Genomic DNA, 55,697 nt, shown 5'->3' on the forward strand with positions numbered 1-55,697 from the left:
AGCTGAAGTACAGCCAAGCCAGCATTGAGGACCTGAACACCAGCGCTGGGCGCGGCCTGGAGCGCAAGGCGGTGATGAGTCTGGCGCTGGGCAACTGGATTGCCAGCGGCCACAGCGTGTTGATCACTGGCGCCACCGGAGTGGGCAAGTCCTGGCTGGCATGCGCGCTGGCGCAATACGCCTGCCGTCGGGGCCATTCTGCGTTCTACCAGCGCGTGCCACGGCTGGGTGAAGAGCTGCGCATTCGCCACGGCAACGGCACGTTTGGCAAGTGGTTGCTGCAACTGGCCAAGACAGATGTGCTGCTCTTGGACGATTGGGGTATGGCGGGCATCGACAGCCAGACCCGTGCCGACCTGCTGGAAATCATTGATGACCGGGCAGCCAACAAGGCCACCATCATTACCAGCCAATTGCCCATCGACCATTGGCATGCATGGATCGGAGACGCCACCATCGCCGACGCCATGCTGGACCGACTGATGCAGCGCCATCACCGTTTCACCCTGACGGGCGACTCTCTGCGCTGAGCCTTCCCAATCAGGCAATCAAGAAGCCAAATTCAGAGCCATCGTGAACAGCCGCCTACAATTTGCATGCGCAATCTCGCACGCTGCGGCACCGTTCACGATCGACCGGAATCAGTGTTCACGATCTCCGGAATACGCATTCAGGGGGCGATCATTGCGAATGGGGCGCGGGAATATGGAAGAGTTCTAGTGACATTTTTTATGAATCTGAACGCATTGAAAGAGCCCGCAAATCGATGACCGCAAGTGGAACTGGGGTTGACATCCATCGACAACTCCAAAAATACCTGTCATTCTCCCAATAGCTGTCTATTTGTGGAGGAAAAAATGCTCGAAAACTTCGTCGCGGCTATTCATTCGAGGAACAAGATACGCCTTACCTTTTACTCAAAAGACGACGGCGGTCAAATTATCAGGACTTGTGCGCCCATGGACTACGGCCCAAGCCGTCGCGCGGCAAATAAGGACGATCGATTTCATCTGTGGGACTACGACTCGGACACGAAGAGTCACACCCTGAGCCTCCTCCCGGATCAAATTCATAGCATCGACGTTCTGTCTGAACACTTTGATCCGGCGGGGTTCGTCACGTGGGATACAAGCAGCTCACCATGGTTCGTCTCAAGGGATTGGGGTCCCTATTCTTGAATCGGAGTGCGCATCGCACTCGACCATCCTTGACGGGCCGTCACTTCCAAGCGCCACATGCAGCGCGTCCGTACTCATTCCGCATCAGAGGAATCTAGATCATTTAGCTCGGCAAACTTCGCTGTCATAGTAGGGTTGCCGCGCGTGAGTCGCTTTATGGTCAGGTCCTCAGCCTTATCGTTGGCGAGCCGGAGATTGTTGGCCGACTTGTGGAGTGCTTCCTTCGTTTTTTCTAGATCTTTGATCGCCTCATCGATCCGCTTGATGGCCTCGACGAAGCCTTCAGAGGCTAGCCGCCAGTTCCGGCCGAAAGTAGTTTTGAAATCATCGATCTGTTTTTCGAAGTTTGTGATGTCGAGATTTTGCGTCTTCACCAGCGCGAGTTCGGTCTTGTATTTCAACGAATTCTGCGCGGCGTTGCGCAGTAGCGTGATGATAGGAATGAAGAACTGGGGTCGGACCACGTACATCTTGGGGTGGCGATAAGAAACATCGACGATCCCGGTGTTATAGAGCTCGCTGTCGGGTTCCAGCAGTGACACAAGCACTGCGTATTCACAGCCCTTCTCGACACGATCCTTGTCGAGCTCCCTAAGAAAATCCTCGTTCTTTTTCTTGGTCGCGGTTTCGTCGCTCTCGTTTTTCATTTCGAACATGATCGACACCACCTCTGTGCCAACCTCGTCCAATTCACGGAAGACAAAGTCTCCCTTGCTTCCGTGGCGTGCATCGTTGTCCTTCTCGAAGTACGCGCGCGGAAATGCCGTGGCCCTGATGCGGTTGAACTCAGTCTCGCAGTGCTGCTCCAGAGTTTCGCCAACCATCTTTGTTGACATACGCGCCTTCAAGTCCCGCAGGCGCTCGATCATGTCATCGCGATCCTTGATCTGAGTCTCGAAGCGCTCCTTGAGGGACGTCTCGGAAAGTTGCTTCTCAAGTAACGTACGCTCCAAACCATTTCTTAGCTCGTCGCGCTCCTTCTCGATCTGGCCAACTGCTTGGACAACTGCGAGGTTCTGTGCAAATTCTTTTGTAGCAAGCCTTGCATTGAGCTCCTGAATTTCCTTGTCCTTTGCGGCCGTGGCATCGTGTAGTTCGTTTAGGAGCTTTGCTTCGGCAAGTTGCATTGCAGTTTGCTTGTCATGTCTGGCTTGCTTCAGTTCATTTGCAAGCGTGTCTCGCTCCTTTTCAACTGCGCTAAGTGCTTCGGCTACAGCAAGCCGTTGTGCTACCTCACCGGCATCGAGTCTCGCCTTCAGTGCTTCAATTTCGGCGTCTTTGGTTGCAGTGAGCTTCTGCGTTTCACCGACCATCTTTGCCTGTGCCAGTTCGACGGCATTCAACTTTTCCTGTTCTGCTAAGTCGAGTCGTTCGTGCAACTGCTTTTCGAACTCGTGATCGCGAACCTGCTTCAGTATGTCCGCGTACCCAGCTTCGTCAACCTTAAAAGCCTTCTTGCAGTGCGGGCAGACAATTTCATGCATGACGACTCCTCCATTCGTGAAAATTGATGACCCCATACCCCTTGGTTCAACTGATCTTGAATCGAGGATCGTTGCTAACCCCGTTTGCAGCCGCCCACTTTTGAATGCTTTCCATAAGTACATCCATGTATTCGGCTCCTTCTTTCAAGACTCCTGCATCGAATGGCTCGTGCTGCGTTGATCGCATAAGTTCGTCGAGGAGAGCATGAACTCTTTCCCGTAGTTCAGATTCTGATGTCACGCGCATGTATGCGTTCAGGGGTTTGTCTTTTGACTCTTCGTCTCCTCCCAGAAAGCGCTCGAAGTCCGGAATGCTGACTCGATGCCGCGCTTCAAGGCCTCGGCTTCTTGCAGTCCTCACAGCATCCCTGATTTTGCCGTTTTCAGTCCACATGCCATTCTTTGCGTTCTTCTTTGTGAAGGGGGGATCGCAGTCATGTACTACCCCGAAGTCAATCTTGAAATGAGTCAAAACTTTGATCAGAGGAAGAAGAATCGCCTTGCCGCGCGCTCTCACCACAGTCACGCGATCAAGAAGCTCATCTTCCTTTTCGACGATAGCTGCGATAAATGCTGCATGTTCAGTGTCTCCTTCGACGAGGATCGGATATGAACCGAAAAACACTTCTGCAAAGCTGGGATCGATGTGCTGAAGTGCCTGCAGTCTTGCCTTGTCATCCCCTTCAAACTTGATGTCGTCTGATCGATACGTGCGAGGCGCGATTGAGTCGGCCATGTCTTCTGATTTCCGTTCCAGCCGGATGATGGTTGTGTGGTCCTCAAAGGGATTTATGAAATACGGTGAGTGCGTGGTCATGATGACCTGCCAGTCCGGGCTTTCTGCCAACTTGTACAAGTGGCGCTGCGCGGCCCGCGCAGCCATGGGATGCAGTGCGTTTTCCGGCTCGTCAATGAGCAGAAGATAGCCAGGTAGTGCCGGATCGTCTGTGCTGGCCGGAATCGCACCTCCCTCGTCGTGCGCTAAGAGCTTTGCTTTTGCCACACCGATCTCTGCTTCAATTGCGTCTACCTCATCCGTCGTTAGAGCTTTTCCCTTCTTTGGCTTCTTCTGTTTCTCAAGATCAGCTATTTCCACGCCTAGGCGCCTCCGATACTCTTCGCGTATCTCTTTGTCTCTTGTCAACTCGTTGTGGACTTGCAGCATCGCCCAGAACAATGCGCGCCGTGCTCCGGTCCCTTGCTGGCCCAGGGAAGAGTCTGTTTTCCCGTCTTTGATTTTCAGACCTGACCCCGATCTCACTAGGTCCGCTATGTTGGGTACTAGAGGTGCAGCACCGAATTCAAGCTTGACATCCAGCTTGGGGAACACCTTCTGAAATCCGCTCGTGACTTTGGCGGACACCGTATTGAAGTGGTCCGTGTGATTCCCGCTCAGCAACTCAATTTCGGCCGATACGCTGTTTATGGACTTGAAGAGCGGCGACCCGGCGTCTCCACGCGCTTTCTCCAAAGTTGCGAGCAGGGGCGCCAACGCCAAAGTGAGTAGATTTCCCTCGGTCTTGCCAATGTCTTCGAGTGAACCAATTCGAAGTGGACGCGGAAGGCGCGAGCTAAATACAGCGTCCGCACCCCCGGCCTTGTCGTCTGCCCATTGCCCGACCCCATCGGGTCCGGCCTTGGGATCCCACGTTTCGCGAACTTTTATGAAATCCGGAGCAGCCCATTGCCAGCGGCTTTTGACTATGAGCAGGCCATCACGCGGGTGCTTCCACCGTGCGTCTACATTGCCGATTCCTTCAGGAATATGAACTTCCAGTTCGATCTCAGAAGGGTGCTCGTCTGCCGCATGTTGATGACGATCCCTAGTGCGCTCGAATGCGGCAGAGCCCCGAGCTAGTTCATACGCGCGCAAGATGGTCGACTTGCCGGAATTGTTCCGTCCCACCAAACATACGATGTTGTCTAGCTCGATCGCAAGCCCATCATTTCCGATGCAACCGACGTTACGCACACTCAAGCGTACAAGCTTTGATCTATTGGCATCTGCCATTTTTTTACTCCCTTGATCGTTGGTATTGGATCTTTTCGGTCGAGAGTGTCAACCGAGTTGCCCGTGACTTTCTTGCTAGTACACATCAGTTGAGGGTGTCCGATCAATCACGCTTACCCTCGTGGTGCAGTGATCTGTGAATGCGGAACGAGGAAGAATAGCTTCTGGCCTGGATGTGCATCGCGGTGTGCTGGTGCATGGCCGCATTCTGTCAACCAGGTGACATTTGACTGGGTGGAAAGATAGCTGGCGCTTCTGGTCATCGCTCTGCTCGCTCGCCTATACTGCTTCCGTCGTACAAAATCAGTGCGATCGGGATCGGCGTCCCGAGTACTTTCTTTCAGCGAGATGGCTGCACCACATTCGTGTTGCGGCCATCTCCTTGTCCGTGCCATGCTTTTTTTGGTGGCCCGGGTGGGGAGCCGTGAGGCTCGCCGGTCTTGAAAGAAAGTCCCGGTACGCCGACCCGCTCGGGCCACCGCCACCCCTCACAAAGGGCTTGGCGGTGGCAGTCACAGTGAGCAGTCAGGACAGGGAGAACTCATGCAAGCCCACCCCCAACACCAACCCAATCCGTTCGCACCACGCCCCCGCCTAGCCGTGCTGATCGACGCCGAGAACGCGCGCGCTGCGCAGGCCACTCAGCTCATGGCGCTGGTGGCGCGGTTCGGCAAGGCCACGGCGCGGCGGGCATATGGCGACTGGACCACCACGCAACTGGCGCCGTGGAAGAAGCTGTTGCACACGCTTTCCATCCGGCCTTGCCAGCAGTTCCACTTCACCAGGGGCAAGAACGCGACGGACTCGGCGCTCATCATGGATGCGATGGAGTTGCTGCATGCGCGCAGCGTGGAAGGTTTCTGCATCGTGTCTTCGGACAGCGATTACACGGGGCTGGCTGCGCGCATCCAGGAAACGGGGTTGGCGGTGTACGGCTTTGGCCAGCGCGCAGCGGCGGCGTCTTTCGTGGCGGCGTGTGATGAGTTCGTGTTTCTGGATGATGAAGCGTCTTTGAGTGCGGCTTCTGGCGCGGCGGCGCCGAATCCTTGAACAAGGGGGCGTGCCGGGGGGAGGTTCAGACCAGCACGCGCGCAAAGGTCCCGGCCGCCACGAATCACTTCCACTCGATCTGCGCCCAGTACTGCACCGCATATCCCCTGTCGATGCCCACCGGCGTGGTGACCAGCTTGAACGGCGCCCCCCTGGGAATCACACCGAGGCTGGGACGGGCACGGAAGTAGTCATCGTCGTCGGAGGGCAGGCCGTCGCGCACCACCATGTTGCCCAGCGTGGTGTAGGTGGTACCCAGGGGAAGTTTGTCGGGTGGCAGCTTGACGGGTGTGTTGTTGTCGCCGGTGCCGATCATGGTCTTGCCCCAGGTGCCTTTGAAGTCGCCGATCCAGATGTAGCCTTTGCGCGGGTCCGTGGCATTCGGCGCGACTTCTCGCGACACATTGGCCAAGGCGGCAGTCTGATTCGACACGGACTGGGTGGCAGCAAATGCTTCCTTTTGCACCTGGTCAGGGTTCGCTTGCGCAACGGGAGTCGCCTTCTTGAGCGCTTCAATCTCAACCCGAACGCCGTTGAGCTTGCCGGCGAGGTCGGTAATCTGGTTGCTCGCCAGTTCGGCGAATTCGATCCCTCCCGGCCCGACTTTGGCGATCTGGCCAAACTGGAGGCCGAGCATGGGTTTGGCGATCACGAGGGCGAGTAAAAGCGAGAAGATCGTGATCGGATATTTCAGCAGCTCGACCCACGGCCCGGCCTTCTTTTCTTCACTCATGGCGTGCGCTCCCCGGCTTCAGTAGTCCAGCCACTCGATGGGCTGCACCGGTGGCTGGCCGCTGATGCGAAGAATGGTGTCTGTGATCACGTCGATGTTGTTGTCGAACGAACCGTGGGTGGCCTGCTCGGTCTTGCCCAGTTTGTTGACGCGGATGTAGGGCGTGGGAACGGGGTGGTGGTTGGCCACAGGAAATGCGGTGTGCCAGTGCTTGAGCGAAGGGAGCTGGCCCGGTGCCCATTGGTCCTTGTTGAAGTAAGCGGGATCGTGCGCCCGCTCCATGCCCAGCAGGGGCATCTTGCGCACGTCGTCGAGCGCGCGGCTCACCAGGTAGAGCAGGGACTTTCCGTACAGCGTGACGGGGCCGGCCTTGGCCAGGTCGTCGTCTTTCTCTTGCCGGTCGGTCAGGTAGTGCAGGTGAATGTGTTCGGGCTTGATGACGGCGGAGCCGATGGAGAGGTATTTTTCGATCGCGAACGCGACGGTGCAGGCGGGGGCGTACAGCGAGCAACTGGCGGCGGTGACCTGGTTGGCAACGAGTTTTTCCACCAGGTGCCCCAGCACGATGGAGCCCGCCGAATGGCCCACCAGGTGCAGCTTCAACGACTTGCCCAGTTCGGTCTGAAGCCTGGCCTGAAGCTTGGCCAGCGCCAGGGCCAGCAGGTCGTTGCCGCGCCCCTTCAGGGTGGCGCGGCGCGCGTTCTGCCTCATCTCGGTCCACAGCCCCTTGAAGGCCGTGCTCGCGATCGCCTCGACGCTGCGGTCTCGCGCATCGCCCAGCTTTTCAAGGATGCCGCGCGCCCTTTCGTCATCCACGCCGAACGCCTGCCGCAGCTTGTCTTCCAGGATGTCACGCAGCGTTTCCAGTGGGCCGGTGCGCCAGGTGAGGAACAGCGGGTAGATGCCGTTGGCTTCGAAGTAGGGCGCCAGCACCCGGATGCGATCGATCGAGTCGGCCTCCTTGTTCAGCCCGCCGTGCACATACACCATGAAGTGCGCTTGCGCCTGACCTTGGGATTTGAAGAAGGGCAGGGCGCGGTTGACCTGCGTTTGAACGAATGCTTCCACGTCTCCGTCGATGCCGGCGGTGAAATCGGTCAGCACCACGTGGCCGTTGTTGCCCGTCACCAGCGTGTGTTCATAGGCCCTGGCGGTAGACCAGGGTTGATACGGCTTGTGGTCGTACTCGCGGTCGATCGGCCACGGGTCGTCCAGCGGGTTGTCCGGGCTCTTGCCCTGGCGCCCCGCGTAGCCCAGCGATCGACCGCTGCGCTGCGGCCAGCGCTGGGCGGCAATCCGCTCGACAGAAGCCTCCTGGCATTGCGCGACGCCCAGGGCCAGTGCCCAGGCGTCGGTGCCGTACTTCACCCAGTCGCTGTAGGGCATGACTGCAAAGCCGGCCGCACCCCAGCGATTGCCCCAGGAGTTCTGCACGATGAAACCGCGATCGTTGTAGCCCACGAGTGCGAAGGCGTGGCCACCCAGATCGCCCGCCTTCCGTTCTGGAATGGAGGGCAACTGATCTTCTTCGTGTGATTTGGGCGGGGTCTTCGAGTGGGGCACGCGCTCCCAGCCGTTGTGCACCTGCGCACTGACGTAGATGGCGCCGATCTCGCCAATCGCCGCCTGCATGTCGACCACCGAGTTCTTGTTGATGCGGTAATAAACCCCCAGCGGCCGGCGCAGCGCATCGACATCCCAATCGGTTTCAGCGCGAGCGCCAGCGCCGCTCTCGGGCCAGTAGACCTCTTCGCAGACGCCGTGCTTGTGAAAGCCCTTGAGCGCGCCGCGGCACGAAGAGCCTTCATAGCTTTCACCCTCCCATTCGTCGTATCGGCGGGCGAGCTCGTAGAACATGTGGGGGCTGACGCGCACCGCGTCGTTGCTGCCGGGTTGCTCCAGCTCGCGCAGCCACAGGAGGTAGTTCACCACGGCCGCGAGCCCGAAGCCGGTGCAGGACCCTTCGCGACCCTGGTCGAGCACGAGTTTGGCCTTGACATACGACGGTACCGCCTCCGACAGGTGCTTGGCGGTGGGGAACACCGCTGCCAGTGAGCGCAGTGGCGGTTTGTAGATCAGATCCCTGAAGTCGAGTCTGTCGGGGCGGGCATCAAAACGGTGATTCTGTCGAAGCCTGGTTTTCGATTTTGGTTTCGGCTTCGGCTTGACGGCCTTTTTGGCCGGCGCTTTTGAGGTGCTGGCGGTCTCCTCCTGCATCGGCGCAGTCTGAGCTTTGGAGGCGGGCAATTTGTCCATGGTCATCGACCTTTCAAAGGCTGCCGTCATCGAACTGGCCGTAGGCCAGGTTCTCCTTGCGCATCGTGCCGGCATCGGGAAGCGGTGCCTTCAGCAATGCGGGTATGTCCAGCACGCCGCTTCCGTATTTGTCGGTGATGCTGTCGGGCCAGTTGCCTTTCCTGGCCGTCTTCCTCGCCAGATACTTGAAGGCTTTCGGGATCTGCCAGAGCCCGGGTGCGCTGTACTTCTGCTTCAGCTTGTCCAGGCCATGCCAGGCCAGCCAGAGTGCGGCGGCGCCCGAGCAGCAGGCGGTGGCGTAGGAAGTACCGTCGCCCGTTTTCGGGGCGATTTGTGTTGCGGTCTGTCCAGGTGGGAGTTTCTCGGCCTGAACCCGCCTGATCTCGTCCGCAGGGCCGCAAAGATCCACATAGATGCCGGTCGCCGCACTGCTCCACGGCTTCAGGCCCGGCCCCACGCCACCCATGGTGATGCAGCGGTTGAAGCGCCCGGGGTAAATGACTTCTCCCCACACCTGCCCGGCAGCACACACCACGATCAGGCCGGCGTCGTATGCATCGTCCAGCGCTGCCGCCAGCGCCCTGGAAGGGCGCAACGCACCCAGCGAGATGTTGACCACATGGCAACCCGAAGCGATGGCCGCCCGGATGGCATCGCGAATGTGATCCTGCACATGGTCCACGATCACGGAATCGGTGACGCGGTAGGGAATGATCTGCGCGCCCGGCGCCACGCCGTAGAACGGCCCACCCTGCGCGTCGGGCCGGAAGCCCGCAATGGCAGCGCTGATGCGGGTACCGTGACCAGGGAACCCAGGCAGGAACGGATCTCGCGGGCCATCCTGATCGTGGTCGCCCTGCCAGAAATCCCGGCCCTGGTCGGGGTGCACATACGGGCTGTGGCCACTGTCCCAACCCAGCGCCGCATGCTCCGTGTAGCCGGTGTCGATGTGCGCAATCCGCACACCGGCCCACGGCAGATCGGAAGCGAAACTCGGCTTCCCGGAAAACATGCGCCAGGCCTCGGCGGCCCCCACGCTCCGTTGATCGATGTGCCAGTCGTACGGCCCGGCGAATGCCGCCTGGATGACCGCACCACCCTGGTACTTGACCTGTGGTTCAGGGTGTGGAATCGAGATTTTGGGCGGCGAAATGAGCTCGCCTTCGTGCAGGATCGCCCCACGCGTCTCCAGCGCGATGTAGGCTTTCAGAGCCAGCGTGTTGACCGAAAGGGCGCCCCAATCCTCCAGCAGCGTTTTCCATTGGTCAGTGCTCAGATGGCCCTGCTTCTCACGCACGGCCTGTTCGGCAGCGTGGGGCACCACGAACACGTTCTCCGATGGACCGGTGGTGAGCGCCGAGAGCTCACCTTCTGGCGCGAGTGCGGCTTGCAGCTTCTTCAGAAACTGCTTTTGCGCCGTGACGCTGGCCGGCAGTTGAACCGTGGTGATGTCCTTGAGCTGAAGATCCTGTACTTCTTGCGTCATGGATGGCTCCACTGTCTGTTCGTCGGAAGATCAATATTTCAGCATTTCCCGACGCACAAGAGAATCCCACGAATTGAGGATGCCCGCTCTTCACCTGCCCCTCGCCCTGGGTGGTCGCACGCTTGGGCTGCGCGGAGGGGGCCGATAGTCGGTGGGTTGAGTCTGAGGGCGTTGAGAAGCCCCTGCATCAGGACCACCCCGGTGCGGACGCAGGATTTGCATTAAGGCCTCGTGGTCCAGTGGAGCCGTTTGTTCGACAACCTTGGCCTCCTTTTGAGCCTCCCCGCTGGCTGCCCTACCTGGTGTCAAACCGCGTCTTTCGGCAGCCTGAAGTTCCTCCAGGACTGCACGTGAATCGCTTGACATTTCAAACGCAAAGGCGCGCTTCACTTCGGGCCGGGCGACGCCGGTCAGGGCCTGGGTGAGAAGACTCTTCAGAACCGCATTCAGCCAAGTCCTGGCCGCCTCTTTCACCAAATCCTTCGACAACTTCTCCACTTGTTCTGCGGCCTCTGCTTCGAGTTCCAGATCGACCGCACCAGCAGCCTTGTCCAACAGGTGGGTCACGATCCTGCCCTGCGCATCCAGGGGAGAAACGGGCGTGCTGTACCGTGCTTTCCATTGCTGCAACAAGATGGCGAAACGGTTGGGCTGGCGTTGCTGAGTCTCGCGCAGCACCGGCTCCAATACTTCCTCTGCATGAAGCACCGCAGCAGATGGCTTGTCGGGGGTGGACCCGGAGTTCACAGCGTCCGCGCGCGCCTGAGTCGCGGGGGCAGCGTTTTGCTCGGTGCGGAAGCGCTGTTCGGCCATCTGTGCACGCAGGACCTCGGCTTCCGCCTGCGCGGCGCGCCTTTCGCCCGCACTGGCTGCGCCAGGCAGCAGCGGTGTGTGGGCAATCTCACGCAAGAAAGCGCGTGCCAGCAAGCGTGTGGCGGCTTCTACGTCATCTTCGTCCGGTGCCTCGTATTCGTTGACAGGCTCGTCAACGCGCGACAAGGCGATGTCGAGCCTTTGCTGCGCTTGTGCTTCAAGCAATGCCACGCGCAGATTGTTGACCGTTGGCAGCAGACTGTTGGCCAGCGGTACAGCAGCCCAGCCCGTCAGAGAAACGAACAACAGAGCGGTAGCGATCCGTCCTACCGGTTTGCGCACCAGGCCAAGGTCTTCGCTGAGCTTCTTGCTGGACAGCACGCGCAACACGCGGTCCATGGTGCTTTTCGGCTGGCTGGCTTCCGCCGCGGTGGGTGTGCCGGCGGCATCGGGAAAGTCGATCTGCTTGCGAGCCATCTCCATGGCCAACTGGTGGGTCGCACGGTTCAAGGCTCCGTGAGCACGCTGCAGGCGCATCGTGTCGCGCTCGGCGGCGCTGTCTTGTGTCTGTATGGTCTGCATGGCAGCGTCCAGCTGCGCAAGAATGGTTCGCAGATCCCTGTCTTGTCGAGCGGCTTCCAGGATCGATGGATCTGTGCGCAAGGCCTTGGACACGGCCTTCGCCTTTTGAATCCAGACTTCGCTCACTCGCTCGTGGGCGCGTCGCGCCGCGAACCACAGCACGATCGCCGCAGCAACCAGGCCCAGCACCCCCAGCGCTCGGCCGTAGTTGCCCGAAAAGGCCTTCGCAAACTGGTAGACCTCACCACTGGCTGCGATGGCAGCCTTCACGCCAAGACTGCTCAGCAGGTTCGCACCCAGCACCAGGAGCGTTGTTGCTGCGATGGCGAAAATGCCCACCGCTGAAAAGTCGCGCAGCTTTTCCACGACGACCAGCACGCCAGCGCGAGCTGCCTTGAGCTTGAGGTCGCCTGCCTTCCAGCGGTCCTTCACCAGGGGAACAAGCCACAGCTGCAGGATGGCCCATACGATGCCCAGACAGGTCAACAGAGCAATCGGATGCATGTGCTACTCCTCTGCGGATGCCTGAACCGACCAAGCGGCATGGGGAAAACTGACTGTACGCAGATGTGTCTTGCCCGGCATCCCACCTTTGTGGGAAACGCCTGCGTTGGATGGGCTGGCGCAAGCCGTTGCCCGCCGCCAAGACCGCACACTTCTTGCCAGAATAGGTTCGCGGCCTACAATGGCCGCCATGGCACTCCGGTCCACCCCCTCTCTTCACCTGCTCGCGCACCTGCCCTTGATGGCGGGTTCTGCCGTGGCCGGCCGCAAGCAGATGGGCACGGCGGGACCGCGCCAGCCGGTCGCACATTCCTGAGCCCGGCGATACCCCTTCTCCCTTCTGCGCAAACCATCTATCGCCGGGCCCACAGCTCGGCGCGATGGCGGCTGCTGCACACACGCAGCGAGGACCGCACCCGATGGAATGCTCATCATGCAAAAGACTCTCATCCGTGAGCGGCTGCTCACCGAACTCGACCACGCACGGCTGAACCACCTGCGAGGCGCGCAGTTGCCGCCTGAGCTGGCGGACTCGCTGGACACACTGGACATCGTCCCCTCCCGCGAGGTGCCGGCAGACGTGGTCACCATGTACTCGCAAGTCCTTATCGAAGACCTTCGTTCGCACGAGCGCCAGAAGCTCACGCTGTGCTATCCGGAAGACGCCGAGCCGCACCAGGGTTTCATCTCGGTGTTCTCGCCCGTTGGCGCGAGCCTGCTCGGTCAGCGCGTGGGCGCCACGGCCCGCTGGCGCACGCCCAACGGCGACGCCTGCGAAGCCGAGATCGTCACGCTGCTGTTCCAGCCGGAAGCCAGCGGCGACTACACCACGTAGTCCGCTCCGGCTCCTTCTCTTCATTGCGTCTCCATGGCCATGGCCGTGGGGTTGGTCTCTGCACGTCCAGGATGTCCCATGACCTTCGATTCCATTCTTGCCATCACCGATTTCACAGCTTCGTCCGAACAGGCCCTGGATCGGGCTGCGTTGCTTGCCAGCCAGCACGGCGCGCCATTGCGCCTGATCTACTTCGCGGAAGAGGCTCACCGGTTTTTCTCCGACCCGGTGGCTCGCCTGTCCCAGCGCGCTCGGCAACTCGCGCGGCGCCATGGCATCCGCGTGCACGCGCTGCAGCGTTACCCGATGAAGGTGGAAGACATCGTGGTGGAGAGCCGGGCTTCAAGCCTGCTGGTGGTTGGGCCGGTGTGGCGACGGCGCTGGACGACCTTTTTCCTGGGAACCGGACTCGACCATCTGGTGCGCGAAAGTGGGTGCCCGGTGCTGGTGGTGAAGCAGGCGGCATCGCATGGGTATGCGAATGTGCTTGTGGCCGTTGATCTGTCGCCGCGCTCTGGCGACCTGATCGCCTATGCCCGCGAGTTCACCCATCCATCGAAGGTCAAACTGTTTCACGCCATCGACACGGTGGAAGAATCCAGGCTGCGCATGGCGGACGTGACATGGGAGGCCATGCGAGCCAATCGCCTCGACTCGCGCCACCGGGCAAGAGAACGCCTGGTGCAGCTCACGAGCACGATGCAAGGCGCTGAGAGCGATGTGTCCTTCGATGTCGGCAACGGCGACCCCGCCTATCAGGCGGCCGTGGAGCAGCAAGTCAGCCGGGCGGAGCTGGTGGTGGTGGGGCAGCGCGGGGTTTCCACCTTGGCGCGCTGGTTCATGGGCAGCGTCGCCGAGCGGCTCGCCAGGTGGGCCGAGGGTGATGTGCTGGTCGTGCCGTTGGAACGCCTGGCCGCACCGGTGCCGATGCTGGCGGGGCAAGGGTGATGCTGCCCATGGACCTGAACAAGCAGTTCATCAAAGCCAAGCAACCCTGCGCGGATGGCTTTCGCTGGTTCATGCGGCACCACCAGGACGGCAGCAACTACCAGGATCTGCTGGATGCGCTGGTCGACGCGGGGCGGGTGAGCGACGCCTGCTGGCTGCTGTCGCAGTTCGGCCCGACCCATGCCGTGATGAAGGTGGATGCCCTGGCCGCCGAGGCGGTGGTGTTCGCCGGATCGCTGGAGGTGCGGGGCAACATTGAAGTCGACACCGTGGTTCGCACCGGTGGTGGCATCCACGTCGGAGGCGGCATGGTGGTGGGCCAGTCCATCGTATCGGGCGACGACATCAAGGCTGGCGGCGGCATACGCAGCGGGGGCGTGCTCGAGGCCGGAGGCCATCTCAAGGCGGGGTGGGGCATCGAAGCCCGCGAGTCCATGCGCTGCGGAGGCGACATCCGTTCAAACTGGGATCTGTGGTGCGGCGGCCCGCTGAACGTGACGGGCAACGTCACGGTGGGCCAGGACCTGATCACGCAGGGTCGTATCGAATGTGGCAAGAGTCTGGTGGCGGGCGGGCGGCTGGCGGCGCGCGACAGCATACGCGCCGGCCATGGCATCCAGGCCGGCGGCACCATTGAATGCGCCATGCATCTGGAAGCCGGCTGGGGCATCAGGGCGGGCCGTTCCATCGTGGCAGAAGGCGCCGTTCGCGCGGGCGAGAGCCTCAGCGCTCACGAATTGATTCGTGCCGGCGTGGGCTATGGGGTGTTCGCGGGCTTGAATGTCCAGATGGAAGCGTGGGAATGCAGTGCCCGGGTGTGCGCCGATACCAAGCCCGTGAGCCTGATGAGCGGCTGGTGGGCAGGGGCGCCCGAGGTGTGACAGGCGGCGGCACGCCAGCTTCAGCACTCACCAGACGACCGCAGCAGCTCAGCCATCGGGCTCTCTTTCCAGGCCAGCAGCTTGCCCGTGTTTGTGCGTTGGCGACCGTAGACGAGCCAGACCACATCGACTTCACCGATTCTTTTGTCGATGCGGAATCTGTCTGGATGCTGCTCCGCCACTTCGAGGGCGGTGAATCCGGAATCGAATTCTCCTTGGAGGAGCCGCGCGGCGGTGTCCGCGTTGGAGAGCGTGAGTGTCCTGTCTAGCCATTCCTCGGGACGGAAATACCCGGCGGTTGCCACCATGTATCCGATGGATTTTGGCTTGTCCACATCGGCTCGCGTGATGACACCCATGGCCTTGGTTTTTCCGATGAAGCAGTCGACCAGAAAAACGTCTGCGTGATGGTGTTCGATGGTGGGCGCCACATCAGGATGGGCGCATACCTGGATGGTGAGGTCGATCTCTCCCCGGTGCATGCGGTCGATTGCCTCAAGAAAGCTTTCGATGTACACGATCGATGCGTTTTTGATTCCGTGGAACTCGATGTAGCGGCGGGTGTTGAGGTCGTGGTTGCTGCCCGCAGGGCCAAGCGTCGCAATCTTCATGGGAATTCCCTAAACGATGTGTGGCGCAAAGCGTATAAGCCAAACCGCTCCTTCTCTGTATCTGTAGATACATAGAACGGCGACCGGGCGCATGAGAATCAATCGGCGCCTCAGAGCGCACCGATTCCAAACCGCTTGCGGATGCAGGCACAGCGCAGGCTGAAAGGAGCAAATATGCTGAACAGAACACGGGTCTTGCTGGGGTTGTTTCTCGCTCTTCTTGTTCCCGCGGTTTTCGCGGATGCCTATCCCAGCAAGGCCATCACGGTCATCGTTCCCTACGGACCAGGCGGAGGCACAGACCTGTTTGCGCGGTTATACGCCACCGAACTTGCAACACGGCTGAAGCGGCCCGTGGTGGTCGAGAACCTTGCCGGTGCAGGGGGAACTGTTGCCGTGCAAAAAGTGATGAACGGGATTGCGGATGGCTACACGCTTGTGATCAGCAACGGCATGGAGTTCGAGATGCTGCAGATGGCCGATCCTGAGAATGCCAAGGGGAGAACCACGAACCTGACCCCTATCTCGCTGTTTGGTACTCAGCCCATGGTGCTCGTGGCCCGCCCCGCGCTCGGCATCAAGACTGCGGATGAACTGGTGGCAATGGCCAGAAGCAAGCCCGGTGCATTGAGCCTGGCCTCCTCGGGGCCGGGAACCAGCCTCTATCTGGCGGGGGAGATGATAAAGAAGGCCGCGCAAGTGGAGATGCTGAACGTGCCTTACAAGGCGGGTCCGCAGATCGTCACGGACCTGCTGGGCGGCAACGTCGATGTGGCGGTCTTGGCCGTGCCCACGGCACTCGGGCAGATCCAGACCGGAAAGCTGACCGCGCTGGGTGTGACAGATGCGACCCGGTCGCCCGCGTTGCCCGATGTGCCCAGCTTGAACGACAGCAAATCCATCAAAGATGTAGAGGCAAAAGTCTGGTACGCGGTGTATGGCCCGCCAAAGCTGCCCGCTGATGTCGTTCAAACACTGCAGCAGGCCTCCAGGGAAATGATGGCGGATGCAGGCATTCGGGAAAAGCTCGTCGCCATGGCGATCACGCCGGCCAAGGACGGCGGCGCGGAGGAGCTTCATGCTCTGCGCAACGGGCAGTTGAGCAAGTTCCTGTCCATATTCCGTGAGAAAGCCGGGAAGTGATGTGATGGGGCATATGGACGGTTGTTGATCGAACCGCTCAGGTACCGGCATGGGTGCGTTCGACGTGGTTGAAGCCTCGGCAACAGAGCTGATTGCGCTTGTCCGTGGGAGACAGCTAACGGCCAAAGCCGTGGTTCGTGCCTTTCTTGATCGCACGGAGCGGCTCGAGCCCTCGCTGAACACGTATGTGACGCTGACGCCCGAAGGCGCGCTCGAGGCTGCGGCGGCCGTGGATGCGCGCATCGAAAAAGGTCTGGATCCTGGCCGCCTCGCGGGGTTGCCGATCAGCGTCAAGGATCTGATTGCGGTGGGCGGTGTCCGCCAGACATTCGGGTCGCGCCTCTGGGAGACCCATGTTCCCAGCGAAGATGCGCCCTCCGTGGCGCGTTTGCGCGCCGAGGGCGCCTGCATTGTCGGCAAGACGACGACCAGCGAACTGGGGTCGAAAGCCGTTGGCGATTCGCCGTTGACTGGCGTCACGCGCAACCCCTGGAACCTCTCGCGAACCCCTGGAGGTTCAAGTGCCGGCGCCGCCTCGGGGGTCGCTGCTCGGATGGTGCCGGTAGCCCTTGGAACCGATGGCGGTGGCTCTATCCGCATTCCAGCCGCATTCTGCGGGCTCGTGGGATTCAAGGCCACTTTTGGTCGAGTCCCCGTGTGGCCGCCTTCAGCCACGGCCTCGGTTGCCCATGTGTGTCCGATCGGGCGCAACATCCGCGATGTGGCGTTGGTGCTGTCCGTCGTTTCTGGCCACGACGTGCGAGACCCCGGCGCCATGATGGAAGGCCCTATGGACTGGGTCGCCGCGACGGAGCAGGGCGTCGATGGACTGCGCATCGGCTGGTTGCCGGATATGGGTTACGGAGACTTGGACGGGCGAATCCAGAGCGCCTGTGAAGCCAGTACCTACAGCCTTGCAGCGGAACGCGCTCGCATCATCGTGCTTCCTCCACTCTTTCAACAGGATCCGGCGCCGGCATGGAACCAGGAGTTCTTTGGCGCCATTGCAGAACGCCTCCTTCAGCAGGGAGAATGGGACGCGATGGAAGACCGGATCGATCCTGCTCTGTGCAAAGCCGCTCGACGCCAGCAATCGAATGCCATGCCGGAAGACGCTGTCAGCGCCATGCGTCGCCAGGTATTGGCCGCGCTGGAGCGTGCATTTGAATTGGTCGATGTCATTGCATTGCCGACAGTGCCGGTGTCGTGCCCTGCGGTGGGGGTGGACGTGCCAGTTTCCCGGTCAGATCGCAATGCGGTGGATTGGTCCTATTTCACGTATCCATTCAATCTGTCGGGACATCCCGCGGTTTCACTGCCAGTGGCACTGGATATGGAAGGCATGCCGATCGGCCTGCAGCTGGTGGCGGCCAGAGGTGCGGAAAGTACGCTGGTGAAGGCCGTCGCCGCCTTGGAGCGCACGAGCCCTTTCCGATCCAGGCCTCCCCTGGCCACGGCCTGAGCCACCGCGCCGGGCCTTGCGCGGACCGAGGTTGGATCAACCTCGAAGGCGAGCGCGAAGTTGGTCAGGGTTCAGCACTTCCACGCAGGCAGGCTGCGTTCGGATCAGCCCATGCTTCGACAGCTTTGCCAGGGTTCGCGTCACCGTGACACGCGCCAGGCCGGACATGGACGCCAACTGTTCATGGGTCAGATGTACCTGCAGCGTGGGGGCTTGCAGTCGCTGAAGGTGCTCCGCATGGCCGACACGAAGCAGTAAATCGCACAAGCGCAATTCAGGGGTGCTGGAAGACAGGCCCGCGACTTTGCTGGCAAGAATCCGCTGCTTCGCACTCATCAGCCGGATCAGCGACATCGGCAACTCGGGATTGCGCGAAAAGGCCTCTCCGAGTTCGCCGGGATCGTACCGTTCCAGCGCGCAGTCGGTGACCGTCGTCGTGGTCACCGGGCGAGGCGTTCCTTCAAAGGCAGATCCCTCTCCGAAAATGGTGCCTGGCCCATAGATCTCGAGAAGCAACGCACTGCCATTGGGGCGCGAGATGGTGACCTGCACGTACCCTGATCGAATCAGGTAGAAGTACCGATGCGCGATCAGTTCTTCATAGATGGTCTTGCCCTGCCGCAAGACCACCCGTGTACCGATGTCTGTTTGCGCCATCCACAGCCGGGCGTGTGCCTGAGAGACTTCCCATGACGCGTAGGTATTCATGACAGGAAAGACCCTTTCAATTCAGTCTTCCAGCACGCGCACCTTCACGCTCTTGCCCTTGATGCGCCCGGCGTTCAGCCGGCTCGCGGCCTGCTGGGCGATGGCGCGGTCCACCGCCACGTAGGTGGACCATTCGTTCACATTGATCTTGCCCACCTGTTCGCGGGTGTACCCCAGGTCGGCGGTGAGCGCGCCCAGCACGTCGCCGGGGCGGATCTTTTCCTTGCGCCCGCCCTGGATGTGCAACGTCACCATGGGCGGCACCAGAGGCTCGTTGCTCGCGGGCGTGAGTTCGCTCACCGGGTGCCATTGCGATTCGCGGCCTTGCAGTTGCTCGATCTTGCCCACGCTGCCCATTTCGTCCAGGCTGGCCAGGTTCAGTGCCAGGCCGCTTTCGCCGGCGCGGCCGGTGCGGCCGATGCGGTGGATGTGCACCTCGGGGTCGGGCGTCACGTCCACGTTGATCACGGCGGCGAGGCTCGCAATGTCGAGCCCGCGCGCGGCCACATCGGTGGCCACGAGCACGGAGCAGCTGCGGTTGGCAAAGCGCACCAGCACCTGGTCGCGCTCGCGCTGCTCCAGTTCGCCAAACAGCGCGAGTGCGCTGATGCCCTGCGCCTGCAACACGGCCACCAGGTCGCGGCACTGCGCCTTGGTGTTGCAGAAGGCCAGCGTGCTGGCCGGGCGAAAGTGCGCCAGCAGCTTGCTCACCGTGTCCAGACGCTGGTTCTCGGTGATTTCGTACCACCGCTGTTCGATCTGCGCGCCCGCGTGCTGCGCCTCCACCTTCACGGTGAGCGGTTCGCGCATGAACTGCGCGCTGAGCTTCGCGATGCCTTCAGGGTAGGTGGCGGAAAACAGCAGGGTCTGGCGATCCTTGGGGCACTGCTTCGCCACGGTCACGATGTCGTCGAAGAAGCCCATGTCGAGCATGCGGTCTGCCTCGTCGAGCACCAGGGTGTTGAGCGCATCCAGCTTCAGGCTGGCGCGTTCCAGGTGGTCCATGATGCGGCCCGGCGTGCCCACCACGATGTGCGCGCCGTGCTCCAGCGTGGCGAGCTGCCCGCGCAGCGGCACGCCGCCGCAGAGTGTGACGACCTTGATGTTGTCTTCCGCGCGCGCGAGGCGGCGGATTTCCGTGGTCACCTGGTCGGCAAGTTCGCGCGTGGGGCACAGCACCAGCGTCTGCACGGCGAAGCGGCGGGGGTTCAGGTTGGCCAGCAGCGCCAGGGCAAAGGCGGCGGTCTTGCCGCTGCCGGTCTTGGCCTGGGCAATGAGGTCCTTGCCCAGCAGCGCGGGCGGCAGCGCGGCGGCCTGAATGGGCGTCATGCTGACGTAGCCGAGCTGCTGCAGGTTGGCCAGCGTGGCCGGGGAGAGGGGGAGGGAGGCGAAGTCGGTCGGGGAAGCGGTGGTCATCCCCGATTATCGGGGCTCACTCCTGCTGCAAGGCGTCCAGTTCGGCTTGCGAGAACCCGGCCGCCTGGCGAGCGGTGTCGTTGAACGGTGGCTTCAGACGCGGCGCCGAGTGTTCGCGCGCGAGGCGCCGGTAGTGAGACAGAGGCTCGATGCCCCGCTGCGCGCACAGCCAGCCGTACCAGCGGTTGCCCACGGCCACATGGCCGATCTCGTCGCGCAGGATCACGTCCAGGATATCCACCGCGCGCTGCGCCTCGGGCGTGCCCACCTTGCGCAGGCGCGCCTGCATGGGTGGCGTGGCGTCCAGGCCGCGGGCTTCCAGGGTGCGCGGCACCAGCGCCATGCGCGCGGTCACGTCGTGCTGCGTTCGCTCGCACATTTCCCACAGGCTGTTGTGGGCGGCGAAGTCGCCATAGTCGTGCCCCAGACTCTGCAGGTGGTTGCGCAGCAGCGTGAAGTGAACAGCTTCCTCGTGGGCGACGAGCAGCCAGTCGGCGTAGAAATCGGCCGGCATGCGGGAAAAGCGCCAGACGGCGTCGAGCGCGAGGTTGATCGCGTTGAATTCGATGTGCGTCACCGCATGCAGCAGCATGGCCAGGCCAGGCGGCGTGAAGGGCGAGCGCTGCGGCACTTCCTTGGGCGGCAGCAGTTCGGGGCGGTCCGGCCGTCCGGGCAGGGCTGCGCCGGCGTCGGGTTGCAGGGGCTCCTCCGCGTCCAGGTGGGTGTGGCCGGCCTGCTGGTCGTGAAACAGCGCATGGGTAGCGGCCACTTTTTCGCCCGGATCGCTGATGCACAGCGCGCGAAGGGCCTGTGGACGCAGGGAAACCGGAGACAGGGGCGCGCCGAGTTGCATTCGGATATGAGTCAAAACGTTAGTCGAATATCTTGGCAAGCCATGAGCGTTCACGCTCCAGCGCCGGCACGATTTCTCGAAGATTCTTGTCAAATTTTTCAAGAAGGGCCTTGAACATCTTTTGATACTGCAGGAAATCTGGGTCGTTCTCGTTCAGCGTCCTCAGAACATGGCGTGCAGCTTCCGCGTCTCGCATCAGCGAGAACGTCTCCCAGAATTGGGCGCGAGTCTTCGAACGAAGATGCAGTGCCAGTTTCATCCCCTCGCTTTCGAAAAGTTTGAGGTTGTAAACCTCAAAGTTGTATTCGGGGATGCGCGAAAACGAGAGCCCCGAGACCCCTTTGAACTCACTGAGTGATCGAGCAAAAAACGGTGCGCCCGGTACTCTGGTGAGCTGATTGGCTTGAGGTGAGTTGCGCTGGATCTCGGATGTAATCAGCGAGATCAATCGATCTCGTTCGATGATGCGCTTGATGAGATCCCCGGTGCTTGTGGTGAGGATGCCAAACAGGAAACCCAATCCTGCGGTCAGACCCACAAGTAAAGCACTGTTGGGGGAAAGATCGTCGAGCATGGGTGTACCTCTCACATGGGTGGTGCTTGCATCCCTACAATTCTAGGTTTCGCGAACGGAGACTCACAGATGGCGATCTACGAACTCGACGGCACGGCGCCGCAAATGGCCGAATCGGCCTGGGTGGCCGACAGTGCGCAGGTGATGGGCAACGTGGTGCTGGGAGAAGACAGCAGCGTGTGGTTCGGTGCCGTGCTGCGCGGCGATACCGAAACCATCACCGTGGGCAAGGGCAGCAACATCCAGGACGGCAGCGTGATGCACGCCGACCATGGCTTTCCGCTCACCCTGGGCGAACACGTGACCGTGGGCCACCAGGTGATGCTGCACGGCTGCACCATTGGCGATGAAACGCTCATCGGCATCGGGGCCACCGTGCTCAATGGCGCAAAGATCGGCAAGAACTGCCTGGTGGGTGCGCGGGCGCTGGTGACCGAGGGCAAGGAATTCCCCGACGGCAGCATGATCCTGGGCAGCCCGGCCAAGGTGGTGCGTTCGCTCACGCCTGAACAGATTGAAGGCCTGCGGCGCAGTGCGCGGCACTATGTCGAGAATGCCGAGCGCTACCGCAAGGGCTTGAAAAAGATCGGCTGATCCCGATCTGCAACGATTCGATTTTCTGAAAGAAGCGCTTGTCCGAACTCCACAAATTCGTCTTTGAAGGCCTGCCGGTGCGGGGCATGCTGGTGCGCCTGACCGACGCGTGGCAGGAGATCCTGCAGCGCCATCGCGACGGCGGCGGTTACCCCACGGCCGTGACCGAACTGCTGGGCGAGATGACGGCAGCGGCCACGCTGATGCAGGCCAACATCAAGTTCAACGGCGCGCTCATCATGCAGATCATGGGCGACGGCCCGGTGAAGCTCGCCGTGGCCGAGGTGCAGCCCGACCTGAGCCTGCGCGCCACCGCCACGGTGGTGGGCGAGGTGGCCGCAGACGCGCCGCTTTCGCACCTGGTCAACGTGACCAACCAGGGCCGCTGCGCCATCACGCTCGATCCCAAGGACCGCCTGCCGGGCCAGCAACCCTACCAGGGCGTGGTGCCGCTGTTTGGCGACCGGCGCGAAAAGCTGGAGAAGCTCAGCGATGTGATCGAGCACTACATGCTGCAGAGCGAGCAGCTCGACACGCGCCTGGTGCTCGCGGCCAACGAGCACATGGCTGCCGGCCTGCTCATCCAGCGCCTGCCGCTGCAGGGCGCCAGCAATCTCGCGGGCGTTTCGCAGCAACGCGACGAAGACCAGATCGGCCAGAACGAGGACTACAACCGCATCGCCATCCTGGCTGCCAGCCTCAAGCGCGAGGAGTTGCTGGGCCTGGACGCCGACACCATCCTGCACCGCCTGTTCTGGGAAGAAGACCTGCGCCGCTTCGAGCCGCTCACCGGCAGCGAAGGCCCGAAGTTTGCCTGCACCTGCTCGCGCGAGCGCGTGGGCAACATGCTGCGCGGCCTGGGCCGTGACGAGGTCGAGTCGATCCTGACGGAGCAGGGGCAGGTGGAGGTGGGGTGCGAGTTCTGCGGTGCGCAGTACCGGTTTGATCCGGTGGATGCCGCGCAGGTGTTTCTGCAACCCGCGCAGCAGCCGCCTTCCTCCGACCAGAAGCAGTGACGATCAGGGGCGCGCGAGCAGGCCGGTGAACAGCCGGTGCTCGCAGTCCGGATCGCTGCAGTTGTCGCAACTCCAGGGGCCCCGGCCCGTGATCAACGCGGGATCGTCCCTCACCAGCGTTCGCCCCATCGCGCTTCCGATCGCGCGCAGCGCATGCTTTACGCGCTCGGCACCCTGACCGAACACGATCTGGAAAGCGATGCCGGCACGCTGCAACGCGTTGCGCAGCAACGCGTCGGCGGCTTCGCCATCCGGCCCGTCCGAGGGCGCCAAGGCCAGGAGCAGGGTGAGGTCGTACCGGTGTTGTTCGGCGGGCGCCGGGATATCGTCAATCACGACCTCCACATCAGGCGCCTGTTTCGCCAGTTCCTGGCGCAACGCAGCGGCCAGCAGAGTCTTGTCGCCGCCTTCGACGCCTAGCAGCGCCACGGTGACGGCCATCAGCGCTTGCTCTGCGCGATCTGCACGAAGATTTCGTTGGGCTTGACCATGCCCAGCTCCTGGCGCGCGAGTTCCTCGACCATCTCCACACCTTCCTGGAGATCGCGCACCTCGCTGGCCAACTGGTCGTTGCGCAGTTGCGAGTCGCGGTTGGCCTGTTCCTGCGTGGCCAGGTGCTGCTTCATGCTCGCCACCTGCGGCACGCTGCCCCGCCCGAACCACAGCTGAGCATGCACGGCGAGCAGCAGTGCGATCAGCAGGGCTGGGATGAAGCGGCGGGCCATGGAGGCGGAGATTACCTGAGGTTGTAGAAGGCGTCACGGCCCGGATAGATCGCCACGTCGCCCAGGTCTTCCTCGATGCGCAGCAACTGGTTGTACTTGGCCATGCGGTCCGAGCGGGAGAGCGAGCCGGTCTTGATCTGGCCAGCGTTGGTGCCCACGGCGATGTCGGAGATGGTGTTGTCTTCGGTCTCGCCCGAGCGGTGCGAGATGACGGCGGTGTAGCCGGCGCGTTTGGCCATCTCGATGGCGGCGAAGGTTTCGGTCAGCGTGCCGATCTGGTTGATCTTGATCAGGATCGAGTTGCCGATGCGCTTCTCGATGCCTTCCTTCAGGATCTTGGTGTTGGTGACGAAGAGGTCGTCGCCCACCAGTTGCACCTTCTGTCCCAGGCGCTCGGTGAGCACCTTCCAGCCATCCCAGTCGCCTTCGGCCATGCCGTCTTCGATGCTGATGATGGGGTACTTGTCGACCCAGGTGGCGAGCATGTCGGTCCACTGCTCGGCGCTGAGGCTGATGCCGCCTTCGCCTTCGAGCACGTACTTGCCTTCCTTGTAGAACTCGCTGGCCGCGCAGTCCAGGCCCAGAGCGATCTGGGTACCTGCGGTGTAGCCAGCCTTGTCAATGGCTTGCAGGATCATCTGCAGCGCGGCCTCGTGGTTTTCGACCGACGGGGCAAAGCCGCCTTCGTCACCCACGGCGGTGCTGATGTGCTGGTCGTGCAGGATGGCCTTGAGGGCGTGGAACACCTCGGCGCCCCAGCGCAGGGCTTCGCGGAAGCTGGGCGCGCCCACGGGGATGATCATCAGCTCCTGCAGGTCGAGCGAGTTGTTGGCGTGCGCGCCGCCGTTGATGATGTTCATCATGGGCACCGGCATCTGCACGGCGCTCATGCCGCCGAAATAGCGGTACAGCGGCAGACCGGCTTCTTCGGCGGCGGCACGGGCCACGGCCATGGAAACGGCGAGCATCGCGTTGGCGCCCAGGCGGCCCTTGTTCTCGGTGCCGTCGAGGTCGATCAGGGTCTTGTCCAGGAAGGCCTGCTCGGAAGCGTCCAGGCCCAGCACGGCTTCGGAGATTTCGGTGTTGATGAACTCCACCGCCTTGAGCACGCCCTTGCCCAGGTAACGCGCCTTGTCACCATCGCGCAGTTCGATGGCTTCGCGTGAGCCGGTGGAAGCGCCCGAAGGCACGGCCGCACGGCCCATCACGCCGCTCTCCAGCAGCACGTCGCATTCGACGGTGGGATTGCCGCGGCTGTCCAGGATTTCGCGGCCAACGATGTCAACGATTGCACTCATGGATTCAATACCTTTGGATCAAAAACAGGAAAGGGAAATCAGGCGCTGAAATGGTCTTCGAGGAAGCCGTTCTTCTTCGTCACCGCGTCGAGCGCGAGCAGGGTTTCCAGCAGCGCCTTCATGTGCTGGAGCGGCACGGCGTTGGGGCCGTCGGAGAGGGCCTTGGCCGGGTCGGGATGGGTTTCCATGAACAGGCCCGCCACGCCCACGGCCACCGCCGCGCGCGCCAGCACCGGCACCATCTCGCGCTGGCCGCCGCTGCTGGTGCCTTGGCCGCCGGGCAACTGCACGCTGTGCGTGGCGTCGAACACCACGGGCGCACCGGTCTCGCGCATGATGGCCAGGCTGCGCATGTCGCTCACCAGGTTGTTGTAGCCGAAGCTCGCGCCGCGTTCGCAGGCCATGAAACTGTCTTCATTCAGGCCGGCTTCCTTCGCCGCCGCGCGCGCCTTGTCGATCACGTTCTTCATGTCGTGCGGCGCGAGAAACTGGCCCTTCTTGATGTTCACGGGCTTGCCGCTCTGCGCCACCGCGCGGATGAAGTCGGTCTGGCGGCAGAGGAAGGCGGGGGTCTGCAGCACGTCGCAGACTTTCGCGGCATCGGCAATGTCTTCTTCGCTGTGCACGTCGGTGAGCACCGGCACGCCGAGCTCGCGCTTGACCTTGGCCAGGATCTCCAGGCCTTTCTCGCGACCGGGGCCCCGGTAGCTGGTGCCGCTGCTGCGGTTGGCCTTGTCGAAGCTGCTCTTGAAGATGAAGGGAATGCCCAGGCTGGAGGTGATCTCCTTCAGCCGGCCTGCCACGTCCATCTGCAATTGTTCGGACTCGATGACGCACGGACCTGCGATGAGGAAGATGCGTTGATCGAGGCCGATGTCGAAGTCACAGAGTTTCATGCAGGGGTGCCGGTGCGTGGAGGGTTTCAGGCTGTGGCAAGCGCCTCGGCGCCCTGGGCCTGGTGTGTCAGCGCTGCCTTCACATAAGCATTGAACAACGGGTGGCCGGCCCAGGGGGTGGACTTGAATTCGGGGTGGAACTGAACGCCCACGTACCAGGGATGGACGTTCTGCGGCAGTTCCACGATTTCGGTGAGCTGCTCGCGCTGTGTGAGCGCCGAGATCACCAGGCCAGCCTTGCGCAACTGGTCGAGGTAGTTGACGTTGGCCTCGTAGCGGTGGCGGTGGCGCTCGGTCACCACGTCGCCGTAGATGCTGTGGGCCAGCGTGCCCTTGGCCACGTCGGAACTCTGCGCGCCCAGGCGCATGGTGCCGCCCAGGTCGGAACTCGCGGTGCGCTGCTGGATGCTGCCATCAGCATCTTTCCACTCGGTAATGAGCGCGATCACCGGGTGCGGCGTGTCGGGCTCGAATTCGGTGCTGTTGGCGTCCTTCAGGCCGGCGATGTGGCGCGCGTACTCGATGGTGGCCACCTGCATGCCCAGGCAGATGCCGAGGTAGGGCACCTTGTTCTCGCGGGCGAAGCGCGCTGCGCAGATCTTGCCCTCAATGCCGCGCTTGCCGAAACCACCTGGCACCAGAATGGCGTCAAACGCGCCCAGTGTCTTGCCCACGTTGGCCGGGGTGATGGTTTCCGAATCGATGTACTCGATCTGCACCTTGGCGTGGTTCTTCATGCCGGCGTGGCGCAGCGCTTCGTTGAGCGACTTGTAGCTGTCGGACAGGTCCACGTACTTGCCGACCATGGCGATCTTCACCGTGGCCTGCGGGTGCTCGACCTCGTAGACCAGGTCGTCCCATCGCTTGAGCTTGGCCGGTGGCGTGTTGATGCGCAGCTTGTCGCAGATCAGGCCGTCCAGGCCCTGCTCGTGCAGCATGCGGGGCACCTTGTAGATGGTGTCAACGTCCCACATGGAGATCACGCCCCATTCGGGAACGTTGCTGAACAGGCTGATCTTGGCGCGTTCTTCTTCCGGGATCGGGCGGTCGGCGCGGCAGAGCAGGGCGTCGGCCTGGATGCCGATGGCACGCAGTTCCTTGGCGGTGTGCTGCGTCGGCTTGGTCTTGAGCTCGCCGGCGGCGGCGATCCAGGGCAGGTAGGACAGGTGCACGAAGGCCGAACTGTTCGGACCCAGACGCAGGCTCATCTGCCGCACGGCCTCCAGGAACGGCAGGGACTCGATGTCGCCCACGGTGCCGCCGATCTCGACGATGGCCACGTCGGCGGCATCGGGCGTGTCCACGCCAGCTCCTCGCTTGATGAACTCCTGGATCTCGTTGGTCACGTGCGGGATCACCTGCACGGTCTTGCCGAGGTAATCGCCCCGGCGTTCCTTCTCCAGCACCGACTGGTAGATCTTGCCGGTGGTGAAGTTGTTGGTCTTCTTCATGCGCGTTTCGATGAAACGCTCGTAGTGCCCCAGGTCCAGGTCGGTCTCGGCGCCGTCGTCGGTGACGAAGACCTCGCCGTGCTGGAAGGGGGACATGGTGCCCGGGTCCACGTTGATGTACGGGTCGAGCTTGATGAGGGTGACTTTGAGGCCGCGGGACTCGAGAATCGCGGCCAGGGATGCGGAGGCTATGCCTTTGCCCAGGGAGGACACCACACCGCCGGTGACGAACACAAATTTGGTCATGTCTCGGGCGAGCCGGTCGCTCGCAGGAGGTGGAAATGGCGATTATAAATGCCACCCCCCATACCCCCCGGCGGGGCATTCCCGAACTGCTACATTGCGCCCATGAACGACCTCGCCGGAAAACACATCGTCCTGGGCCTCTCCGGCGGCATCGCCTGTTACAAATCGGCCGAGTTGTGCCGGGCGCTGGTCAAGGAAGGCGCCACGGTGCAGGTGGTGATGACCGAAGCGGCCGAGCAGTTCGCCACCGCCGTCACCCTGCAGGCCCTTTCGGGGCGGCCGGTGTTCACCTCGCAGTGGGATTCGCGCACCTCAGGTGGCGTGGACAACAACATGGCCCACATCAACCTCAGCCGCGAGGCCGACGCCATCGTGGTGGCACCGGCCAGCGCCGACTTCATGGCCAAGCTGGTGCATGGCCGCGCGGACGACCTGCTCAGCCTGATGTGTCTGGCGCGCCCCATCGAGCGCGTGCCGCTGATCCTGGCGCCGGCCATGAACCGCGAGATGTGGGCCCACCCGGCCACGCAGCGCAATGTGAAGCAGCTGCGCGCCGACGGCGCCACCGTGCTCGATGTGGGTGCTGGCGAACAGGCCTGCGGCGAAACCGGCGACGGCCGCATGCTCGAACCCGAAGAGCTGCTGTACGACCTGATCCGCTTCTTCAGCCCGAAGCCGCTCGCCGGCCAGCAGGTGCTGGTGAGCGCGGGCCCCACGTTCGAAGCCATTGACCCGGTGCGCGGGCTCACCAACCTCTCCAGCGGCAAGATGGGGTTCGCCATCGCGCGCGCTGCGCACGAAGCCGGCGCCCAGGTCACGCTGGTGGCCGGCCCGGTGGGCCTGGCCACGCCGCGCGGCGTGGGGCGGGTGAACGTCAAGTCGGCGCTGAACATGCAGAAGAGCCTGGACCTGCTGGCGCAAAGCGCCACGGTGTTCATCTCGGCCGCCGCGGTGGCCGACTGGCGCCCCGTGCAGGCGGCGGAACACAAGATCAAGAAGGACGGCTCGGGCGACGTGCCCACCCTGTCTTTTGTGGAGAACCCGGACATCCTGGCCGGCATCGCGGCCTCGCCGCGCGCCAGAAGTGGCGCGCTCTACTGCGTGGGCTTTGCGGCCGAAAGCCACGACCTGGAGGAACACGCCCAGGCCAAGCGCCTGCGCAAGGGCGTGCCGCTGCTGGTGGGCAACATCGGCCCGGCCACCTTTGGCCAGGACGACAACGCCCTGCTGCTGGTGGACGACAAGGGCATGTCGGAGTTGCCCCGGGCGTCCAAGCTGGTGCTCGCGCGCCAGCTGATGAACGAGATCGCGAGGCGCTTGCCGCGCTGATCCACCCGAATCAGGTCCACCAGGGAAGCAGCCGCTTCATCGCGGCCACCTCGCCGCAATGGTCGGCTGTGTAGCCGGGCAGGCTCTCCAGTCTTTCATGCCAGGATGGGCTGCGCAGGTGTTTCAGCAGGCGTTGCAGGCCGGGTTGCTCCAGCGCGCTCTTCAGGCACACCAGCAGGTAACGCTCTTCGGTGAGGGGCACGAAGCCCAGGCCTTCCTGCCGCGCCGCGTATTCGGTGCCCAGGCCCACGTCGGCGCTGCCGCTCTGCACCGCCTGTGCCACCGCGGCGTGAGACGTTTCCGCGTGCGAGAAGCCGACGATGTCCTCCGGCAGCAGCCCGGCCTGCACCAGCAGCTCTTCCAGCAGCAGGCGCGTGCCGGTGCCGATGGCGCGGTTGACGAAGCGCGCCTGCAGGCGCGCCACGTCGGTCATGTCTTTCAGCCGCAGCGGGTTGCCAGGCGCCACCATCAGGCCCTGGGCGCGCCGCGCAAAGCCGATGATCTTGTGCAGGCCAGGCCGCAGCAATGGGCGATAAGTGCGCGCGCTCAGGCTGCCGGCGGCGGCGAAGGGTTGCGTGTGGAAACCCGCCAGGCTGCAGCGCCCTTCGTTGAGCGCGCGAATCGCGTCCACACTGCCGCAGAAGCGGATGTCCAGGTGCAGGGGCGGTGAGGCGTTGAGACCTTCGGTGGCGATGCCGGCGAACTGCTGCAACTCGGTCAGTGCATGGTCGTGGCTGGCGTAGAGCGTGATCACATCGCTGGCGCTGGCGCTCTGGTTCTCCTCGAACGCCATGGCGAACGCGCGCTCCAGTTCGGCGCGCAGGCCTTCCATCTGCGGGCCCAGGCGGGCCTGCGCCAGCCGCTCGGCCATCAGCAGGCGTTCGCCGAAGGGCGTGAGGCGCGCCGCCTGCCCGCGCTCCCAGAAGATCAGGCCCTGCCCGAGCTGGGTTTCCCAATCCTTGAGCTGACCCCACACGTGGCGGTACGACAGGCCGAGTTCGCGCGCCGCGCCCGAGATCGAACCGCTGCTGCGCAAGGCGTGCAGCACATCCATCATGGGATTTCGCAAAAGTGCGGAGGGTTGCGAAGGTCCTGGACGCGACGGCGTCAGGGTGTAGGAGAGCTCGATCTTTCGCATGGTGGGGAAGTGTGCCCCAAACCTGACCATGGGCTGCCCGGGTTCCAGCGTATGTCCATTCCTTCATACCGCGTCATTACGTACTCCCAATTCGAGAGCACGCCCGTAAGCTCCCCCGCAACGTATGAACACCTTTTCCGAAAGTCTGGCGACCGCGCTCCGATTGATTCTTTCCGGCGATGCCGGCCTCTGGGCGGTGGTGATGCGTTCACTCGCCGTCAGCGCCACGGCCTGCCTGCTGGCCTGTGGCCTGGGCCTGGTGCTCGGTTCCTGGCTGGCAGCCGCGCGTTTTCCGGGCCGTGGCGCGGTGCTCACCGTGCTCAACACCTTCCTGGCCATCCCTTCGGTGGTGGTGGGCCTGGTCATCTATCTGCTGTTGTCGCGCTCGGGTCCGCTGGGCTTTCTCGGCTGGCTGTTCAGTTTCCAGGCCATGGTGCTGGCGCAGACCGTGCTGGTGCTGCCGCTGGTGACCGCGCTCACGCGCCAGGTGGTGGAAGACGCCGACCTCAGCCATGGCGAGCAACTGTCGTCGCTGGGCGCGGGTGCCACGCTGCGCAGCCTGTTGCTGGCCTGGGACGAGCGCTACGCCTTGCTCACGGTGCTGCTCACCGCCTTCGGCCGCGCCGTCTCCGAAGTGGGCGCGGTCATGATCGTGGGCGGCAACATCGAGGGCTTCACCCGCGTGATGACCACCGCCATCGCGCTGGAAACCAGCAAGGGCGACCTGCCGCTGGCGCTGGGCCTGGGTGTGGTGCTGCTCACCGTGGTGCTGCTGCTCAACGCCATGGTGTCCCTGCTGCGCCGCTGGCGCGAGCGGGCCGATGGTGCCGCCCGCGCGGCCCCCGCGATGGTGGCGGCATGAGCACCCGCCCGGCCGCTCCGAAGGGTGCTCGCACCGCAGTGCGCAGCACGAAGGTGTTCCTGTGACCGGTGTTCCGTTGACCCACCAGGCCGTGGTGAATCCCCCCTGTTTTGAACTGCGCGGCGTCCAGGTGCGCCTGGGCGCGGCTTCGCACATCCAGGCCCTGACCGACATCTACCTGCGCATCGAAGAGGGCGAGCGCGTGGCCCTGGTGGGCGCCAACGGCAGCGGCAAGAGCACCTTGCTGCGCACGCTGCACGGCCTTCAGCGCACCAGCGCGGGCGAGCTGCACACACCGGCCCATCAGCGCGTGGCCATGCTGTTCCAGCGGCCGCACATGCTGCGTTTCAGCGCGCGGCGCAACATCCAGCTCGGCCTGTGGCTGCAGGGCGTTCCCTGGCGACAGACCGACGCGCTGGCGCTGGCCGCGCTCGAACGCGTGGAAATGGCACCGCTGGCCGAACGCAACGCGCGTGCTCTCTCCGGCGGCCAGCAGCAGCGCCTGGCGCTGGCCCGCGCCTGGGCCTTGCGCCCGGCCGTGTGGCTGCTCGACGAACCCACCGCCAGCCTGGACCCGCACGCCAAGCGCGAAGTGGAGTCGCTGATCAGCGAGTTCACGGCCGTGGGCCAGCGCGACGCGACAGGCCTGCCCAGCGGACGGCCCACCACGCTGGTGTTCAGCAGCCACAACCTCGGCCAGGTCAAGCGCCTGGCCAACCGCGTCATTTATCTGGAAGGCGGCCGCCTGCTGGCCGATCTGCCGGTGCACGAATTTTTCAACCGCGACCTTCTGCGTTCCCTGTGTCCGCAAGCCCATTTGTTTGTTCAAGGAGAAAGCCTGTGAAACCCACCTTCCGCCAACTCACCCTCACCGCCTTCCTGGGCGCCGCTGGCCTGCTCGCCAGCGCGGGCGCCTTCGCGCAGAGCATCGTGGTGGCGTCCACCACCTCCACCGAGCAGTCGGGCCTGTTCTCCTACCTGCTGCCGGAATTCAAGAAGGCCAGCGGCATCGACGTGAAGGTGGTCGCACTCGGCACCGGTCAGGCCATCGACATGGCGCGCCGTGGCGACGCCGACGTGCTCTTCGTGCACGACAAGGTGGCCGAGGAGAAGTTCGTGGCCGACGGCTTTGCGGCCAAGCGCCAGGAGGTCATGTACAACGACTTCGTGCTGATCGGCCCCAAGGCCGACCCGGTGAAGACCAAGGGCGACGACATCGTGGCCGCCATGAAAAAGGTCGCTGCGGCCAACGCCGAGTTCATCTCACGCGGCGACAAGAGCGGCACGCACGCGGCCGAGCTGCGCTTCTGGAAGATGACCGACACCGACGCCAACAAGGGCACCGGCTACAAGGAATGCGGCTGCGGCATGGGCCCGGCGCTCAACATCGCCGCCAGCAGCGGCGGCTATGTGCTGTCCGACCGTGGCACCTGGCTCAACTTCAAGAACCGCGCCGATCTGGCCGTGCTGGTCGAAGGCGACAAGCGCCTGTTCAACCAGTACGGCGTGATGCTGGTGAGCGCGGCCAAGCACCCGCAGGTGAAGACCGCCGAAGGCCAGAAGTTCGTGGACTGGGTGACCGGCCCGGCCGGCCAGGCCGCCATTGCGGGCTACAAGATCGGTGGAGAGCAACTCTTCTTCCCCAATGCAACGAAGTGAAGCGCGATGGTTCGCACCAGCTTGACGGCCGTTGCTTTGGCCGCGCTCACCGCTTGCGCAACGCCTGACGCCACCGTGACGAAGGAACCCCTGCAGGTCTACGCCGCCGGCAGCCTGCGCGAGGTCATGACCGAGATCGCGCGCAATCACGAAACGCGCACCGGGCAGAAGATCGCGCTGACCTTCGGCGCTTCGGGCCTGCTGCGCGAGCGCATCGAGAAAGGCGAGGGCGCGCAGGTGTTCGCCTCGGCCGATACGCAGCATCCGCAACGCCTGGCCGCCGCCGGTGGCTGGGCGCCACACACGGTGTTCGTGCGCAACAGCCTGTGTGCCTTGACGCAGGCCAGCGTGAACGCCACGCCGCAGACCTTGCTGGACACCATGCTCAGCCCGGCGGTGAAGCTGGGCGCCTCCACGCCCAAGGCAGACCCTTCGGGCGACTACGCGTGGGAGCTGTTCCGCAAAGCCGATGGCGTGCGCAGCGGCGCCTACGCGGCGCTCGATGCCAAGGCGCTCAAGCTCACTGGTGGTCCCGATTCGCCCAAGCCGCCCGCCGGCCAGGGCACCTACGCGTGGGTGATGGGCCAGGGCCAGGCCGATGTGTTCCTGACCTACTGCACCAATGCCGTGGCGGCGCAGAAAGAACTGCCGAGCCTCAAGGTGGTGCAGGTGCCGCCTGCATTGCAGGTGGGCACGGCGTACGGCCTCACGGTGCGGCGCGGCGCGCCCGCGTCGGCAGAAGCCTTTGCCCAGGCCTTGCTGGCGCCGCCGGCACAGGCCACGTTTGCGCGTTACGGCTTTGGCAAACCCTGAAGGCACGGCCCTGCGCCGGCGCGATCTGCTGATCGCCGCCGGTGCGGGTGTCTGCCTGCCCGCGTGGGCACAGGCCCGCAGCGTCACCGATGGCGCCAACCGCCGCGTCAACGTGCCGGCGCAGGTGCAGCGCATCTTTCCGGCTGGCCCACCGGCGGCCATCTGGCTCTACACACTCGCACCCGACGCGCTGATCGGCTGGCCGCGCGCCAACCGTGGGCCCGAGCTTGAATTCCTGCTGCCCGGCATCGGCAACCGGCCCGAAGTGGGGCGGCTCACCGGGCGCGGCAACACCACCAACCTCGAACAACTGCTCGCCAGCAAACCCGACCTGATCGTGGACGCCGGCTCCACGCGCCAGACCTTCGTGGAGCTGGCCGACCGCGTGCAGGCGCAGACCGGTATTCCCTATGCTTTGCTCGACGGCCGGCTGGAGGCCACGGCCCAGGGCTACCTGCTGCTGGGCGAACTCACCGGGCGGCGCGAGCGCGCGGCGCAACTGGCGAAGTACACCAGCGACACCCTGCGCACGGTGCGCGAGCGCGTGGCCCGCGCCACCGCGCAGCCGCGCGTGTACTACGCACGCGGCCCCGAGGGGCTGGAGACTGGCCTGGGTGGCTCGATCAATGTGGAGATGTTCGAGGCCATGGGCATCCGCCATGTGGCGGTTGGCCTGCAGGGCGGCCTGGCCACGGTGTCGATCGAGCAGGTGCTGGGCTGGGACCCGGAGGTCATCGTCACCATCGACCAGACCTTCGCGCAGACCGTGCAGAGCAACCCGCTCTGGCGCGGCGTGAGCGCGGTGAAGAGCGGGCGCGTGCACCTCTCGCCCAAGCTGCCTTTCGGTTGGATCGACTTTCCGCCGAGCGTTAACCGCCTGCCGGGCCTGTGGTGGCTCGGCAGCAAGGTGTTTCCCGCGTTGTTTCCTGAAGACCTCGCCACGGTCACGCGCGATTTCTACAAGCTGTTCTACCAGGTCGACCTCACGCCCGCGCAAGTGCAGCGCGTGCTGGCTGGGCGGGACTGAACATGAAGGGCGGTGGCCTCTGGGCCGTGTTGGTGCTGTTCGCGGGCGTGCTGGTGGCGCTCACGCAGGGCCGCATCGACATTCCCCTGTCCGAGCTCGGCCAACTCCTGTGGTCGGTGTTGCAGGGCGCTCCCGCGCCGAACGATCAGGTGCAGACCATCGTGATGCAGGTGCGCGGTCCGCGCGCGCTGGCGGCCATCGCCGTGGGTGCGGCGCTGGCGGTGGCGGGTGCGGCCTTCCAGGGCCTGTTCCGCAACCCGCTGGTGTCGCCCGACATCCTGGGCGCTTCGGCCGGTGCGGCACTGGGCGCGGTGCTCGGCATCTTCTTCTCGTTCGGCGTGGTCGGCATCCAGATGGCGGCTTTCGTTGGCGGCCTGCTGGCCGTAGCGCTGGTGTACGGCGTGGGCTCCACCGTGCGGCACGGCGACCCGGTGCTCGTGCTGCTGCTCGCGGGCATCGTCATCGGTTCCCTGCTGGGTGCGGGCATCGGCATGGTGAAGGTGCTGGCCGACCCCTACAACCAGTTGCCCGCCATGACCTTCTGGCTGCTCGGCAGCCTGGCCGCCGCGCATGCCGACGACCTGCTGTCGCTCGTCGTGCCGGTCGCGCTGGGCACGGTGGTGCTGTTGCTGCTGCGCTGGCGCATGGACGTGATGTCGCTGCCCGAGGAAGAAGCGCGCTCGCTCGGCGCGCGCACCACCGGCCTGCGCCTGCTGATCGTGGCCGCCGCCACGCTGGTCACGGCCGCGAGCGTGGCCGCCGCCGGCATCGTGGGCTGGGTCGGGCTGGTGGTGCCGCACCTGGCGCGCTTCCTGGTCGGGCCTTCGTTCGTGCGCCTGCTGCCCACCTCCGCCGTGCTCGGCGGCGGCCTGCTGCTGCTCATCGACACGCTGGCGCGCACCGTGGCGCCGGTGGAGATCCCGCTCGGCATCCTCACCGCGCTGATCGGATCGCCGTTCTTCATCGTGCTGCTGCGGCGTGCTTCGAGGGGATGGACGTGACGACCATGCTCGACGCCACCGAGCTCAGCGTGGGCTACCCCGGCCGCGTGGTGGGCTCGGGTCTTTCGCTCTCGCTGCAAGGCGGCGAGGTGCTGGCGCTGCTCGGCCCCAACGGCTGCGGCAAGACCACGCTGCTCAAGACCCTGCTCGGCCTGCTGCCCGCGCTGGGTGGTTCGGTGCAATTGCAAGGCCGTGCGCTGGCAGCCTGGCCGCTCGCCGAGCGCGCGCGCGTGCTGGCCTATGTGCCGCAGGGCCAGGCCAGCACCTTCGGCTTCACCGCGCTCGAGATGGTGCTGATGGGCCGCACCGCGCACCTGGGCCTGATCGCCCGGCCCGGCGCGAAGGACCGCGCCATTGCCCAGACCTCCCTGGAGCGCCTGGGCATCGCGCACCTGGCCGATCGCTCGGTGCACCGCATCAGCGGTGGCGAACGCCAGCTCGTGCTGATTGCCCGCGCTCTGGCGCAGCAGCCCCAGGCCGTGCTGCTCGACGAACCCACCGCCAGCCTGGATTTCGGCAACCAGGGCCTGGTGATGCGCGCCATCCGCACGCTGGCGGGCGAAGGGCTGGCGGTGCTGTTCACCACGCACGACCCCAACCAGGCCCTGCGCTGCGCCGACCGTGCGCTGCTCATGCGCGAGGGCAGGGTGCTCGGCGATGGTGCAGTGCAGCGCGTGATCGAAGCCGAGGCGCTGCGCACGCTCTACGACGCGGGTGTGCACCAGGTGAACGACGCGGCGGGTGGCCCGCCGGTGTTCCTGCCCGAGTTCAAGGCCTGAGCCGCCGCTTCGCGCAGGCGCGTCTCGCAGGTGCGTCTCGAAGGTGCGTCTCGAAGGTGCGTCTCGAAGGCGCGTCTCGAAGGCGCCAACGGGCAAGCCCGCGGCATGTGCACAATGCCTGGTTGCCCACACAGGCAACGGGTGCTGCAGCACCACCCCCTGCAACCAGGAGCGACCGATTGGCCACGTCTTCGAGTCCCGGGAACCTGATCGATGCGGTGCGCGGCACGCTGTTCGCGTGGGGATTCTCCCGTGGCGTGCCCCTGTCGCTCGCGCTCCTGAACCTTGGCTTCGCCATGGCGGTGGGCGTGCTGGTGGCGCATCCGCTGGGCAGCGGTGCGTTGCCCACGGCGGTGGCCGCAGCCGCCACGTCGGCCGTGGTGGGCAGCGCCATCGTGGCGTTCATCTCGCGAACACCCTTCGAGTTCACCTCGCCCGCGTCGTCGGTGGCGGTGCTCTACGCTGCGCTGGCCGCCGAACTCGCGCGGCAGCCCGGCGCCACCCTCGGTTCGATCTGGATCTCGCTGTCGCTCACCGTGGTGCTCATGGGCCTGCTGCTGCTGGTCTCGGCGCGCCTGCGCCTGGCCGATGCGGTGCGTTTCCTGCCGGCGCCCGTGAGCGCGGGCTTCATCAGCGGCATCGGTCTGCTGGTGGCCTGGTCGCAAGTCGGGCCGCTGCTGGGCATCACGGGCCCGCTCAAGGGCCTGTCAGTGCAGGATTTCTGGGCGGCCATTCGGCCCGGCGCGGTGATGGTCGGTTGCGTGGCGGCGGCGGTGTTCGTCTTGTACGACCGGTTCAAGTTGCCCGGGCCCGCCAACGTGATCGCGGTGTTGACCGGCATGGCGGTGCATCACCTCGCGTCGGCCGCGGGCTTTGAAGTCGGCCCCACGCTGGGCAGCATCTACCCCGTGACCACGCAGATCGCCACGGCCACCGCCATGATGTCGACGTCCCTGGACGCGGTGCAGAGCACGCTGCGCATCGTGCTGCCCTACGTGGCTTTCCTGGTGCTGCAGGCCTTGATGAGCGCCGCCGTGGTGAGCTCGGCCGCCGCGTCCATTGCCGGCCAGGTGGTGGACGTCCACCGCAACGTACGAGCCCAGGGCTTTGCCAACATCGCCTGTGGCCTGATGGGCGCCATGCCGGTCTGCACCAACGCCACCATCACCCTGGTGGCTGCGCAGCAGCGCTCGCGCTGGCAGGAAGTGGCCTCCAGTTGCCTCGTGCTGTTCTGCATCGTGTTCCTGGTGGGTGGGCTGCTGGCGTATGTGCCGATCGCCGCGCTGGCCGGCATGTTGGTCATGGTGGGGCTGAGCCTGGTGGACCGCTGGGCGCGGCGCCTCGCGCGCAACGCGGTGCGCACGCGCGGGCGCAACCGCATGGTGATGTCCAACCTGCTCGTGGTCACGGCGGTGATCGCCTCCTTCCTGCTGGGCAGCGTGCCGCTGGCCTTGTTCATCGGTTCGGTGCTGGCCATGGTGCTGCTCGCGGTCAACCTCTCGCGCTCCACACGCACCACGGTGGAAGACGCATCGCGCCTCACGTCCACCCGCATCTGGCCGCCCGAGCAGGCCGCCTGGCTCGCGCAGAACCGGGGCAGCATCACCATCGTGCGGCCCCGCGGCGGCCTGTTCTTCGGCACGGCCGAGCAGCTCGGGCGCGCCATGGCATCGGTCGCGCCAGGGCAGACGCATTGCATCGTGGACATGGAGAAGATCACCACGCTCGATGCGAGCGGCTGTCAATTGCTGTCGGCCAGCGCGTTGCGCCTGAACGGGCGGGGCACGCGCACGCTGATTGCCGGTTACGAAGCCCACACGCCCGAGGGCCGGACCATGGTGGCGCTCGGGCTGGAGCACCCGGTGGAACAAGACTGGTTGCCCGACATGGACCATGCGCTGGAGCACGCGGAGGCCGACCTGCTGCGCCAGGCGGGCATGGACACGGAAGGCGTCTTCATGCTGGCCGGCACGCCACTGACGGATGGCATGGACGATGCAGACGCGGCGGAGCTGCGCTCGCTGTTGATTTCGCGCGAGGTGGCCCCGGGCCGCCTCTTCGCCAGCGGCGACATCGCCCGTTCGATGTTCCTGGTGGAGCGTGGTCGGGTGGAGATCAGCGTGCACAACGAACACGCCGGCAAGACCACGCGCCTGGCGAGCTTCGGCCGGGGCAGCGTCTTTGGCGAGATCTCCTTGCTCAGCACCGGCGTGCGCACCGCGGATGCGTGGTGCGTCGGCCCCTGCCAGTTGCTGGAGTTCACGCGCGAGGCGCTCGACGCCCTGGGGCGGGATCATCCGCGCCTGCACGCGCAGGTGCTGCGCAACCTCAGCGTGCACCTGGCCAACCGGCTGGTGATCGCCACCGCCATCATCGAAGCGCAACAGTAGAACCCGACACAACGGCGTCGGCTTTATGGCCTATGCTCGTGTGGCGCGCCGGCATTGCAGCCGGCAAGCTTTTTTCAACGGAACCAGGAGAACACCATGGGATTTTTCAGCAACATCCTTGAAAAACTCGGCATGTCGAAGGCCGCTGCGGCGCCCGTGATCACGCCGCCGCAGGCGCCCGCCGACGCACCGGCAACCGCAGCCGCGCCCGCACCCGCCGCAGCGCCTGCCGTGGCCTCGATCACCATGGTCGACGTGATGGCGCTGATGGAGCAGAAGGCAAAAGCCAACCCGCAGAAGCTCAACTGGAAGACCTCCATCGTCGACCTGCTCAAGCTGCTCGACATCGACAGCAGCCTGGCCGCGCGCAAGGAACTCGCCAAGGAGCTCTATTGCCCCGACGAGCTGATGAACGACTCGGCCAAGATGAACATGTGGCTGCACAAGAACGTGCTGGCGCACATTGCCGCCAACGGTGGCAACGTGCCCAAGGAACTCTTCAACTGATACTTTCGTCTGCCTTGACGCCGCATGGGGCGTGGCCTTCAATGGCTGTGTTCATTGATGGAGATTCCCCATGCGCAAACTGGTCCTGTGTTCTTTCGTTCTGGCGGCACTCATGCCCGTGGCCTCGTTCGCCGAGGGTCCGAGTTGCAACGCCGCCGCCGCCGAAAAGAAGCTGTCGGGCGCGGCCAAGACCTCGTTTCTGAAGAAGTGCGAGAAGGACGCTGCGGCCACGTGTGACACCGCTGCGGTCGAGAAAAAGATCCATGGCGCCGCCAAGAACAGCTTCACCAAGAAGTGTGTGAAGGACGCGGTGGGCTGATCTTCAGGATCAGCGCAATCAGCGCAGTTACCGGACCATCGCCACGCCTTTGATCTGGGCGTAGACCGCCAGGCCCGGCGCAATGCCCAGGCGGCGTGCCGATAGCGCGCTGATGCGCGAGAGCAGCCGCACCGCGCGCTCGCCTTCGCCCAGCCTCAACCCCACCAGCACCTGGCCCGGCGTGTCGTCGGCCAGATCCACCACGGTGGCCGGCAGGATGTTGAGCACGCTGGTCTGCTCCGGCTTTTGCAGCGACAGGCTCACATCGCGCGCCTGGATGCGGATGCGCACCGGCGTTCCGGCTGGCAATGCGGCGCCCGCCGCCTGGGGCAACAGCAGGCGCCCACCCTCGAAATCCAGCACGCTCAGGCTGTCGGCCGGCGAATGGCCGACTGCGTGCGCGTCGATCAGCGAAGCCGCCGCGTCGCCATGCGCCAGCGGCAGGTCGAGCCGCGTCATGAGCGATTCCACCGGGCCTTGCGCGCGAACGCGGCCGGTCTCCAGCAGCACGAGGTGATCGGCCAGGCGCGCCATCTCGTCGGGCGAATGCGTCACGTACACCACCGGAATGTCCAGCCGCTCGTGCAACTGCTCCAGCCAGGGCAGGATCTCCGTCTTGCGCGCCGCGTCGAGCGAGGCCAGCGGCTCGTCCATCAGCAGCACGCGCGGGCTGGTGGCGAGCGCGCGCGCCATCGCCACGCGCTGCCGCTCACCGCCCGAGAGCTCGCGCGGCATGCGCTGCAGCAGGTGGGCGATGCCCAGCAGCTCCAGGCCATGGTCCCAGCCGTGGCGGCGCTCGGCCGAGGGCGTGCGATCAAAGCCGAACATGAGGTTGCCCCGCACGTTCAGGTGCTCGAACAGGCTGGCTTCCTGAAACACATAACCCAGCGAGCGCCGGTGCACCGGGCGCAGCAGGCGCTGGGCGCTGTCCTGCCACACCTCGCTGCCCACGCGCACCGTGCCCGTGGCTTGAGGCTCCAGGCCGGCGAGTATGCGCAGGCAGGTGGTCTTGCCCGAACCCGACGGGCCGAACAGCACGCTCACACCCTTGCCGGGCAGGTGCAGATCGACATCGAGCAGGAAGCCGCTGCGTTGCAGGCGTGCGGTGAGCTGAAGGTTCTCTTCACTCATGCGGCGCTCGGGCGCTGGCGCCGGTTGTAGAACTGCAGCGTGAGCAGCACGACAAAAGCGAAGCCCAGCATGATGGCCGCGAGGCGGTGCGCATCGCCATACTCCAGCGCTTCCACGTGGTCGTAGATCTGCACCGAGATCACGCGCGTCACACCCGGAATGTTGCCGCCCACCATCAGCACCACGCCGAATTCACCCACGGTGTGCGCGAAAGCCATGATGGTGCCGGTGATCAGCCCCGGCTTGGACAGCGGCAGCACCACATGAAAAAACGTGTCCAGCGGCGAGGCGCGCAAGCTCGCGGCGGCCTCCAGCGGGCGGGTGCCCAGCGACTGCATGGCGTTCTGCACCGGCTGCACCATGAAGGGCAGCGAGTAGAACACCGAAGCGATCACGAGACCGGTGAAGCTGAAGGTGAGCACACCCAGGCCCAGCCATTGCGTGAACTGGCCCACCGGCCCGTTCGGCCCCATCAGCACCAGCAGGTAGAAACCCAGCACCGAAGGCGGCAACACCAGCGGCATGGACACCAGCGCGCCCACCGGGCGGCTCCAGGCCGAGGTGCTGCGCGCCAGCCACCAAGCCAGCGGCACACCCAGCACCAGCAGGATCAGCGTGGTGAGGGTGGCAACTTTCAGCGTGAGGCCAATGGCCTGGAGGTCGGACGGGGTGAGCAGCACGTCGGCCAGTGTCTCAGATCGTCAGATGTCGTAGCCGTAGGAGCGAATGAGATCTTTGATGTTCGGGCTCTTGAGCAAGGTCATCAAGGCTTTGGCCGCTTCGTTGTTCGCGCCGCGCTTGAGCAGCACCGCGTCCTGCTGGATGGGGCCATACAGGTTCTGCGGCACCACCCACATCGAACCCCCCTTGAGCCGGCCGCCTTCGAGCACCTGCGACATGGCCACAAAGCCTATCTCGGCGTTGCCGGTGTGCACGAAGTTGTAGGTCTGGCCGATGCTCTCACCCGTCACCAGCTTCGGCGTGAGGGAAGCAGCCAGGCCGAGCTTGTCCATCGTTTCCACAGCGGCCGCGCCATAGGGCGCAGTCTTGGGGTTGGCAATGGCGATCTTGCGGAAGCCATCGCCCTTGAGCACGTTGCCCTGCGCATCCACCTTGGCAGCGTCCGCCGACCACAGCACCAGCTTGCCGGTGGCGTAGGTGAAGCGGCTGCCCGGCTGTGCCAGGCCATCGGTCTCCAGCTGGGCCGGCGTCTTCGTGTCGGCAGCCAGCATCACGTCGAACGGCGCGCCGTTCTTGATCTGCGCATACAGGCCGCCGGTGGCACCGATGCTGATCTTCAGCGTGTGGCCGGTGGTCTTTTCCAGCACCGAGGCAATGGCCTTGATCGGCTCCGCGAAATTGGCGGCCACGGCGATATTGGCTTCGGCCGCGTGCAGGGTGCCGGCCACGGCGGCCAGGGCCAGCAGGGGCCAGCGCAGAAGAGAACGTGCGAACATCGGGGCGCTCCTTGTCTCGGTGAAATTCAGTGAGTTTTCGCTATTCCAATTCGGAATAGCGGTGAGAGTATAGGCCCTTGAGGAAAACCCATGGCTTCCAGAAAACCCTCAACCCGAAGTACAGCCCGAAGTACAGCCCGAAGTACAGCCCGAAGTACAGCCCGAAGTGCGGCCCAACTGCCCCAGGCCCTGGTCGACAGCAGCGCCGACAAACGCCTGGACGTGCTGCGCCAGATCGCCGCCGGCCACTCCATCTCGCAGGCCGCGCGCGAGGTCGGCATCAGCTACAAGGCCGCCTGGCAGGCCATCGACACGTTGTCCAACCTCAGCGGCCAGCCGCTGGTGGAGCGCACCGTGGGCGGCGTGGGTGGCGGCGGCGCACAGATCACGCCGCACGGCGAACAACTGCTCTCACTCGCCGACGCGCTGGCCCAGGCGCGCCAACAGGTGCTGGCGCGCTTCTCGCAAGGCATGCAACTGGCCAGCAGCGGCTTCGGCCTGCGCACCAGCATGCGCAACCAGTTGCCCTGCCGCGTCGTGCAATGCGAACCCGCCTCGCCCGACGACCCCATGGTGTGGGTGCAACTGCGCACACCGGGCGGCGCGAGGCTCACGGCCAGCGTCACAAGCGAAAGCGCCGACCTGCTGGGCCTGGCGCCTGGGCTGGAGGTGTTGACGCTGTGCAAGGCCACGGCGGTGAGCGTGCTCAGCGCGGCACTGGCCGCGACCGCTGTGAAGGGGGATGCCGCTGCGCAGCGGTGTTCGCTGGAAGGGCGCGTGGAGCGCGTGTCAAAAGGCGCTGACCGTGATGAGGTGGTGCTGGCGCTGGAGGGAGGGGGGCATTGGGTGGGGTTTGCGGCGCATCCGTTCATGGCGCGAGTGGGTGCGCGGGCGGTGGCGACGATGCCTTATGCGGCATTGGTGGTGGGGCTGCCCGGTTGAGCTGGGCAAGTGAACCTGTTAGGGACCTACCTGACCACCATCGCGCTTGTCATACAAATGCCGCTGAAATCCAACGAACACACGACGCACTTGATCCGGGCTACCCAGTTCGGCAAATGCATCTGAAATTGCGCTGTACTTGAGTTTCAGCAATGGGGAGAGCTTCTCAGCGTCAAGTTCATCCACTCCCTGCTTCACGTACTGGGCCAGCACGAAGTCGACAAAAGCCTGCTGCTTGTCAGAAAGCTGATCGGCCACGGCCGCCAGGCGGGCGGTAGTCGCGCGATCAGCGCGTGAAATCGGATCCGCTCCATACGACACATGCGCTAGTACGTCGTACAGGTCGCTGTTGTCGGCCTCGATGACCTTCTGCATCTCGGTCAGTTGATCTCGGCCAAAGCCCTTGTCCGCCAAACCAGCTAGTAGCGTTTTGCGCGTATCCGGCGCGCTCCAGAGCTTGCGCAGTTCGTCCTCGTCTTTGAAGAACTCTGGCAGCACGCCAAACAAGACTTCCAAGAACTGTGTTGCTGACATCGGCGTCCCGTCGGCACTCCAGAACGTCGTAGCTGTCATGTGTTGAAGTCGTCGAAACTTGCCATCTGCAAGCTTCACCAAGATCTTTTCAGGCCGTGGTGGTGGCGGAGGAGGTGGGGGCAATGGCGGTCCTGGCGGACCGGGTGGTGTCGGCGGAGGCCTTGGTGGCTCAGGCTCTAACGGCTCGCCGTCCCACTCCGGGTCGCTGAAGTGGTGGTGCGCCTTTACGAAGTCCAGAATCGTGAAGTAGTCCTTGCCGTCGTACAGGCGCGTACCCCGGCCAATGATTTGCTTGAACTCGATCATCGAATTGACCGTCCGCATCAGCACGATGTTTCGCACGTTGCGGGCATTAACGCCCGTCGACAGTTTCTGCGACGTGGTCAGGATCGTCGGGATGGTCTTCTCGTTGTCCTGGAAGTCGCGCAAATCCTGCTCGCCGCGTGCGCCGTCATTGGCCGTCACGCGGACGCAGTAGTTCGGCTGGGTGCTGGTCTTGGCCTGGTTGATCAGGTCACGAACGGCCAATGCATGCAACTGCGTGGCGCAGAAGACGATGGTTTTCTCGCGCTGGTCGATCATGCCCATCATCAGTTGCACTCGGTAGGCCTCGCGCTCCTTGATCTCGATGATTCGGTTGAAATCCTTCTCTTCGTAGCGCTTGCCAGCCTCAACCTCGCCGGCTATCACTTCGTCATCAGGCGCATAGACGTAGTCGTCCAGCGTGGTGGCGATCTGCCGCACCTTGAAGGGCGTCAGGAAGCCGTCGTTGATGCCCTCTTTGAGTGAGTACTGGTACACCGGTTCGCCGAAGTAGGCATAGGTGTCGGTATTGATCGTGCGCTTGGGAGTGGCTGTCAGCCCCAACTGCACGGCGGGCTCAAAGTACTCCAGGATTGCACGCCAGGAACTCTCATCCTTGGCCCCACCACGATGGCATTCGTCGATCACGATGAAATCGAAAAAATCGGGCGGGTAGTCCCCGAAGTAGGGTGAGTCGCCAGGCCCGCTCATGAAGGTTTGGAAGATGGTGAAGAACACGCTGCCGTTCTTCGGTACACGCCCCTTCTTCCTGATGGCGTCCGGGTCGATGCGCACCAGTGCATCTTCGTCAAAGGCCGAGAAGTCGTTGTATGCCTGGTCGGCCAGGATGTTGCGGTCGGCCAGGAATAGGATGCGCGGGTGGCGCGTGGGTGCTTCGGCGTTGCCCCCCTTCCAGTCGGTCAGGTTCCAGCGGCTCTGGAACAGCTTCCAGGCCAGTTGGAAAGCGATGAATGTTTTACCAGTTCCTGTTGCCAGCGTCAGGAGGATGCGGTCGCGTCCATCAGCGATGGCGCCGAGCACGCGGTCGATGGCAATGTCCTGGTAGTAGCGCCCCTGCCATGTGCCTCCCTTGTCTTCAAAGGGTACGGAGGCGAAGTGATCGCGCCATGCATTGGCGACGGCGAAGGTTTTGGCCCACAGCTCATCTGGGCTGGGGAAGGCCACCACTGCGCCCTCGGCGCCTGTGGTCATGTCGATGCCGTAGATCGCCTGCCCGTTGGTCGCGTACGTGAAGCGCACGGCCAGCTTGGCGGCGTAAGTCTTGGCTTGCCCGACGCCCTCGGTGCAGGCCTCATCCCAGGCCTTGGCCTCGATCACCGCCAGCTTGGTATTGCAGTAGACGAGCACGTAGTCCGCAATGTCAGCCTTGCCGCGCTTGCCCGCGCCCAGCAGCCGGCCGTTTGTGATTCGGTGCTCACGGAGCACCCGGCTTCCATCAACGACGCCCCAGCCAGCGACCTTCAGAGCGGGGTCAATATGTTCGGCTCGCGTTTCAGCTTCGTTCATGAATGATGCTTACTCCCAAAAGCAGCACGGCGATGGTAGTCAGGCAATCTCAGGATCGCTATATCAAGGACGTCTGGCCGCCCACGTATTTACCGGACCCGTCGGGCACCAAGCCCTTGGATCGGATCAGTGCAATCGCCTGCCGGAACTTGCTCTCAGGAATGGCGAGTTTGTCGGCATGCCATCCATCTCTGGCCTCCCAGACGATGGCCTCGTCCGTGACCTCGGCGCCGTCGATCAGCAAGTTGTTCCACGCCGCATGAACAGTTGCCAAGACCTCGGCATCCTTCGTGTCCATTGGAATCAGAAGGTCAATGACAGATTCGATCCGGTCAATGCTAGCGCCCAGCACCTGCGGCGCCTTGGCCAGCAACTGGTCGAAGGCCGGTAGCTTCTTGAAGTCGTAGCCGCCCCCGCGCTGGACCATCTCAAAGAATCCATTCTGCTTCGCCCACTCTTCGGCCTTCCGCATGTGCTGGAAATCATTTGGTCCTGCCGCATCCTTCATGGGTTGACGGCCCAAGTCCACCTTGGCAATGGCTTCAACCAGATGCAGCAGCTTCTGCTCCTTGACGTGACCGAAGGTCCTTTCCCGTTGCTGCCGCTTGTGGCGTTCGTAGGCCAGGGCGATGACGTTGGCCGAGAATTCTGGGGATGTCGTGGGAAGCGCCAACACTGCGGTGACCGACGTGGTCTGCGCCGAAGTCAGCTGACCGGTGAAGGCTTGGTGAAGCAGAGACTTCTTCAGTTCGTCGAGGGCCGCAATCTTCCGCGCGTAAATAGCTCCAAGGTGTGTCGTCTCTTCGCGCATTGCGTCGAGCTTGGCTACGGCCTCACGCTGCTGCGATAGACCTGGAAGCGGAAGTTGCAGGTTTTTCGAGTCCGGCACGCGCATGTGCTGAACGGTGGAGCCCGAGGCTTTCGCGTGAATTTGCCGCTGTAGTGGCTCGGACTGCAATGCGTAAAGCAGGAATCGAGCGTCCAGCTTGGTCGGTTCCGCCCGATATGAGACCAAGCGCTGACCCAAAAATACGAGCTCGTCGGAGTCCAATATGCCAACCTCGCCCATGGGAGCTTCCCGAGTCAGGATCACATCACCGCGAAGAGGCACCTGACGTCGCGTCCAAGCCTTGTAAACATCTTCGGACACATAGTTCACAGCGGCCAGGCTGACTACACCGTTCCGAACATTGGTGGTGCGAATCATCTTGTATGGAGTAGCTTCTGAAACCGTAGGTGCGGTCTTGTTGACGCAGTCCATGACGGACTGGCAGGCATCTTCAATCCGGACACGAGACCAGTCTGCGCTAAAGACCTGCGCCAAAGCACTCTCAAAAAGCTTCCGACCATTAAGCAGCGCTTTCTCTGCGTTGGCCTTGGCGGTGGCGATGCCCTCAAAGGCATTGTCGAGAATGGCGACGATTCTGCGCTGTTCTTCCAGCAGGGGATACGTCACCTTTATCGCCTTGTATGCATCGCCGTTGAGGTTGCGAATACCAGTCGAATGACTCTGCATCGCTTCAGTGCGGCCCGAGATGTACACCCAGTGCAGAAACTTGTGTAGGAACTTTGAATCAAGTTCGGTTGGGTCCAAGATCCGGATGGCCGCCGTGAAGTTGCTGAACGAAAATTCTCCCTCTGTCTTGTCAAACAGCACGACACGGCCAACAGGCTGCTTTGGGCCACCCCCAGACTTCTCCAAGACCAAGTCGCCAAACTGCAGCCGCCTCTTCTGATACTTCTTCGCCTCCACCTCGAGGTAAGCGATGTCGGTGTCATCGAGCGCCCCTTCCTTGGTGAAGTTCGTATTCCTTATGACACCGGCCCGGACAAACGGAGGATCTTCGCCCTTCCACAGACCGTTGATGAACTGCGTCAGGTCGCCGAGAGTTGCGGTACGCCAGTAGTGCGTCATAGCAGCACCCGGATCGTCGCCAGGACGTCCGCACTTTCGGCATCAAGCGCTGCGATTTCGTCGAGGATATCCTGCGGCGGGCGCGACGCAACCTCGTCACCGCCATGAGGGCTCTTGACTGAAAGGTCGTAGGTCGCGATGTCGATGTCCGCCACTTCTATCGACCAACTCTGCACCGAGTCAGCAAAGGACTTTTGCCGCTCGACGAAGTCGACCATGTCGTCATCGTTCAATGGGTTGGTCTTGCCCATATTGCGACCTGGGTTCAGCTTGTAGAACCATATCTTGCGCGTGGGCGAACCCTTCTCGAAGAACAGCACCACAGTCTTGACACCGGCGCCCTGAAAAGTGCCGCCGGGCATGTCCAGCACCGTGTGTAGATTGCAACTCTCCAGCAGCAGCTTGCGGATGCTGGTGGATGCGTTGTCGGTGTTGCTGAGGAACGTGTTTTTGATGACGATGGCTGCGCGACCGCCTGCCTTCAGCGACTTGATGAAGTGCTGCATGAACAGGAAGGCCGTCTCGCCCGTCTTGATCGGGAAGTTCTGCTGCGCTTCCTTGCGCTCCTTGCCACCGAAGGGTGGGTTGGCCAGAATCACTTCGTAACGATTCTTTTCCTGGATGTCATTGATGTTCTCGCCGAGCGTGTTCGTGTGAATCACGTTGGGCGTTTCAATGCCGTGCAGGATCATGTTCATGATCGCGATGACGTAGGCGAGACTCTTTTTCTCCTTGCCATAGAAGGTGCGCGTCTGCAGCGTCGCCAGATCTTGCGTGGTCTTGGCCTTGGCGCTGAGGTAGTCGAAAGCCTCACACAAAAATCCCGCCGAGCCGCAGGCACCGTCGTATATGCGCTCGCCGATCTGCGGGTCCAGCACCTTGATCATGGCGCGGATCAGTGGGCGAGGCGTGTAGTACTCGCCGCCGTTACGCCCGGCGTTGCCCATGTTCTTGATCTTGGCTTCGTACAGGTGCGAAAGCTCGTGCTTCTCGGTTTGTGATCCGAAGCGCAGCTCGTCCACCAGATCGATCACGTCGCGCAGGTTGTAGCCGCTCTGCACCTTGTTCTTGATCTCGCCGAAGACCTCACCGATCTTGTATTCGATGGTGTTTGGGCCGCTGGCGCGCTGCTTGAAGCCAGCCAGATACGGGAAGAGTTTGGCGTTGACGAACTCGCGGAGGTCGTCGCCCGTCATCGCAGCGTTGTGGTCAAGTACGCCCGAAGCGTCGCGCGGAGCAGCCCAATTGCTCCAGCGGAATTGCTCACTCAGGATGTAGCTGTAGGTTCGACCCTCCAGCGCTGCTTCGCCAGCCTTGTCATACTCAAGCGCTTCTAGGTACTTGAGGAACAGTAGCCAAGATGACTGTTCGGTGTAATCCAGTTCGCTTGTGCAGCCTGCATCTTTGTGCAAGATGTCATCGATGTTCTTGAAGGTTTGCTCGAACATTAGCTGCGCCCGCCCATATATTTGCTCTTCCTTGTTCAACCTGAAGTGCATTGCGATCAGCACCTTTCGCCGACGCTTCAACTGCCCAACAACCGAGGGACTGTACACGGCGATCAATTTGTGCCAATGAGGTAAGCCCTAGCCCCGATCTAAAGGTTGGCGCTGGCTCACGCTTCGCACCGCCTTAGAGCCCGTACTCATTGCGGCTCTTTGATGATTTTCATGCGCAAGTCGTGAATGCTTTCGTCGTATTGAGTTAAAGTCTCCCCCGCTCACGAAAAGGTGAGACGGGCCTGAGAACCCGGAATTCCTTCGCGGCCTGAAGGCCGCTGCATACCGCTGCTGGTACAGCGGCCTTCGTCGTTCATGCTCGCTTTTTGGCGGCCTGGATGGGAGGCCGTGAGGCCTGCCGGTTCTTCGCGAGGGGATTCCCGGTTCTCAGCCCGTTCGGGCCGCCGCCACTCTGCACTCTGCCTGCCGTGGCGGCGGCTGTTCACACAACGAACAGGGAAGAAGAGGGGAGAGGCCGCATGACGACCAAGCAACAGAAGCTCGCCGTGTTGATCGACGCGGAGAACGTTTCCCCCACGCTGATCCGTTCCATCCTGCTGCGCGCGGCCTGCTATGGCTCGCTCATCGTCAAGCGCGCGTTTGCCGATTGGTCGCGGCCCGGCATGCGGCGTTTCAAGACCGTGCTGCACCACCACGCCATCGAGCCGGTGCATCTCTTCTCCTACACGCCCGGCAAGAACGCGGCCGACATCACGCTGTGCCTGAACGCGATGGACCTGGTGAACACGGGGCAGTTCGATGGTGTGTGCCTGGTGTCGTCAGACAGCGACCTCACGCCGCTGGCGTTCTGCCTGCGGCGTGAGGGTGTGCGGGTCTACGGCTTCGGCGCTCGGCAGACGCCACGGGCTTTCGTGGCGGCTTGCAGCAATTTCATCTACACGGATTCGATCGAGCCCGCTGCATGATGCAGCCAGCTCGTTGCGGAAGCCCAGGCTAGGCGGCGGGTTCCGGGTCTTCGCCTTCGGCAGGCTCGTCCTCGGTCTCATCCTCCAGCGGGTCGCCGGCTTCGGCCTCGTCAACGAAGGCCAGGTCGGGGTCTTCGTCGGTGTTGGCATCGGCCGCCCCGGGCGTGAACACGCGGTCCACGCCGATGTCCCAGCCGTCCTGCTTGCCGCTGTCGCCACCCGCGCTGCGGCTTTCGCCCGTGCCGGTGGCATCGCTCGCAGACGTCAAGGCGTCGGGTGGCAACAGGCTGGCGCCGCCCAGGTCGTCCCGGGCCGCCACGTCGGTCGCCAGGCCGGGGTCGCCCCCTTCGCTGTCCTCGATGCCCATCATGTCGCTGCCGCTGTCGGAGTTGTCACCGGGGCCGAGGGACGCCGTATCGCGGCCGGCGGGTTCGGCGGGTGCTGGGCTCACGCCCTGAATGCTGCTGCGTGCCATGGTGACTATGACTACGCGTCACCCTCGCGCACCTTGCGATCCACATCATCAATCGGCCTCTCCCCCGGCTTGCCATCGGCAGGACTGGTTTGAGGTGCTCGATCAGGATGCGTTGGGTTGACACCTGGAGCTCGACTGTCGCCGGGCGGCGGTTGATTGACAGGCTTGCCAGGCGTCTGGCCGGGTTGATTCGTCATCATGGTGTGCTCCTTGGGCATGCAGGGAAAAGCTCCCACCACCTTCTGGCAATGCGCATGCCCGGGGGGACGGCGCTCGAAGGTGCCGCCGCGTGCGAGGTCGGGAGCGCCGATTGCCGCACGGGTTACCTCACCATTTTTGAAAGGTAACCCATGGCATCCGAACAAAAGACCACCGAAGACCTGTGGAAGATGATCAAGGACATCCAGTTCGGGATGTTCGTCACCAGGCACCACGGGGGGACGCACGAAGGGCACATGCACTCGCGCCCGATGACAACGCAGAACAAGGATCTTCAAGACGGCAAGCTCTGGTTCTTCATGTCACGCACGAGCGGGCCTGTGAGCGATCTGGAGGCCGACCCGACCGTCAACATGAGTTACGCCGACCCCGCCGCCGACACCTACGTCTCGGTTTCAGGGACCGCCCAGGTGGTCAACGATGCAGCAAAAGCGCGGGAACTCTGGAACACGCCCGCTGAAGCCTGGTTTCCAGGTGGCCCCGAAGATCCGGACCTGGTTCTGGTGGCGGTGAAGATCGCCCACGCCCATTACTGGGACGTCAAGGAAAACCAGTTGATCCAGTTGTTGGTGATGGCGAAAGCTGCCATCACAGGAAAGCAAGCTCAGCTCGGCGAATCCGGCGAAATTCGGCCCTGAGGACCCTGCATCGCACGGCAAAGGTACTCGCGCAATTGCTGTCGAAGTTCTTCCGCGTGCGACGCATCCGCTTGTCCGCTTGACAGGGCGAGCATGCGGTTCTTGGGCCCGATGTCGGTCATGGCCAGCATGACGGTGCCCGTGAGCAAGGTGTAACGCCATAGCCAGTCGACCCGGCTGACCCGTGTGTCTGTCAGGCACAGCGCATCGATGAATTCCACGGCGAACGGGTCGAGGTGCTGCTCGAAGACCCTTTGCGTCATCTCGCTGGGATGCAACCTGTGTTGCAGGATGAACCGCGCCAGCAGCGCGCCATGGAAGCCGGGCTCGAAGTAGGGCCGGATGAAGCAGTCCAGCAGGTCTTCGAGGCGCAGCGAGCGCTTCTCTCGCTTGGCCGCCTCCGTGCAATTCGACAGGTCTTCCAGCCGCAGCACGGTGGCGCGCTGCGCGAGCCTCATGAAAATTTCTTCGGCCAGAGCTTCCTTGGAGCGGAAGTAATAGTTGATCGAAGCGACGTTCACGCCCGCCTCTGCAGTGATGTCGCGAGTCGATGTCTTGTCCACCCAGTGCCGCGCGAAAAGATTCTCTGCGGCGACAAGGATGCGTTCACGTGGGTCGCCCACGCCTTGTCCCGCGGATGGTGCTTTTTGAGTCTTCATGGTGGTCATTTTAAATGCTTGTTTGAAACAGCTGATTCGGGTTTGCACCGAGGACGGTTGCGCGAACTCTCGCTACATTAAACACGTGTTTAATACATGCGATTGGAATGCCGTATGAAGATTGATTGGGATACCGAGATCGTCACCAGTGACGGGGCTGTCCTCCGTGCCGACATTTTTCGTCCTGACGGCGAAGGCCCGTTCCCTGTGTTGATGTCATGCGGTCCTTACGCCAAGGGTTTGCACTTCAGCGAAGGCTTTCCGATGCAATGGAAGGGCCTGACATCTGACTACCCCGAGGTCTTGCGTGGAAGCACAGGCCGCTACGCCAACTGGGAGACGGTCGACCCCGAACGGTGGGTGCCTTTTGGCTACGTCTGCATTCGCGTGGATTCGCGTGGTGCCGGTCGTTCGCCTGGGTTCATCGACTGCTGGTCGTCCCGCGAGATCGAGGACTTCGCCGAATGCATCGAATGGGCGGGCACGCAACCCTGGAGCAACGGAAAGATCGGCCTGGCGGGTGTCTCGTACTACGCCAGCACGCAATGGCAAGTGGCCGCCAGGCGCCCCAGGCATCTGGCGGCCATCTGCCCGTTCGAGGGTTACACCGACATGTACCGCGATGCATGCCGGCACGGCGGAATCCTGAACACCTTCCTGATGAACTGGTATCCGAACCAGATCGCAAACGTTCAGAACGGCCTGGGTTCGCGCGCCCGCATCAACCCCAACACCGGCGTCTCGATCGCCGGGCCTGACGAACTGAGCGACGATGAGTTGCGCGCCAACCGCAGGGACATTCCAGGCAAGTTGCTGGCGGAGGAACTCGTCACCGACAGCTACTACCGGGAACGCACGCCGGATCTGTCGGCGATCGAGGTGCCGGTGCTTTCCTGTGGGAACTGGGGCGGCCACGGCGTCCACCTGCGCGGCAACGTCCAGGGCTGGCTGGGGGCAGGCTCCCGGCAGAAGTGGATGGAGCTCCACGGCCGCGAGCACTGGACCGAGTTCTACACCGACTACGGCGTCGCTCTCCAGAAACGCTTCTTCGATCACTTCCTGAAGGGCGAAGACAACGGCTGGGACAAGCAGCCGCCGATCAGCATGCTGGTGCGGCACGTCGACCGCTTCGTCGAACGCGCGGAACAAGAGTGGCCATTGGCAAGGACGTTGTGGACGCGAAGCTATCTGGACGCCGCCTCATTCCAGCTGACGAGCGAGTCCCCCAGCGTGGAGGCGCAAGCACGAATCGACGGCCTGGATGGGAAAGTCAACTTCAGCACCGCTCCGTTCGAGCAAGAGACGGAGGTGACGGGGCCGCTGGCGGCCACCCTTCACGTATCGACCACCGCCAAGGATGTCGACCTCTTCCTGACCGTCCGCGCGTACGACACGGCCGGCAAGGAGCATCTCATCATCGCGGCTTCGGAATTGAATGCGCCGATGGCACAAGGCTGGCTGCGTGCCTCCCACCGCAAGCTGGATCACGCGAAGTCGAAACCCTGGCAGCCCGTGCTTGTGCATGACGAACTCCAGTTTCTCGAGCCTGGGGTGATCTACGAGCTGCAGATCGAAATCTGGCCGATGTCGTTCGTGTTCCCCAAGGGCTGGAGGCTGGTGCTGACCGTTGGCAGCACGGACTTCCAGCATGACCTCCCTGGACCGTGGCCCGAGATCTACGGAAAGCCCATGCGGGGCTCTTCCGTTCTGTTGCACGACCACCCTGAGGACCGGACCCCCGAGCGCTTCGGAGGTGAGATCACGATCCACACCGGAGGCGCACATCCATCGTTTCTGCTGCTACCCGTCGTACCCGCAAAGCCGTAAAGGAATTCCCATGACCATCCAACGCCGCAAGATCATCGTCCAAGCCGCCGCCGCCTGCGCGGTGGCAACCCTGCAACCCTGGAAGGCCGCATCGGCTCAACTCGCCTGGCCATCGAAGACCATCAAGTTCGTGAACATGGCGCCTCCGGGTACGGCGCCCGATGTCTACAACCGGATCTACGCGGAGAGGTTGTCCAAAGCCATGAACGTCCCGGTGATCATCGAGAACCGTCCCGGCGTGGCGGGAAACATTGCATCGGAACTCGTGGCCAAGGCGCCGGCAGATGGCTACACGCTCCTGTACACCGTGTCGAGTTCCTTCACGGTCAACCCCTGGATCTACACCAAGCTGACCTTCGACCCCGAGAAAGAGTTTCGGCCGGTTTCGCCGCTGCTGTCGCAGGGTGCCTTCATCGTCGCCAACAACGACATGCCTTTCAAGACGGTGAAGGAGCTCGTTGATTACGCCACCGCCCATCCGGGCAAGCTGTCCTACGGCACCAACGGCGTGGGGAGCTTCCTTCACCTGATCATGGAGTTGTTCAGCCAGAGCGCGCAGATGCAGCTGCTGCACGTGCCGTACAAGGGTCCTCCGATCATTGACGTGGTGTCGGGCCACATCCCCCTGTGCGTGGAACCCGCTGCTTCGGCCATTCCCATGATCAATTCGGGGAAGGTGCGCGCGATTGCCTACAGCGGTGGCCGCAGACACGCGCAGTTTCCCAACGTGCCGACCATTGCGGAAACCTATCCGGCGGTTGCCGTTGCCGGTTGGCACGGCATCTGGGCGCCGGCAGGCGTGCCCACCGAGGTGGTCGAGAAGCTCAACGCTGAGATCACCCGCATCACTCAGACGCCCGACGTGCAGAAGCTCATTGCCGAGATGGGCAGCGAGCCCATGAGCACCAGTGTGGATGCCATGGCCAACATGGTGCGCACGGAGAAGCGCACATGGGGCGACTTGGTGAAGGCCAAAAAGATTACCGTGGATTGATCTCAAAGGACGCCATGCCTCGCAGCTTCATTGACCTCTCCATTTACCTGGAGAACGACGTCCTGAGTGATCCGCCGGCATTTGCGCCGCGCATTGACTACGTCACGCACAAGGACTCGCCCGAGCAGATCGCCGCCTTCTTCCCTGGTCTTCGGGAGGGCGATCTGCCTGATGGTGAAGGTTGGGCGGCAGAAACCGTCCGGCTGTCGACGCACAACGGCACACATCTGGACGCGCCGTATCACTTCCACAGCACGATGAACAAGGCACTGGGCAAGGCGGAGCGCTCCACGACCATTGACGAAGTCCCGCTGGAATGGTGCTTCCAGCCCGGCGTCAAGCTGGACTTTCGACATTTGCCGGATGGCCACGTGGTCACCGCCAGGGAGGTCGAAGAAGAACTCGCGCGCATCCACCACACGCTGCAGCCACTGGAAATCGTCGTCGTCAACACGCGCGCCGGGACCCGATACGGCGAGGCGGACTACGTCTCATCGGGCTGTGGCATCGGATATGAGGCCACGATGTACTTGCTGGAGCGCGGCGTGCGACTGACAGGAACAGACGCCTGGAGTTGGGACGCACCCTTCGTGCACACGGCAAAGAAATACGAGGCCACGAAAGATGCTTCGCTGATCTGGGAGGGACACAAGGCAGGAAGGGACATCGGCTACTGCCACCTCGAGAAACTGCACAACCTCGAGGCGCTCCCCCCGGACGGCTTCTTCATCAGCTGCTTTCCGCACAAGATACGCGGCGCTTCTGCTGGGTGGACGCGGGCCGTGGCCATCTTCGACGACGCCTTGATGCGCAATAACTGATCACGCCCATGCTCAACTTCACTCATGATCCAGCGGCCCAAAGCTGGGTCGCCGCCGCACAGGCACCCGGCTCTGACTTCACGCTGCAAAACCTGCCATTGGGCATCATCGTTCGCGATGGCAGCGACAAGCACCCCCGCGGCGGGGTTGCCATTGGTGACCAGGTCGTGGACCTGGCGCATCTGGCGGCCAGCGGTCTGCTGGTTGGACCGGCAAAGGCCGCCTGCTGCGCAGCCGCAGACGCCACGCTCA

54 protein-coding genes (1 of these 54 running past the window's edge) are annotated in these 55,697 nt (G+C 63.4%); 28 read left to right on the forward strand and 26 right to left on the reverse strand.

All coding sequences use genetic code 11. The annotated features are described in order from the left end of the window. Positions 1-530: ATP-binding protein (locus ACTIF6_RS12180; protein ID WP_439588251.1), on the forward strand; the 530-nt coding region annotated here is incomplete at its 5' end. Between the two features lie 722 nt (positions 531-1,252). On the opposite strand, the gene ACTIF6_RS12185 is transcribed toward ACTIF6_RS12180, so the two are convergent. Next, entirely contained in the window at positions 1,253-2,662 is a 1,410-nt protein-coding gene (locus ACTIF6_RS12185) for a DUF2130 domain-containing protein (protein WP_439588252.1), read from the reverse strand. A 46-nt stretch (positions 2,663-2,708) separates the two neighbouring features. After that, positions 2,709-4,673 (reverse strand): ATP-dependent nuclease, encoded by a 1,965-nt coding sequence (locus tag ACTIF6_RS12190; RefSeq protein WP_439588253.1) that lies wholly within the window; start codon positions 4,671-4,673, stop codon positions 2,709-2,711. Between the two features lie 543 nt (positions 4,674-5,216). On the opposite strand from ACTIF6_RS12190, the gene ACTIF6_RS12195 reads away from it, so the two are divergent. Further along, positions 5,217-5,723 carry an NYN domain-containing protein gene (locus ACTIF6_RS12195; RefSeq protein WP_439588254.1) on the forward strand — a complete coding sequence of 169 codons (507 nt, stop codon included), beginning with the start codon at positions 5,217-5,219 and terminating at the stop codon, positions 5,721-5,723. 64 nt (positions 5,724-5,787) lie between these two features. Here ACTIF6_RS12195 and ACTIF6_RS12200 read toward each other — a convergent pair whose 3' ends face one another. From ACTIF6_RS12200 to ACTIF6_RS12215, 4 genes are all read right to left on the reverse strand, one after another. Further along, positions 5,788-6,456 (reverse strand): hypothetical protein, encoded by a 669-nt coding sequence (locus ACTIF6_RS12200; protein WP_439588255.1) that lies wholly within the window; start codon positions 6,454-6,456, stop codon positions 5,788-5,790. Between the two features lie 18 nt (positions 6,457-6,474). Beyond that, the gene (locus ACTIF6_RS12205; protein WP_439588256.1) at positions 6,475-8,718 is read right to left on the reverse strand and encodes a C1 family peptidase; all 2,244 of its coding nucleotides are present in this window, start codon (positions 8,716-8,718) and stop codon (positions 6,475-6,477) included. Positions 8,719-8,725: 7 nt separating this feature from the next. Next, positions 8,726-10,198, reverse strand: coding sequence for a S8 family peptidase (locus tag ACTIF6_RS12210; RefSeq protein WP_439588257.1), 1,473 nt, complete (start codon positions 10,196-10,198; stop codon positions 8,726-8,728). Positions 10,199-10,288: 90 nt separating this feature from the next. Next, a complete protein-coding gene (locus tag ACTIF6_RS12215; RefSeq protein ID WP_439588258.1) occupies positions 10,289-12,097 on the reverse strand; it encodes a hypothetical protein in 1,809 nt (602 codons plus the stop codon). Between the two features lie 190 nt (positions 12,098-12,287). Between ACTIF6_RS12215 and ACTIF6_RS12220 the strand changes: the two genes are divergently transcribed. From ACTIF6_RS12220 to ACTIF6_RS12235, 4 genes are all read left to right on the forward strand, one after another. Next, complete coding sequence (locus tag ACTIF6_RS12220; protein ID WP_439588259.1) at positions 12,288-12,413, forward strand: hypothetical protein; 126 nt, start codon at positions 12,288-12,290, stop codon at positions 12,411-12,413. 117 nt (positions 12,414-12,530) lie between these two features. Then, entirely contained in the window at positions 12,531-12,932 is a 402-nt protein-coding gene (locus ACTIF6_RS12225; protein ID WP_439588260.1) for a GreA/GreB family elongation factor, read from the forward strand. A 78-nt stretch (positions 12,933-13,010) separates the two neighbouring features. Further along, on the forward strand, positions 13,011-13,880 hold the full coding sequence (locus tag ACTIF6_RS12230; RefSeq protein ID WP_439588261.1) for a universal stress protein: 870 nt from the start codon (positions 13,011-13,013) through the stop codon (positions 13,878-13,880). 8 nt (positions 13,881-13,888) lie between these two features. Further along, positions 13,889-14,761, forward strand: a complete 873-nt coding sequence (locus ACTIF6_RS12235; RefSeq protein WP_439588262.1) for a hypothetical protein — start codon at positions 13,889-13,891, stop codon at positions 14,759-14,761. Positions 14,762-14,781: 20 nt separating this feature from the next. On the opposite strand, the gene ACTIF6_RS12240 is transcribed toward ACTIF6_RS12235, so the two are convergent. Further along, positions 14,782-15,372: a hypothetical protein gene (locus ACTIF6_RS12240; RefSeq protein ID WP_439588263.1), complete on the reverse strand. Its 591-nt coding sequence runs from the start codon at positions 15,370-15,372 to the stop codon at positions 14,782-14,784. A 174-nt stretch (positions 15,373-15,546) separates the two neighbouring features. Here ACTIF6_RS12240 and ACTIF6_RS12245 point away from each other — a divergent pair, with 174 nt between their 5' ends. Both ACTIF6_RS12245 and ACTIF6_RS12250 read left to right on the forward strand, forming a co-directional pair. Further along, a complete protein-coding gene (locus ACTIF6_RS12245; RefSeq protein ID WP_439588264.1) occupies positions 15,547-16,515 on the forward strand; it encodes a Bug family tripartite tricarboxylate transporter substrate binding protein in 969 nt (322 codons plus the stop codon). A gap of 49 nt (positions 16,516-16,564) precedes the next feature. After that, positions 16,565-17,977, forward strand: coding sequence for an amidase (locus ACTIF6_RS12250; protein ID WP_439588265.1), 1,413 nt, complete (start codon positions 16,565-16,567; stop codon positions 17,975-17,977). 36 nt (positions 17,978-18,013) lie between these two features. Here ACTIF6_RS12250 and ACTIF6_RS12255 read toward each other — a convergent pair whose 3' ends face one another. Genes ACTIF6_RS12255 through ACTIF6_RS12270 form a run of 4 tightly spaced genes read right to left on the reverse strand, consistent with a single transcriptional unit; the run spans position 18,014 to position 21,528 of the window. Further along, the gene (locus tag ACTIF6_RS12255) at positions 18,014-18,685 is read right to left on the reverse strand and encodes a Crp/Fnr family transcriptional regulator (protein ID WP_439588266.1); all 672 of its coding nucleotides are present in this window, start codon (positions 18,683-18,685) and stop codon (positions 18,014-18,016) included. Between the two features lie 21 nt (positions 18,686-18,706). Continuing rightward, positions 18,707-20,101: an ATP-dependent RNA helicase DbpA gene (gene dbpA, locus ACTIF6_RS12260; RefSeq protein WP_439588267.1), complete on the reverse strand. Its 1,395-nt coding sequence runs from the start codon at positions 20,099-20,101 to the stop codon at positions 18,707-18,709. 16 nt (positions 20,102-20,117) lie between these two features. After that, positions 20,118-20,954 (reverse strand): ferritin-like domain-containing protein, encoded by an 837-nt coding sequence (locus tag ACTIF6_RS12265; protein WP_439588268.1) that lies wholly within the window; start codon positions 20,952-20,954, stop codon positions 20,118-20,120. 19 nt (positions 20,955-20,973) lie between these two features. Then, positions 20,974-21,528: a hypothetical protein gene (locus ACTIF6_RS12270; RefSeq protein WP_439588269.1), complete on the reverse strand. Its 555-nt coding sequence runs from the start codon at positions 21,526-21,528 to the stop codon at positions 20,974-20,976. A 69-nt stretch (positions 21,529-21,597) separates the two neighbouring features. On the opposite strand from ACTIF6_RS12270, the gene ACTIF6_RS12275 reads away from it, so the two are divergent. Then, positions 21,598-22,122 (forward strand): gamma carbonic anhydrase family protein, encoded by a 525-nt coding sequence (locus ACTIF6_RS12275; RefSeq protein ID WP_439588270.1) that lies wholly within the window; start codon positions 21,598-21,600, stop codon positions 22,120-22,122. A gap of 38 nt (positions 22,123-22,160) precedes the next feature. Next, positions 22,161-23,138, forward strand: coding sequence for an Hsp33 family molecular chaperone HslO (locus ACTIF6_RS12280; protein ID WP_439588271.1), 978 nt, complete (start codon positions 22,161-22,163; stop codon positions 23,136-23,138). Positions 23,139-23,141: 3 nt separating this feature from the next. Here ACTIF6_RS12280 and ACTIF6_RS12285 read toward each other — a convergent pair whose 3' ends face one another. The 5 genes from ACTIF6_RS12285 to ACTIF6_RS12305 are packed head-to-tail and all read right to left on the reverse strand — an operon-like array spanning position 23,142 to position 27,754. Further along, positions 23,142-23,579 carry a hypothetical protein gene (locus ACTIF6_RS12285; protein ID WP_439588272.1) on the reverse strand — a complete coding sequence of 146 codons (438 nt, stop codon included), beginning with the start codon at positions 23,577-23,579 and terminating at the stop codon, positions 23,142-23,144. Continuing rightward, the gene (locus ACTIF6_RS12290; protein WP_439588273.1) at positions 23,579-23,863 is read right to left on the reverse strand and encodes a septum formation initiator family protein; all 285 of its coding nucleotides are present in this window, start codon (positions 23,861-23,863) and stop codon (positions 23,579-23,581) included. The genes ACTIF6_RS12285 and ACTIF6_RS12290 overlap by 1 nt, the downstream gene beginning before the upstream one ends. An 11-nt stretch (positions 23,864-23,874) precedes the next feature. After that, entirely contained in the window at positions 23,875-25,161 is a 1,287-nt protein-coding gene (gene eno / locus ACTIF6_RS12295) for a phosphopyruvate hydratase (RefSeq protein ID WP_439588274.1), read from the reverse strand. Positions 25,162-25,199: 38 nt separating this feature from the next. Continuing rightward, positions 25,200-26,057 (reverse strand): 3-deoxy-8-phosphooctulonate synthase, encoded by an 858-nt coding sequence (gene kdsA / locus ACTIF6_RS12300; RefSeq protein WP_439588275.1) that lies wholly within the window; start codon positions 26,055-26,057, stop codon positions 25,200-25,202. Positions 26,058-26,083: 26 nt separating this feature from the next. Then, positions 26,084-27,754 (reverse strand): CTP synthase, encoded by a 1,671-nt coding sequence (locus ACTIF6_RS12305; RefSeq protein WP_439588276.1) that lies wholly within the window; start codon positions 27,752-27,754, stop codon positions 26,084-26,086. Positions 27,755-27,856: 102 nt separating this feature from the next. Between ACTIF6_RS12305 and coaBC the strand changes: the two genes are divergently transcribed. Beyond that, positions 27,857-29,083 carry a bifunctional phosphopantothenoylcysteine decarboxylase/phosphopantothenate--cysteine ligase CoaBC gene (coaBC, locus tag ACTIF6_RS12310; protein WP_439588277.1) on the forward strand — a complete coding sequence of 409 codons (1,227 nt, stop codon included), beginning with the start codon at positions 27,857-27,859 and terminating at the stop codon, positions 29,081-29,083. A 10-nt stretch (positions 29,084-29,093) separates the two neighbouring features. Here the strand turns inward: coaBC and ACTIF6_RS12315 are convergent, their stop codons facing one another. Then, positions 29,094-30,221: a substrate-binding domain-containing protein gene (locus ACTIF6_RS12315; protein WP_439588278.1), complete on the reverse strand. Its 1,128-nt coding sequence runs from the start codon at positions 30,219-30,221 to the stop codon at positions 29,094-29,096. Between the two features lie 124 nt (positions 30,222-30,345). Here ACTIF6_RS12315 and ACTIF6_RS12320 point away from each other — a divergent pair, with 124 nt between their 5' ends. From ACTIF6_RS12320 to ACTIF6_RS12365, 10 genes are all read left to right on the forward strand, one after another. Next, positions 30,346-31,083 (forward strand): ABC transporter permease, encoded by a 738-nt coding sequence (locus ACTIF6_RS12320; RefSeq protein WP_439588279.1) that lies wholly within the window; start codon positions 30,346-30,348, stop codon positions 31,081-31,083. Between the two features lie 94 nt (positions 31,084-31,177). After that, complete coding sequence (locus ACTIF6_RS12325; RefSeq protein ID WP_439588280.1) at positions 31,178-31,927, forward strand: ATP-binding cassette domain-containing protein; 750 nt, start codon at positions 31,178-31,180, stop codon at positions 31,925-31,927. A 35-nt stretch (positions 31,928-31,962) separates the two neighbouring features. After that, entirely contained in the window at positions 31,963-32,742 is a 780-nt protein-coding gene (locus ACTIF6_RS12330) for an extracellular solute-binding protein (protein WP_439588436.1), read from the forward strand. 75 nt (positions 32,743-32,817) lie between these two features. Next, positions 32,818-33,555 (forward strand): molybdate ABC transporter substrate-binding protein, encoded by a 738-nt coding sequence (locus ACTIF6_RS12335; RefSeq protein ID WP_439588281.1) that lies wholly within the window; start codon positions 32,818-32,820, stop codon positions 33,553-33,555. Further along, a complete protein-coding gene (locus ACTIF6_RS12340; protein ID WP_439588282.1) occupies positions 33,542-34,582 on the forward strand; it encodes an iron ABC transporter substrate-binding protein in 1,041 nt (346 codons plus the stop codon). The genes ACTIF6_RS12335 and ACTIF6_RS12340 overlap by 14 nt, the downstream gene beginning before the upstream one ends. A gap of 2 nt (positions 34,583-34,584) precedes the next feature. Further along, positions 34,585-35,583 carry a FecCD family ABC transporter permease gene (locus ACTIF6_RS12345; protein ID WP_439588283.1) on the forward strand — a complete coding sequence of 333 codons (999 nt, stop codon included), beginning with the start codon at positions 34,585-34,587 and terminating at the stop codon, positions 35,581-35,583. After that, positions 35,574-36,362 carry an ABC transporter ATP-binding protein gene (locus ACTIF6_RS12350; protein WP_439588284.1) on the forward strand — a complete coding sequence of 263 codons (789 nt, stop codon included), beginning with the start codon at positions 35,574-35,576 and terminating at the stop codon, positions 36,360-36,362. The genes ACTIF6_RS12345 and ACTIF6_RS12350 overlap by 10 nt, the downstream gene beginning before the upstream one ends. Before the next feature lie 179 nt (positions 36,363-36,541). Further along, complete coding sequence (locus ACTIF6_RS12355) at positions 36,542-38,752, forward strand: SulP family inorganic anion transporter (RefSeq protein WP_439588285.1); 2,211 nt, start codon at positions 36,542-36,544, stop codon at positions 38,750-38,752. Positions 38,753-38,848: 96 nt separating this feature from the next. Beyond that, entirely contained in the window at positions 38,849-39,259 is a 411-nt protein-coding gene (locus ACTIF6_RS12360) for a DUF3597 domain-containing protein (protein ID WP_439588286.1), read from the forward strand. Between the two features lie 70 nt (positions 39,260-39,329). Then, positions 39,330-39,578: a PsiF family protein gene (locus tag ACTIF6_RS12365; protein ID WP_439588287.1), complete on the forward strand. Its 249-nt coding sequence runs from the start codon at positions 39,330-39,332 to the stop codon at positions 39,576-39,578. 27 nt (positions 39,579-39,605) lie between these two features. On the opposite strand, the gene modC is transcribed toward ACTIF6_RS12365, so the two are convergent. The 3 genes from modC to modA are packed head-to-tail and all read right to left on the reverse strand — an operon-like array spanning position 39,606 to position 42,166. Further along, positions 39,606-40,709: a molybdenum ABC transporter ATP-binding protein gene (gene modC, locus ACTIF6_RS12370; protein ID WP_439588288.1), complete on the reverse strand. Its 1,104-nt coding sequence runs from the start codon at positions 40,707-40,709 to the stop codon at positions 39,606-39,608. Then, positions 40,706-41,389, reverse strand: a complete 684-nt coding sequence (gene modB / locus ACTIF6_RS12375; RefSeq protein WP_439588289.1) for a molybdate ABC transporter permease subunit — start codon at positions 41,387-41,389, stop codon at positions 40,706-40,708. The genes modC and modB overlap by 4 nt, the downstream gene beginning before the upstream one ends. Positions 41,390-41,410: 21 nt before the next feature. Further along, positions 41,411-42,166 (reverse strand): molybdate ABC transporter substrate-binding protein, encoded by a 756-nt coding sequence (modA, locus tag ACTIF6_RS12380; protein WP_439588290.1) that lies wholly within the window; start codon positions 42,164-42,166, stop codon positions 41,411-41,413. A 90-nt stretch (positions 42,167-42,256) separates the two neighbouring features. Between modA and ACTIF6_RS12385 the strand changes: the two genes are divergently transcribed. After that, positions 42,257-43,108, forward strand: a complete 852-nt coding sequence (locus ACTIF6_RS12385) for a TOBE domain-containing protein (protein ID WP_439588291.1) — start codon at positions 42,257-42,259, stop codon at positions 43,106-43,108. 18 nt (positions 43,109-43,126) lie between these two features. Here the strand turns inward: ACTIF6_RS12385 and hsdR are convergent, their stop codons facing one another. Genes hsdR through ACTIF6_RS12400 form a run of 3 tightly spaced genes read right to left on the reverse strand, consistent with a single transcriptional unit; the run spans position 43,127 to position 48,835 of the window. Beyond that, positions 43,127-45,472, reverse strand: a complete 2,346-nt coding sequence (gene hsdR, locus ACTIF6_RS12390; protein WP_439588292.1) for an EcoAI/FtnUII family type I restriction enzme subunit R — start codon at positions 45,470-45,472, stop codon at positions 43,127-43,129. Positions 45,473-45,530: 58 nt separating this feature from the next. Then, positions 45,531-47,387, reverse strand: coding sequence for a restriction endonuclease subunit S (locus ACTIF6_RS12395; RefSeq protein ID WP_439588293.1), 1,857 nt, complete (start codon positions 47,385-47,387; stop codon positions 45,531-45,533). Beyond that, complete coding sequence (locus tag ACTIF6_RS12400) at positions 47,384-48,835, reverse strand: N-6 DNA methylase (protein WP_439588294.1); 1,452 nt, start codon at positions 48,833-48,835, stop codon at positions 47,384-47,386. Before ACTIF6_RS12400 ends, ACTIF6_RS12395 begins: the two co-directional genes overlap by 4 nt. A 530-nt stretch (positions 48,836-49,365) precedes the next feature. Between ACTIF6_RS12400 and ACTIF6_RS12405 the strand changes: the two genes are divergently transcribed. After that, on the forward strand, positions 49,366-49,812 hold the full coding sequence (locus tag ACTIF6_RS12405; RefSeq protein WP_439588295.1) for an NYN domain-containing protein: 447 nt from the start codon (positions 49,366-49,368) through the stop codon (positions 49,810-49,812). Positions 49,813-49,840: 28 nt separating this feature from the next. On the opposite strand, the gene ACTIF6_RS12410 is transcribed toward ACTIF6_RS12405, so the two are convergent. Continuing rightward, positions 49,841-50,263, reverse strand: a complete 423-nt coding sequence (locus ACTIF6_RS12410) for a hypothetical protein (RefSeq protein ID WP_439588296.1) — start codon at positions 50,261-50,263, stop codon at positions 49,841-49,843. A 35-nt stretch (positions 50,264-50,298) separates the two neighbouring features. After that, positions 50,299-50,487 (reverse strand): hypothetical protein, encoded by a 189-nt coding sequence (locus ACTIF6_RS12415; RefSeq protein ID WP_439588297.1) that lies wholly within the window; start codon positions 50,485-50,487, stop codon positions 50,299-50,301. A gap of 150 nt (positions 50,488-50,637) precedes the next feature. Here ACTIF6_RS12415 and ACTIF6_RS12420 point away from each other — a divergent pair, with 150 nt between their 5' ends. Then, the gene (locus tag ACTIF6_RS12420; protein ID WP_439588298.1) at positions 50,638-51,144 is read left to right on the forward strand and encodes a pyridoxamine 5'-phosphate oxidase family protein; all 507 of its coding nucleotides are present in this window, start codon (positions 50,638-50,640) and stop codon (positions 51,142-51,144) included. Here the strand turns inward: ACTIF6_RS12420 and ACTIF6_RS12425 are convergent. Continuing rightward, positions 51,111-51,851 (reverse strand): TetR/AcrR family transcriptional regulator, encoded by a 741-nt coding sequence (locus ACTIF6_RS12425; protein WP_439588299.1) that lies wholly within the window; start codon positions 51,849-51,851, stop codon positions 51,111-51,113. The two genes, ACTIF6_RS12420 and ACTIF6_RS12425, sit on opposite strands and share 34 nt — an antisense overlap. A gap of 48 nt (positions 51,852-51,899) precedes the next feature. Here ACTIF6_RS12425 and ACTIF6_RS12430 point away from each other — a divergent pair, with 48 nt between their 5' ends. The 4 genes in view from ACTIF6_RS12430 to fahA are tightly spaced (at most 14 nt apart) and all read left to right on the forward strand, a layout consistent with a single transcriptional unit that may run on beyond the window. After that, positions 51,900-53,630, forward strand: coding sequence for a CocE/NonD family hydrolase (locus ACTIF6_RS12430; RefSeq protein ID WP_439588300.1), 1,731 nt, complete (start codon positions 51,900-51,902; stop codon positions 53,628-53,630). A gap of 10 nt (positions 53,631-53,640) precedes the next feature. Then, positions 53,641-54,624: a Bug family tripartite tricarboxylate transporter substrate binding protein gene (locus ACTIF6_RS12435; RefSeq protein ID WP_439588301.1), complete on the forward strand. Its 984-nt coding sequence runs from the start codon at positions 53,641-53,643 to the stop codon at positions 54,622-54,624. A 14-nt stretch (positions 54,625-54,638) separates the two neighbouring features. Then, positions 54,639-55,445 (forward strand): cyclase family protein, encoded by an 807-nt coding sequence (locus tag ACTIF6_RS12440; RefSeq protein ID WP_439588437.1) that lies wholly within the window; start codon positions 54,639-54,641, stop codon positions 55,443-55,445. An 8-nt stretch (positions 55,446-55,453) separates the two neighbouring features. Next, positions 55,454-55,697, forward strand: partial view of a fumarylacetoacetase gene (fahA, locus tag ACTIF6_RS12445; protein ID WP_439588302.1) — the 5' end (the start) only. Its footprint extends 1,088 nt past the window's final position; only the first 244 of its 1,332 coding nucleotides appear in the window; its start codon is at positions 55,454-55,456; the stop codon falls past the right edge of the window.

This window comes from Hydrogenophaga sp., assembly GCF_051860785.1.
Classification (GTDB): domain Bacteria; phylum Pseudomonadota; class Gammaproteobacteria; order Burkholderiales; family Burkholderiaceae_C; genus Hydrogenophaga.

Bases quoted from the DNA above. Each gene is read 5' to 3' on its own strand.
- ACTIF6_RS12185 (WP_439588252.1), bottom strand. From the start codon at position 2,662: ATGCATGAAATTGTCTGCCCGCACTGCAAGAAGGCTTTTAAGGTTGAC.
- ACTIF6_RS12190 (WP_439588253.1), bottom strand. From the start codon at position 4,673: ATGGCAGATGCCAATAGATCAAAGCTTGTACGCTTGAGTGTGCGTAAC.
- ACTIF6_RS12195 (WP_439588254.1), top strand. From the start codon at position 5,217: ATGCAAGCCCACCCCCAACACCAACCCAATCCGTTCGCACCACGCCCC.
- ACTIF6_RS12200 (WP_439588255.1), bottom strand. From the start codon at position 6,456: ATGAGTGAAGAAAAGAAGGCCGGGCCGTGGGTCGAGCTGCTGAAATAT.
- ACTIF6_RS12205 (WP_439588256.1), bottom strand. From the start codon at position 8,718: ATGACCATGGACAAATTGCCCGCCTCCAAAGCTCAGACTGCGCCGATG.
- ACTIF6_RS12210 (WP_439588257.1), bottom strand. From the start codon at position 10,198: ATGACGCAAGAAGTACAGGATCTTCAGCTCAAGGACATCACCACGGTT.
- ACTIF6_RS12215 (WP_439588258.1), bottom strand. From the start codon at position 12,097: ATGCATCCGATTGCTCTGTTGACCTGTCTGGGCATCGTATGGGCCATC.
- ACTIF6_RS12220 (WP_439588259.1), top strand. From the start codon at position 12,288: ATGGCACTCCGGTCCACCCCCTCTCTTCACCTGCTCGCGCACCTGCCC.
- ACTIF6_RS12225 (WP_439588260.1), top strand. From the start codon at position 12,531: ATGCAAAAGACTCTCATCCGTGAGCGGCTGCTCACCGAACTCGACCAC.
- ACTIF6_RS12230 (WP_439588261.1), top strand. From the start codon at position 13,011: ATGACCTTCGATTCCATTCTTGCCATCACCGATTTCACAGCTTCGTCC.
- ACTIF6_RS12235 (WP_439588262.1), top strand. From the start codon at position 13,889: ATGGACCTGAACAAGCAGTTCATCAAAGCCAAGCAACCCTGCGCGGAT.
- ACTIF6_RS12240 (WP_439588263.1), bottom strand. From the start codon at position 15,372: ATGAAGATTGCGACGCTTGGCCCTGCGGGCAGCAACCACGACCTCAAC.
- ACTIF6_RS12245 (WP_439588264.1), top strand. From the start codon at position 15,547: ATGCTGAACAGAACACGGGTCTTGCTGGGGTTGTTTCTCGCTCTTCTT.
- ACTIF6_RS12250 (WP_439588265.1), top strand. From the start codon at position 16,565: ATGGGTGCGTTCGACGTGGTTGAAGCCTCGGCAACAGAGCTGATTGCG.
- ACTIF6_RS12255 (WP_439588266.1), bottom strand. From the start codon at position 18,685: ATGAATACCTACGCGTCATGGGAAGTCTCTCAGGCACACGCCCGGCTG.
- dbpA (WP_439588267.1), bottom strand. From the start codon at position 20,101: ATGACCACCGCTTCCCCGACCGACTTCGCCTCCCTCCCCCTCTCCCCG.
- ACTIF6_RS12265 (WP_439588268.1), bottom strand. From the start codon at position 20,954: ATGCAACTCGGCGCGCCCCTGTCTCCGGTTTCCCTGCGTCCACAGGCC.
- ACTIF6_RS12270 (WP_439588269.1), bottom strand. From the start codon at position 21,528: ATGCTCGACGATCTTTCCCCCAACAGTGCTTTACTTGTGGGTCTGACC.
- ACTIF6_RS12275 (WP_439588270.1), top strand. From the start codon at position 21,598: ATGGCGATCTACGAACTCGACGGCACGGCGCCGCAAATGGCCGAATCG.
- ACTIF6_RS12285 (WP_439588272.1), bottom strand. From the start codon at position 23,579: ATGGCCGTCACCGTGGCGCTGCTAGGCGTCGAAGGCGGCGACAAGACT.
- ACTIF6_RS12290 (WP_439588273.1), bottom strand. From the start codon at position 23,863: ATGGCCCGCCGCTTCATCCCAGCCCTGCTGATCGCACTGCTGCTCGCC.
- eno (WP_439588274.1), bottom strand. From the start codon at position 25,161: ATGAGTGCAATCGTTGACATCGTTGGCCGCGAAATCCTGGACAGCCGC.
- kdsA (WP_439588275.1), bottom strand. From the start codon at position 26,057: ATGAAACTCTGTGACTTCGACATCGGCCTCGATCAACGCATCTTCCTC.
- ACTIF6_RS12305 (WP_439588276.1), bottom strand. From the start codon at position 27,754: ATGACCAAATTTGTGTTCGTCACCGGCGGTGTGGTGTCCTCCCTGGGC.
- coaBC (WP_439588277.1), top strand. From the start codon at position 27,857: ATGAACGACCTCGCCGGAAAACACATCGTCCTGGGCCTCTCCGGCGGC.
- ACTIF6_RS12315 (WP_439588278.1), bottom strand. From the start codon at position 30,221: ATGCGAAAGATCGAGCTCTCCTACACCCTGACGCCGTCGCGTCCAGGA.
- ACTIF6_RS12320 (WP_439588279.1), top strand. From the start codon at position 30,346: ATGAACACCTTTTCCGAAAGTCTGGCGACCGCGCTCCGATTGATTCTT.
- ACTIF6_RS12345 (WP_439588283.1), top strand. From the start codon at position 34,585: ATGAAGGGCGGTGGCCTCTGGGCCGTGTTGGTGCTGTTCGCGGGCGTG.
- ACTIF6_RS12350 (WP_439588284.1), top strand. From the start codon at position 35,574: ATGGACGTGACGACCATGCTCGACGCCACCGAGCTCAGCGTGGGCTAC.
- ACTIF6_RS12360 (WP_439588286.1), top strand. From the start codon at position 38,849: ATGGGATTTTTCAGCAACATCCTTGAAAAACTCGGCATGTCGAAGGCC.
- ACTIF6_RS12365 (WP_439588287.1), top strand. From the start codon at position 39,330: ATGCGCAAACTGGTCCTGTGTTCTTTCGTTCTGGCGGCACTCATGCCC.
- modC (WP_439588288.1), bottom strand. From the start codon at position 40,709: ATGAGTGAAGAGAACCTTCAGCTCACCGCACGCCTGCAACGCAGCGGC.
- modA (WP_439588290.1), bottom strand. From the start codon at position 42,166: ATGTTCGCACGTTCTCTTCTGCGCTGGCCCCTGCTGGCCCTGGCCGCC.
- ACTIF6_RS12385 (WP_439588291.1), top strand. From the start codon at position 42,257: ATGGCTTCCAGAAAACCCTCAACCCGAAGTACAGCCCGAAGTACAGCC.
- hsdR (WP_439588292.1), bottom strand. From the start codon at position 45,472: ATGAACGAAGCTGAAACGCGAGCCGAACATATTGACCCCGCTCTGAAG.
- ACTIF6_RS12395 (WP_439588293.1), bottom strand. From the start codon at position 47,387: ATGACGCACTACTGGCGTACCGCAACTCTCGGCGACCTGACGCAGTTC.
- ACTIF6_RS12400 (WP_439588294.1), bottom strand. From the start codon at position 48,835: ATGTTCGAGCAAACCTTCAAGAACATCGATGACATCTTGCACAAAGAT.
- ACTIF6_RS12405 (WP_439588295.1), top strand. From the start codon at position 49,366: ATGACGACCAAGCAACAGAAGCTCGCCGTGTTGATCGACGCGGAGAAC.
- ACTIF6_RS12415 (WP_439588297.1), bottom strand. From the start codon at position 50,487: ATGATGACGAATCAACCCGGCCAGACGCCTGGCAAGCCTGTCAATCAA.
- ACTIF6_RS12420 (WP_439588298.1), top strand. From the start codon at position 50,638: ATGGCATCCGAACAAAAGACCACCGAAGACCTGTGGAAGATGATCAAG.
- ACTIF6_RS12430 (WP_439588300.1), top strand. From the start codon at position 51,900: ATGCGATTGGAATGCCGTATGAAGATTGATTGGGATACCGAGATCGTC.
- ACTIF6_RS12435 (WP_439588301.1), top strand. From the start codon at position 53,641: ATGACCATCCAACGCCGCAAGATCATCGTCCAAGCCGCCGCCGCCTGC.
- ACTIF6_RS12440 (WP_439588437.1), top strand. From the start codon at position 54,639: ATGCCTCGCAGCTTCATTGACCTCTCCATTTACCTGGAGAACGACGTC.